Origin of the sequence: Subtercola sp. YIM 133946 (assembly GCF_036553535.1) — a bacterium.
Lineage (GTDB): Bacteria > Actinomycetota > Actinomycetes > Actinomycetales > Microbacteriaceae > Subtercola.
Genome location: NZ_JAZHPE010000039.1, coordinates 1 through 56,339, shown reverse-complemented (window position 1 = coordinate 56,339; position 56,339 = coordinate 1). Strand labels below are relative to the sequence as shown.

The 56,339-nt window shown below is 61.5% G+C and carries 55 protein-coding genes and 2 pseudogenes; 32 read left to right on the top strand and 25 right to left on the bottom strand.

Annotated features, from left to right (window positions below; all coding sequences use genetic code 11):
- Positions 1-541 precede the first annotated feature (541 nt).
- From V3W46_RS12890 to V3W46_RS12880, 3 genes are all read right to left on the bottom strand, one after another.
- Complete coding sequence (locus V3W46_RS12890; protein ID WP_331783522.1) at positions 542-880, bottom strand: biopolymer transporter Tol; 339 nt, start codon at positions 878-880, stop codon at positions 542-544.
- Between the two features lie 220 nt (positions 881-1,100).
- Positions 1,101-1,565: a hypothetical protein gene (locus V3W46_RS12885; RefSeq protein ID WP_331783521.1), complete on the bottom strand. Its 465-nt coding sequence runs from the start codon at positions 1,563-1,565 to the stop codon at positions 1,101-1,103.
- The gene (locus V3W46_RS12880; RefSeq protein WP_443069984.1) at positions 1,487-3,361 is read right to left on the bottom strand and encodes a S1/P1 Nuclease; all 1,875 of its coding nucleotides are present in this window, start codon (positions 3,359-3,361) and stop codon (positions 1,487-1,489) included. The genes V3W46_RS12885 and V3W46_RS12880 overlap by 79 nt, the downstream gene beginning before the upstream one ends.
- A gap of 215 nt (positions 3,362-3,576) precedes the next feature.
- On the opposite strand from V3W46_RS12880, the gene V3W46_RS12875 reads away from it, so the two are divergent.
- A complete protein-coding gene (locus V3W46_RS12875; protein ID WP_331783519.1) occupies positions 3,577-4,260 on the top strand; it encodes a histidine phosphatase family protein in 684 nt (227 codons plus the stop codon).
- Positions 4,261-4,268: 8 nt separating this feature from the next.
- On the opposite strand, the gene V3W46_RS12870 is transcribed toward V3W46_RS12875, so the two are convergent.
- Together V3W46_RS12870 and V3W46_RS12865 are read right to left on the bottom strand one after the other, a co-directional pair.
- The gene (locus V3W46_RS12870; RefSeq protein WP_443069983.1) at positions 4,269-4,361 is read right to left on the bottom strand and encodes a DUF1508 domain-containing protein; all 93 of its coding nucleotides are present in this window, start codon (positions 4,359-4,361) and stop codon (positions 4,269-4,271) included.
- 61 nt (positions 4,362-4,422) lie between these two features.
- Positions 4,423-4,803 (bottom strand): GIY-YIG nuclease family protein, encoded by a 381-nt coding sequence (locus V3W46_RS12865; RefSeq protein ID WP_331783518.1) that lies wholly within the window; start codon positions 4,801-4,803, stop codon positions 4,423-4,425.
- Positions 4,804-5,487: 684 nt separating this feature from the next.
- On the opposite strand from V3W46_RS12865, the gene V3W46_RS12860 reads away from it, so the two are divergent.
- Positions 5,488-6,225 carry a hypothetical protein gene (locus V3W46_RS12860; protein WP_331783517.1) on the top strand — a complete coding sequence of 246 codons (738 nt, stop codon included), beginning with the start codon at positions 5,488-5,490 and terminating at the stop codon, positions 6,223-6,225.
- Positions 6,226-6,249: 24 nt separating this feature from the next.
- Here V3W46_RS12860 and V3W46_RS12855 read toward each other — a convergent pair whose 3' ends face one another.
- Both V3W46_RS12855 and V3W46_RS12850 read right to left on the bottom strand, forming a co-directional pair.
- Complete coding sequence (locus V3W46_RS12855; RefSeq protein WP_331783516.1) at positions 6,250-6,603, bottom strand: integrase core domain-containing protein; 354 nt, start codon at positions 6,601-6,603, stop codon at positions 6,250-6,252.
- Positions 6,584-7,111, bottom strand: a pseudogene (locus V3W46_RS12850) (IS30 family transposase); the annotation flags it as partial. The pseudogene V3W46_RS12850 and the gene V3W46_RS12855, both read right to left, overlap by 20 nt.
- Positions 7,112-7,346: 235 nt before the next feature.
- Between V3W46_RS12850 and V3W46_RS12845 the strand changes: the two are divergent.
- Positions 7,347-8,549 carry an IS110 family transposase gene (locus V3W46_RS12845; RefSeq protein ID WP_331783570.1) on the top strand — a complete coding sequence of 401 codons (1,203 nt, stop codon included), beginning with the start codon at positions 7,347-7,349 and terminating at the stop codon, positions 8,547-8,549.
- Here V3W46_RS12845 and V3W46_RS12840 read toward each other — a convergent pair.
- The 3 genes and pseudogenes from V3W46_RS12840 to V3W46_RS12830 all read right to left on the bottom strand — a co-directional run.
- Positions 8,528-9,387: pseudogene (locus V3W46_RS12840) on the bottom strand (transposase); the annotation flags it as partial. The gene V3W46_RS12845 and the pseudogene V3W46_RS12840 sit on opposite strands and share 22 nt — an antisense overlap.
- Positions 9,327-10,136 (bottom strand): IS3 family transposase, encoded by an 810-nt coding sequence (locus V3W46_RS12835; RefSeq protein ID WP_331783569.1) that lies wholly within the window; start codon positions 10,134-10,136, stop codon positions 9,327-9,329. The gene V3W46_RS12835 and the pseudogene V3W46_RS12840, both read right to left, overlap by 61 nt.
- Before the next feature lie 11 nt (positions 10,137-10,147).
- Positions 10,148-10,459 (bottom strand): transposase, encoded by a 312-nt coding sequence (locus V3W46_RS12830; protein WP_331783515.1) that lies wholly within the window; start codon positions 10,457-10,459, stop codon positions 10,148-10,150.
- A gap of 935 nt (positions 10,460-11,394) precedes the next feature.
- On the opposite strand from V3W46_RS12830, the gene V3W46_RS12825 reads away from it, so the two are divergent.
- Positions 11,395-12,519 (top strand): helix-turn-helix domain-containing protein, encoded by a 1,125-nt coding sequence (locus V3W46_RS12825; RefSeq protein ID WP_331783514.1) that lies wholly within the window; start codon positions 11,395-11,397, stop codon positions 12,517-12,519.
- A 10-nt stretch (positions 12,520-12,529) separates the two neighbouring features.
- On the opposite strand, the gene V3W46_RS12820 is transcribed toward V3W46_RS12825, so the two are convergent.
- The gene (locus V3W46_RS12820) at positions 12,530-13,999 is read right to left on the bottom strand and encodes an MFS transporter (RefSeq protein ID WP_331783513.1); all 1,470 of its coding nucleotides are present in this window, start codon (positions 13,997-13,999) and stop codon (positions 12,530-12,532) included.
- Between the two features lie 616 nt (positions 14,000-14,615).
- On the opposite strand from V3W46_RS12820, the gene V3W46_RS12815 reads away from it, so the two are divergent.
- Together V3W46_RS12815 and V3W46_RS12810 are read left to right on the top strand one after the other, a co-directional pair.
- A complete protein-coding gene (locus V3W46_RS12815) occupies positions 14,616-16,046 on the top strand; it encodes an ABC transporter substrate-binding protein (protein ID WP_331783512.1) in 1,431 nt (476 codons plus the stop codon).
- A gap of 154 nt (positions 16,047-16,200) precedes the next feature.
- Positions 16,201-17,409, top strand: coding sequence for an acyl-CoA dehydrogenase family protein (locus V3W46_RS12810; protein WP_331783511.1), 1,209 nt, complete (start codon positions 16,201-16,203; stop codon positions 17,407-17,409).
- 5 nt (positions 17,410-17,414) lie between these two features.
- On the opposite strand, the gene V3W46_RS12805 is transcribed toward V3W46_RS12810, so the two are convergent.
- Positions 17,415-18,158 carry a TetR/AcrR family transcriptional regulator gene (locus tag V3W46_RS12805; RefSeq protein ID WP_331783510.1) on the bottom strand — a complete coding sequence of 248 codons (744 nt, stop codon included), beginning with the start codon at positions 18,156-18,158 and terminating at the stop codon, positions 17,415-17,417.
- Between the two features lie 215 nt (positions 18,159-18,373).
- Between V3W46_RS12805 and V3W46_RS12800 the strand changes: the two genes are divergently transcribed.
- From V3W46_RS12800 to V3W46_RS19660, 5 genes are read left to right on the top strand one after another with little or no spacing between them, the layout of a single operon-like run.
- On the top strand, positions 18,374-19,399 hold the full coding sequence (locus V3W46_RS12800; protein WP_331783509.1) for an ABC transporter permease: 1,026 nt from the start codon (positions 18,374-18,376) through the stop codon (positions 19,397-19,399).
- Complete coding sequence (locus V3W46_RS12795; protein WP_331783508.1) at positions 19,396-21,372, top strand: dipeptide/oligopeptide/nickel ABC transporter permease/ATP-binding protein; 1,977 nt, start codon at positions 19,396-19,398, stop codon at positions 21,370-21,372. The genes V3W46_RS12800 and V3W46_RS12795 overlap by 4 nt, the downstream gene beginning before the upstream one ends.
- Positions 21,369-22,445 (top strand): ABC transporter ATP-binding protein, encoded by a 1,077-nt coding sequence (locus tag V3W46_RS12790; protein WP_331783507.1) that lies wholly within the window; start codon positions 21,369-21,371, stop codon positions 22,443-22,445. The genes V3W46_RS12795 and V3W46_RS12790 overlap by 4 nt, the downstream gene beginning before the upstream one ends.
- Before the next feature lies 1 nt (position 22,446).
- A complete protein-coding gene (locus V3W46_RS12785) occupies positions 22,447-23,364 on the top strand; it encodes a VOC family protein (protein ID WP_331783506.1) in 918 nt (305 codons plus the stop codon).
- A gap of 6 nt (positions 23,365-23,370) precedes the next feature.
- The gene (locus V3W46_RS19660) at positions 23,371-23,781 is read left to right on the top strand and encodes a YybH family protein (protein WP_443069980.1); all 411 of its coding nucleotides are present in this window, start codon (positions 23,371-23,373) and stop codon (positions 23,779-23,781) included.
- Between the two features lie 27 nt (positions 23,782-23,808).
- Here V3W46_RS19660 and V3W46_RS12780 read toward each other — a convergent pair whose 3' ends face one another.
- Positions 23,809-24,717 (bottom strand): alpha/beta hydrolase, encoded by a 909-nt coding sequence (locus tag V3W46_RS12780; protein WP_331783505.1) that lies wholly within the window; start codon positions 24,715-24,717, stop codon positions 23,809-23,811.
- 79 nt (positions 24,718-24,796) lie between these two features.
- Here V3W46_RS12780 and V3W46_RS12775 point away from each other — a divergent pair, with 79 nt between their 5' ends.
- Complete coding sequence (locus tag V3W46_RS12775) at positions 24,797-25,345, top strand: VOC family protein (RefSeq protein WP_331783504.1); 549 nt, start codon at positions 24,797-24,799, stop codon at positions 25,343-25,345.
- Here the strand turns inward: V3W46_RS12775 and V3W46_RS12770 are convergent.
- The gene (locus V3W46_RS12770) at positions 25,282-26,760 is read right to left on the bottom strand and encodes a glyceraldehyde-3-phosphate dehydrogenase (protein ID WP_331783503.1); all 1,479 of its coding nucleotides are present in this window, start codon (positions 26,758-26,760) and stop codon (positions 25,282-25,284) included. The genes V3W46_RS12775 and V3W46_RS12770 overlap by 64 nt on opposite strands.
- A gap of 195 nt (positions 26,761-26,955) precedes the next feature.
- Between V3W46_RS12770 and V3W46_RS12765 the strand changes: the two genes are divergently transcribed.
- Positions 26,956-27,249 (top strand): hypothetical protein, encoded by a 294-nt coding sequence (locus V3W46_RS12765; RefSeq protein WP_331783502.1) that lies wholly within the window; start codon positions 26,956-26,958, stop codon positions 27,247-27,249.
- 57 nt (positions 27,250-27,306) lie between these two features.
- Here V3W46_RS12765 and V3W46_RS12760 read toward each other — a convergent pair whose 3' ends face one another.
- The gene (locus V3W46_RS12760) at positions 27,307-28,044 is read right to left on the bottom strand and encodes an alpha/beta fold hydrolase (protein ID WP_331783501.1); all 738 of its coding nucleotides are present in this window, start codon (positions 28,042-28,044) and stop codon (positions 27,307-27,309) included.
- A 202-nt stretch (positions 28,045-28,246) separates the two neighbouring features.
- On the opposite strand from V3W46_RS12760, the gene V3W46_RS12755 reads away from it, so the two are divergent.
- The 7 genes from V3W46_RS12755 to V3W46_RS12725 are packed head-to-tail and all read left to right on the top strand — an operon-like array spanning position 28,247 to position 34,082.
- Positions 28,247-29,101: an alpha/beta hydrolase gene (locus V3W46_RS12755; RefSeq protein WP_331783568.1), complete on the top strand. Its 855-nt coding sequence runs from the start codon at positions 28,247-28,249 to the stop codon at positions 29,099-29,101.
- Between the two features lie 47 nt (positions 29,102-29,148).
- On the top strand, positions 29,149-30,183 hold the full coding sequence (locus V3W46_RS12750) for an LLM class flavin-dependent oxidoreductase (RefSeq protein WP_331783500.1): 1,035 nt from the start codon (positions 29,149-29,151) through the stop codon (positions 30,181-30,183).
- Between the two features lies 1 nt (position 30,184).
- On the top strand, positions 30,185-30,979 hold the full coding sequence (locus V3W46_RS12745; RefSeq protein ID WP_331783499.1) for an alpha/beta fold hydrolase: 795 nt from the start codon (positions 30,185-30,187) through the stop codon (positions 30,977-30,979).
- A 7-nt stretch (positions 30,980-30,986) separates the two neighbouring features.
- Positions 30,987-31,631 carry an RraA family protein gene (locus V3W46_RS12740; protein WP_331783498.1) on the top strand — a complete coding sequence of 215 codons (645 nt, stop codon included), beginning with the start codon at positions 30,987-30,989 and terminating at the stop codon, positions 31,629-31,631.
- Positions 31,628-32,299 (top strand): RraA family protein, encoded by a 672-nt coding sequence (locus tag V3W46_RS12735; protein ID WP_331783497.1) that lies wholly within the window; start codon positions 31,628-31,630, stop codon positions 32,297-32,299. Before V3W46_RS12740 ends, V3W46_RS12735 begins: the two co-directional genes overlap by 4 nt.
- Positions 32,300-32,304: 5 nt before the next feature.
- Positions 32,305-33,243 carry an ABC transporter substrate-binding protein gene (locus tag V3W46_RS12730; RefSeq protein ID WP_331783496.1) on the top strand — a complete coding sequence of 313 codons (939 nt, stop codon included), beginning with the start codon at positions 32,305-32,307 and terminating at the stop codon, positions 33,241-33,243.
- Positions 33,240-34,082, top strand: a complete 843-nt coding sequence (locus tag V3W46_RS12725) for an SMP-30/gluconolactonase/LRE family protein (RefSeq protein WP_331783495.1) — start codon at positions 33,240-33,242, stop codon at positions 34,080-34,082. Before V3W46_RS12730 ends, V3W46_RS12725 begins: the two co-directional genes overlap by 4 nt.
- A gap of 32 nt (positions 34,083-34,114) precedes the next feature.
- Here the strand turns inward: V3W46_RS12725 and V3W46_RS12720 are convergent, their stop codons facing one another.
- From V3W46_RS12720 to V3W46_RS12700, 5 genes are all read right to left on the bottom strand, one after another.
- Positions 34,115-34,729, bottom strand: a complete 615-nt coding sequence (locus V3W46_RS12720; RefSeq protein WP_331783494.1) for a TetR/AcrR family transcriptional regulator — start codon at positions 34,727-34,729, stop codon at positions 34,115-34,117.
- An 85-nt stretch (positions 34,730-34,814) separates the two neighbouring features.
- Complete coding sequence (locus V3W46_RS12715; protein ID WP_331783493.1) at positions 34,815-35,222, bottom strand: Zn-ribbon domain-containing OB-fold protein; 408 nt, start codon at positions 35,220-35,222, stop codon at positions 34,815-34,817.
- On the bottom strand, positions 35,219-36,364 hold the full coding sequence (locus V3W46_RS12710) for a thiolase C-terminal domain-containing protein (protein ID WP_331783492.1): 1,146 nt from the start codon (positions 36,362-36,364) through the stop codon (positions 35,219-35,221). Before V3W46_RS12710 ends, V3W46_RS12715 begins: the two co-directional genes overlap by 4 nt.
- 21 nt (positions 36,365-36,385) lie before the next feature.
- Entirely contained in the window at positions 36,386-37,654 is a 1,269-nt protein-coding gene (locus tag V3W46_RS12705; RefSeq protein ID WP_331783491.1) for a CaiB/BaiF CoA transferase family protein, read from the bottom strand.
- Between the two features lie 25 nt (positions 37,655-37,679).
- On the bottom strand, positions 37,680-38,441 hold the full coding sequence (locus tag V3W46_RS12700) for an alpha/beta fold hydrolase (protein ID WP_331783490.1): 762 nt from the start codon (positions 38,439-38,441) through the stop codon (positions 37,680-37,682).
- Between the two features lie 170 nt (positions 38,442-38,611).
- Here V3W46_RS12700 and V3W46_RS12695 point away from each other — a divergent pair, with 170 nt between their 5' ends.
- On the top strand, positions 38,612-39,628 hold the full coding sequence (locus V3W46_RS12695; RefSeq protein ID WP_331783489.1) for an alpha/beta hydrolase: 1,017 nt from the start codon (positions 38,612-38,614) through the stop codon (positions 39,626-39,628).
- Positions 39,629-39,646: 18 nt separating this feature from the next.
- On the opposite strand, the gene V3W46_RS12690 is transcribed toward V3W46_RS12695, so the two are convergent.
- Positions 39,647-40,465, bottom strand: coding sequence for a class I SAM-dependent methyltransferase (locus V3W46_RS12690; RefSeq protein ID WP_331783488.1), 819 nt, complete (start codon positions 40,463-40,465; stop codon positions 39,647-39,649).
- Positions 40,466-40,618: 153 nt separating this feature from the next.
- On the opposite strand from V3W46_RS12690, the gene V3W46_RS12685 reads away from it, so the two are divergent.
- The 7 genes from V3W46_RS12685 to V3W46_RS12655 all read left to right on the top strand — a co-directional run bounded on the left by V3W46_RS12685 (position 40,619) and on the right by V3W46_RS12655 (position 46,323).
- Complete coding sequence (locus V3W46_RS12685; protein ID WP_331783487.1) at positions 40,619-41,155, top strand: flavin reductase family protein; 537 nt, start codon at positions 40,619-40,621, stop codon at positions 41,153-41,155.
- A gap of 12 nt (positions 41,156-41,167) precedes the next feature.
- Positions 41,168-41,902 (top strand): HpcH/HpaI aldolase family protein, encoded by a 735-nt coding sequence (locus V3W46_RS12680; RefSeq protein ID WP_331783486.1) that lies wholly within the window; start codon positions 41,168-41,170, stop codon positions 41,900-41,902.
- Positions 41,899-42,399 carry a nuclear transport factor 2 family protein gene (locus tag V3W46_RS12675; protein WP_331783485.1) on the top strand — a complete coding sequence of 167 codons (501 nt, stop codon included), beginning with the start codon at positions 41,899-41,901 and terminating at the stop codon, positions 42,397-42,399. The genes V3W46_RS12680 and V3W46_RS12675 overlap by 4 nt, the downstream gene beginning before the upstream one ends.
- Positions 42,400-42,622: 223 nt before the next feature.
- The gene (locus V3W46_RS12670) at positions 42,623-43,288 is read left to right on the top strand and encodes a hypothetical protein (protein ID WP_331783484.1); all 666 of its coding nucleotides are present in this window, start codon (positions 42,623-42,625) and stop codon (positions 43,286-43,288) included.
- An 11-nt stretch (positions 43,289-43,299) separates the two neighbouring features.
- The gene (locus V3W46_RS12665; RefSeq protein ID WP_331783483.1) at positions 43,300-44,433 is read left to right on the top strand and encodes a M24 family metallopeptidase; all 1,134 of its coding nucleotides are present in this window, start codon (positions 43,300-43,302) and stop codon (positions 44,431-44,433) included.
- Between the two features lie 72 nt (positions 44,434-44,505).
- Complete coding sequence (locus V3W46_RS12660) at positions 44,506-45,351, top strand: class I SAM-dependent methyltransferase (RefSeq protein ID WP_331783482.1); 846 nt, start codon at positions 44,506-44,508, stop codon at positions 45,349-45,351.
- A gap of 225 nt (positions 45,352-45,576) precedes the next feature.
- Positions 45,577-46,323: an alpha/beta hydrolase gene (locus V3W46_RS12655; RefSeq protein ID WP_331783481.1), complete on the top strand. Its 747-nt coding sequence runs from the start codon at positions 45,577-45,579 to the stop codon at positions 46,321-46,323.
- On the opposite strand, the gene V3W46_RS12650 is transcribed toward V3W46_RS12655, so the two are convergent.
- Positions 46,320-47,522 (bottom strand): amidase family protein, encoded by a 1,203-nt coding sequence (locus tag V3W46_RS12650; RefSeq protein WP_331783480.1) that lies wholly within the window; start codon positions 47,520-47,522, stop codon positions 46,320-46,322. The two genes, V3W46_RS12655 and V3W46_RS12650, sit on opposite strands and share 4 nt — an antisense overlap.
- A 190-nt stretch (positions 47,523-47,712) precedes the next feature.
- On the opposite strand from V3W46_RS12650, the gene V3W46_RS12645 reads away from it, so the two are divergent.
- The 3 genes from V3W46_RS12645 to V3W46_RS12635 are packed head-to-tail and all read left to right on the top strand — an operon-like array spanning position 47,713 to position 52,699.
- Positions 47,713-49,857 carry a hydantoinase/oxoprolinase family protein gene (locus tag V3W46_RS12645; RefSeq protein ID WP_331783479.1) on the top strand — a complete coding sequence of 715 codons (2,145 nt, stop codon included), beginning with the start codon at positions 47,713-47,715 and terminating at the stop codon, positions 49,855-49,857.
- Positions 49,854-51,944 carry a hydantoinase B/oxoprolinase family protein gene (locus tag V3W46_RS12640; protein ID WP_331783478.1) on the top strand — a complete coding sequence of 697 codons (2,091 nt, stop codon included), beginning with the start codon at positions 49,854-49,856 and terminating at the stop codon, positions 51,942-51,944. The genes V3W46_RS12645 and V3W46_RS12640 overlap by 4 nt, the downstream gene beginning before the upstream one ends.
- Complete coding sequence (locus V3W46_RS12635; RefSeq protein ID WP_331783477.1) at positions 51,839-52,699, top strand: fumarylacetoacetate hydrolase family protein; 861 nt, start codon at positions 51,839-51,841, stop codon at positions 52,697-52,699. Before V3W46_RS12640 ends, V3W46_RS12635 begins: the two co-directional genes overlap by 106 nt.
- Positions 52,700-52,708: 9 nt before the next feature.
- On the opposite strand, the gene V3W46_RS12630 is transcribed toward V3W46_RS12635, so the two are convergent.
- From V3W46_RS12630 to V3W46_RS12620, 3 genes are read right to left on the bottom strand one after another with little or no spacing between them, the layout of a single operon-like run.
- Positions 52,709-53,536 (bottom strand): class I SAM-dependent methyltransferase, encoded by an 828-nt coding sequence (locus tag V3W46_RS12630; protein ID WP_331783476.1) that lies wholly within the window; start codon positions 53,534-53,536, stop codon positions 52,709-52,711.
- Positions 53,537-53,572: 36 nt separating this feature from the next.
- On the bottom strand, positions 53,573-54,004 hold the full coding sequence (locus tag V3W46_RS12625) for a MarR family winged helix-turn-helix transcriptional regulator (protein WP_331783475.1): 432 nt from the start codon (positions 54,002-54,004) through the stop codon (positions 53,573-53,575).
- Positions 54,001-55,152, bottom strand: a complete 1,152-nt coding sequence (locus V3W46_RS12620) for a GDSL-type esterase/lipase family protein (RefSeq protein WP_331783474.1) — start codon at positions 55,150-55,152, stop codon at positions 54,001-54,003. The genes V3W46_RS12625 and V3W46_RS12620 overlap by 4 nt, the downstream gene beginning before the upstream one ends.
- Before the next feature lie 155 nt (positions 55,153-55,307).
- Here V3W46_RS12620 and V3W46_RS12615 point away from each other — a divergent pair, with 155 nt between their 5' ends.
- The gene (locus tag V3W46_RS12615) at positions 55,308-55,622 is read left to right on the top strand and encodes a putative quinol monooxygenase (protein WP_331783473.1); all 315 of its coding nucleotides are present in this window, start codon (positions 55,308-55,310) and stop codon (positions 55,620-55,622) included.
- Positions 55,623-56,339: the final 717 nt, after the last annotated feature.

Sequence of the window (56,339 nt, the reverse complement as noted above, 5' to 3'; positions counted from 1 at the left end):
CGGAAGCGCCGGAGGGGAGGGGCTGGGACATGCTTCTGGTCCGCACTACATGCGCTTCGAGCGTAAAGAGGCACGACTGAGGCCCGACCAGTACGCGAAACTCACAGAATATTCTCGTCGCCTTAACAGAGCTAGAACCGAGGGCGGCGAACGGATCACGGAGAACACCTTGATCCGTGTCGCAATCGACCTGCTGCTCGAGAGTGCAGATTCACTGGCCGGATCAAACGAAACAGAACTTCGCAACTCTGTAAGTCTGTAACTCTGTAAGCGAACCCCTGAATGGTTGCATAGCGGCAGCGACGATAATGGCGACCTCCGATTCGGTGGCATCCGATACGTCTCCCGCCTGGGGGATTGCGAGTGCCGGCCTGTTTTCGACGGCCCCCAGACCGTAGCCGTCGGCAAGGAACCCATCACGGCCAACTGTCCAAACCTGGTCGCGGTCGGCACGGCATCACGCTCGAATAACCGACACGAACAGGCCCCTGTCGGCGGCTAAACGGGCGCTCACTGACAATCGACGACGAACCAAGTCACATCAGGGGTTGGCGTGAGGGGGTGCGAGGCGGTCGAGGTCGCTCTGCGCGCGTTTCGCTTGGGCGAGACGGTCGGCGGGATCTCGCTCCCACCAGTAAGGCCCCCGTTCGCCGAGACCAAGCTTCGCAAGCCCAACCCGCCGTCGAGCGGCCGCGAGTCCCTTCTCGTCACCGTCATGGCGTGTCATGCGGACTTGGGCGCGCGCCCGACCCAGATGCGACTTCAGCGCCTCCACGACGGGCGCCGGTAGTGTCGGGTCGGTGCGCCGCCATCGTCGCCCGTTGATCAGCATCCACCGGGCCGCCTCATCCGGATCGGTGACATTCGACTTATCGCTCATGCAGCACTCGCGCCCTGACGGTGCCACGACAGCCAGACGGTGGGGGAGTGGTGGGCCGGTGTTGGCATAGTGGCCACCTTGCCACCCGCGCGGCGAGGGTCCAACGTTTCAAAGCTCTCTTGACCTGGTACGCCCCATCTGAGTATGACTGCCGGCTTAGAGCATGATCGCGAGATCTCGAAGTACCGCTGCCAACGCTGAGCGGAGCACGACCGCCCGATCAGGCCTTCTTCCTGGTCGACGACTGAAGCGCTGTTCCGATGTGGTCCAGGTCCAGCGACGGCACGAACCCCGGATCCTCATACAACGCCTGCAGCGATCCAGTATCGATCGCACCGACGTCCGTTGTGGCGGCGATCTTGGTGTCGCCTTTCGCGGCGTCCCAGGCGCTTTGCCACACCATCGCGAGAGTCAGCGCACCGTCAGCGAAGAGGCCAACAGTCTGTTGACCGAACTGCGCCCACAACGCATCGGTGACCTTCACCGTGCTGTCGCCCTTCTTCATCGCTACCGCCGCGTAGGCGAGGACGAGCGTTTTCGGGTCGATCGTTTTCGCTGACCGGTCCATCAGGTGCACGATCTCGACCGCGACCTGCTGCCCGCTCGTCACTGTCGGGTGCGCGTCGGCGTTCTTGAGGGTCGTGGTGAGGGCGGTGAGGATGTCGGTGTCGTGTCGGTCGACCATGGTCGGTTCGTAGGCGGAGTGAACCCCAGCCCCTGTGCCGTCGGGGAGCCCGTCAGCGAGGTACGAGCCGTGCAAGGGTTGGCAGGCGTCACCGACATAGTGCGCGACAAGGCCCGCGGCCGCAACGTAGCGCGTGAGGTCTTTGGCTTCAGGGCGGCGACCATCTCGTCGAAGAACTGCCACACCCGAAACGGCAACAACCCCCGGTCTGACGGGTCGGTGTGGCCGAGGCTGGTGTAGTACTCCTGCCACACGACCACGTTCCCGTTCGCAGGATCCTCCATGCACAGCTCCCGGATGGTCTTCTGGTCCGAGGGGCGAGGTTGGACGGCGTCGGCGAAGTGCGTCGGATGCTCAGGCCCGGTCCGGAACGCCGTATCCCGGCCGCCCTTCACCGCAGACGGGAGGTTTTTCCAGACCAGGTCGGGAACGTCCGCGAGGGGGATGAACCCGCCGGCCTTTTTCCCGGCGATGGTGCCGCTGTTGATGTCGGTGGCGTCGAGGTCGCGAAGCGCGAAGCTGATCCGGTCCACGTTGTTGCTCATCAGGGTTTGGAGGGTGGGGGAGGTGAGGTGTTCGGTGGCGTAGGAGGCGATTGTGTAGTGCCCGGTTTTCCCCCAGAACGGTTGCGCACCGGTGTTGTAGTCCACGACAAGTTCGACGTTCAACAGGCGGAGGATGTTGGTGAGGCTGGTCGCGAGGGTGAAGTTGTAGTTCCTCCCGGTGCTGGCCAGGAAGGATTGTCCGCCCCACTGCAACGCGATCGGCCTAAGCGGCTGGCCGTCGGCTTGCACGAGGTGCCAGAGGGTGCCAGAGTCCCCGGGCCGGCTGTCAGGAGTGCCGGGGGTGGGGGAGATGAGGAAGTCGGTGACGTCGTCGTACCCGCCCACGCTCCTATACCGGTAGAACAGGGCGGTGATCCGGCCGGAGAGATTCCCGGACGCGGCACCGAACGCCCGGACTTCGGCGCCGATCAGGCGGACGCTGATGTTCTGCTCATTCAGATCCGCGAGCTCACCCACCACAGGCAGCCCGTACCCCTGCGACGTCCACGCGGTGACGTCATCGACCTCGATGAGACCGGCGTCCAGGGTGAGGTAGGTGCGGCGGCCCGGGAAGTCCATGTACACGTCGGAGAACGGCAACCGGGTGAGCTGGTTCGCAGCCGAATGCCCGATGGGGGTGTCAGTGCCATCGGCAATGCTCGACACGACCGTCCCCGCGGGTCCGGTGACATGCCGGCTGGTCAACGCAAACACGGTGTGCCCGTCAGTGACCAGGGTTCCGACGGACGCGAAGTTCTCCACGCCCTGCACCTCACACAGCAGCGGGAACCCGCCACCGATCCGCCCTGCCGGCCAGGTTCGTGGCGGCAGCACCGAGTCGTCTGGTGCTGCGCGTTCGACGAGGACGACGCAGACGGGGACGGTGCGGCCGTCGGGGAGGTAGAGGGTTTTCGGGACGACCTGGTCGGGGGAGGTCTGTCCCTCGCCGAGACCGAACTGGTCAGCGTCCAACCACTCATCGACGAGCACCAGGATGCAGGGCCAGGAGTAATCCCGGACTTCGGAGTTTTCAAAAGTGCGCGCCGGTTTCACCGTCATCACCCGCCGCGCCGAAAACACCTTCTCAGAGGCCTCTGGTTGCGCGTCAGTGGTGCGGATCAGGTACCGGCCCACGGCGGTACCGACGACGTTCTTCTTATTCAACAGATGCCAGTGATACTGATCCCTCGCCTCGAGCAGATCCGCTGTCGACAGGCTGGCAAAATCAGAATCCGCACCCAGAACATCCATCACCACTACCCCCAGCCTCGACGCCGACTCAGCCGCCTCGCTGTGCTGGCATTCTCGTTCTGAGGGCAGAATACGCTCCACCGGCCGACACTGGAAGAGAGGTTCACCGTCAGCCCGGTGAACCTCGTTCCTGACGCATCACTGATGCCGCTTTCGTGTCTGGGCGTCACTCTGTGATGGCGGTCATTGGCGGCGGGTCTTAGGCTGACCGGATGATGCGGCTTCTTCTCATCCGGCACGGCCAAACCCCCGCGAATGTTCTCGGTGAACTCGACACCCATGCGCCCGGTCCTGGCCTCACTGACATCGGCATCCAACAAGCCGCCGCCATCCCGAGAGCCCTTCGTGACCAAACGGTGGACGCGATCTACGCGTCTGCGCTGATCCGAACCCAGCTCACAGCACAGCCGCTCGCCGGCGAGCTCGGCCTGCCCATCACGATCTTGGATGGGCTTCGCGAGATCGAAGCCGGAACCCTTGAAGACCGAACAGACTCGGCGTCCGTGAACACGTATCTCACAACGTCATTCGCGTGGGCCGAAGGCGACCTCGACAGACGCATGCCCGGCGGTCCCGACGGTCACGAATTCTTCACCCGCTGCGACGATGCTGTCGGGGCTGTTACGGCCGCTGGCCACCAGGTCGTCGCGGTGTTCAGTCACGGGATGGCGATCCGGGCATGGGCGGCCGCGCGGGCGGCGAACATTGACGGCAGTTACGCCTCAACTCACCAACTCGACAACACCGGAATGGTTATCCTGCAACGCGAGACTGACGCCGATAAATGGGAGCTGGTGACGTGGCTGGAAACCCCGCTCGGTGGCACCCACCTCGTCGACGCCCGAGCGGCCGACCCGGCCGGCAACACCCTGATCGGTGCACGAGCCAAACTCGTCTGACCGACTCTTCAGACTTCGACGACGTCCGCGCCGGGTGCGTTCGTTTTGTACCCTTCCGACACCGCGATCGTCTCCCCGTTGCTAGTCTTGAGCCGGAACAGGTACTCGCCACGCGTGCCGCCAATGGTACGAACTCGCGACCGTCACCTATGACGACTCCAGCTAGCGCTCGATGGGTGCGAGGCTGTCGGGGGTGAGCTTGCGGCGCTTCATCTCACCTTCGATGACGGCATCGCGCAGGCCGAACATCTGGCCACCGCCGATCCGATTGAGTAGGTAGTCCGGTCGTATCGATCCGACGAGCTTTTCTTCGAGGTCGTATCCGTTGCGGGTTTTCGCAGCGTAGAAGCGGGTCGTGTCGAGCGGTCTGAAGACGTCGATACCGAGTACCGACTCGTGCGGCTGGCCCCAGAGCAGCCTGTCGAATTGCAGCATCCCGGCCCAATGCCCTTTGATACGGCGGCGTAGGTTGACGCTCTGGCCGATGTACGCCTGCTTATAGTCGTCGAGGATCATGATGTAGATCAGCGTCTGCTTGCACATCTACGAACCTGACGCCCTCTTCTGTAGACGCGTCGATCGCGGCCAGTGCCGCTCCTACGTCTGACGCGAAGGTCGCCCAGGCTACGAACACCTAAACTGGATCACCGTCATCCTCGCCGACCGCGAGCTCTTCGGGCATATTTCTGCCAGCGGACTCGGGACCGCAAGCGGCAGCTAACGGCACGGTGACCGTCGACTCCAGCGGCACCCTCGTGTCGTACACCGTCGCTGACGGTGACGCCATATCGGCAATCGCGGACCGGTTCGGCATCTATCCCTACGGCCTAGTGCAGCCTGACGGATCGCGATTAGGGTACGACAAAACACTGATTGTGACCGGCGAGACTCTCACGTTCAAAACATACCTACCATCGTGCCGCAGTGTGCCTGACCCCAACGCCTGCAACTAACACTTAACCACTCGCGCGGAATCGGGCTAGCCCCGGAAGAAGTGCCCCAACGGGCAATGTTCTGCCGTGGGCGTCGTCTTCAGTTTGCGAATGCACAAATGTCAATTCTCGTATCGGCGACCTTTTCCGGAGCGTTTGAAGTACTCGCTCTGGCGGCGGGAAACAGACACGCGTTGGTTCGATCGGCGGATGACCTGGCTCAGAGAATAAGCGCCGCTGCTTCCAACCGTGGCGCGGTCGGTCAGGTTTCACGCGCAACCGCAAGAATAGGGTCATGGGTGATGAGCTGCTGGTTGGCGTGGAAAAGTGGTTGGAGAAAAGCGGTCACGCGTTCGAGTTGAGGATTGCCCGTGCCTTCCGGAAAGGTGGCGCCAATACAGCGGATTTGTCGTTCTCTTACACCGACGCCACTACTGGAGTACTTCGGGAAGGGGATGTACTCGCTCAGTATGGCTGGACAGCGATCGAGAACATTCGGGCCTCCATCGAGGTTGTGGTTGAGTGCAAGAGTGGCCGGGATCATCCTTGGGTGGCTTTCTACGACGAGGACTCAGCGTTAGGGGCGACCATTTATGACTGGGCTTATTTTGCCCATGGTCCATTTGTGGGCATAACCGAGCCGCTCACTGAAGCCTGGGGCGGTCAACCACCATTCGATGCGAAGCAAGTGGCTTCACATCTCGTGGCTGCTCACGCGGGTGACTCTCGAAATCCCGCCGGTGACGCCGTGCGACAGGTTCTTAGTGCAGCAGCGGCGCTGCAGCAGCGATACATCGAAGGACAGATGCAAGATCGCCGCGGCTGTGTTGTAGTTCCTGTCGTTGTAACTGGCGGCCAGCTTGTTGAGTGCCGTCTTAAGGAAGACGGCAGTACCCATCTGAACGAGGTCCCGCTCGTTGTCGTTGCTGGTCCACGTCGGGAGAGGCCGACGCCAGTATTTGTAGTTACGGAAGAGCACGCCCCGCAACTCGCAAGCACTTTCTCGATCTGGCGACACTTGCAGACAACCTGAACCGTCTACGGTGTTCTGCCGCTTCTATGCGGGTGTCATCTCGGTCTCGAGTGATGTGTTGAGGTCAGCGTAATACGCTGCTTCGAACTCGTCGGGTGGTGCATCGCTTAGCCGGGAATGCAGCCGGGTGGTGTTGTACCAATCGACCCAGGCCATGGTGACCCATTCGACATCATCGAGGGTTCGGAGCGGGCTCGTTCTGAAGGGGCTGTCCTCGCGGATCGCTTCGGTCTTGAACAGCCCGATCGTGGACTCGGCGAGGGCGTTATCGTATGCGTCACCGATGGAACCGATCGACGCCGCGATGCCCTCTAGCAGCAGTGTTTCGGCGAAGTTGATCGACGTGTATTGTACGAGTTCAATCGGTCGTTGCAACACCGGGTTGTTGGAGTAACTGTAGCTGCTCGTCGAAGACCTCAGCGGGGGTTTTCCAGTCGAGGCTCTTGCGGGGGCGATTATTCAGGGTGCGTGCGACGGCTTCGAGGTCTTCTGCGGACCATCGTGAGAGGTCGGTGCCCTTCGGGAAGTATTGCCGCAGGAGCCCGTTGGTGTTCTCGTTCGTCGGCCGTTGCCAGGGCGAGTGCGGGTCGGCGAAGAACACTTTCGTTCCCGTGTCGAGCGCGAACTGTGCGTGCGCGGAGAGCTCCTTGCCGCGATCCCAAGTCAGTGTCTTGCGGAGCTGTTCGGGCAGTTTCGTCATCGAGGTGGTGAGCGCGGCGTTCATCGCGACTGCTCCGTAGCCGCCCAGCGCCGGACCGTTCTTCACGTAGGGGTCCTCGCCCCAGCCATCGAGCCGGGGAAGGTGCACCAGCAGGGTCGAGCGGCTTTTGCGTTCGACGATCGTGCCGATCGCGGACCGTCCTGTGCCAATGATCAGGTCGCCTTCCTTACGGTGTTGTTGTGGGTGATTTCGGAGCTGTCGTAGTGTTTCGATCACCCTCGGGTAGCGGGTATGGCTGAGGTCGCCCCGCCGCTTGGACGGCTCACTGGGAATGGCCGCCCGCTGCCCGTTGATGACTCGACCGCTGATTGAGAATTACGACATTGATCGTTGGGTAAGGACGTGCCGGCGTGGTTATCGACAGGGCGTCTCACGAGAACTGATCGAAGGGAACGAGCAAATGCCGGTTGTGTGGGCGGGAATCGATTCGGGAAAGATCGCGCATCACTGCGTCGTCATCGACCAGGCCGGCACGGTACTGATCTCCAAACGCGTCGATAACGACGAAACGGTGCTCCTCGAGCTGATCGCCGAGGTCACCGATATCGCCGCTGACGAGGAGGTCACTTGGGCAACGGATCTGAACTCCGGCGGTGCGGCTCTCCTCATCGCATTGCTCGCAGCGAACGGCCAACAGCTGATCTATATTCCAGGCAGGATCGTGCACCACGCTGCCGCCACCTACCGCGGTGACGGCAAAACGGATGCGAAAGACGCCCGGATCATCGCCGATCAGGCCCGGATGCGCACCGACCTGCAACCCGTTCGCGGTGCCGATCAAATCAGCGTCGATCTGCGACTACTCACCGCCCGCCGCACCGATCTGGTCTGCGACCGGGTCCGCGCGATCAACCGACTCCGAGCGACACTGCTGGAATACTTCCCCGCGCTGGAGCGAGCGTTCGACTACTCCAAAAGCAAAGCAGCACTGATACTGCTTTCCGGCTATCAGACCCCGGAGGCGCTGCGCCGGGCCGGGACAACAAGGCTCGCAGCCTGGCTGAAGAAGCGAGGAGCCCGTAACAGTGCCACCGTCGCAGCGAAGGCTATCGACGCTGCGCTGACGCAGCACACCACACTCCCAACTCAGCCGGTGGGTGCTGCACTGGTCAGCCGACTTGCAGCAGTAATTACCTCTATCGACGCGGAGCTCTCCGAACTCGACACTCAGATCGTCGACCGCTTCGAGCAACACGAGAGCGCAGGCATCCTCGTCAGCATGCCCGGCTTCGGCCCGGTCCTGGGCGCTACGTTCCTCGCGAATATCGGCGGCAACCTCGATGGCTTCGATAGCGTGGCAAGGCTTGCATCTGTCGCGGGCCTCGCTCCGGTCCCACGGGACTCAGGCCGTATTTCCGGGAACCTTCACCGGCCACGACGTTTCAACAGGCGGCTGCTTCGCACCTGCTACCTCGCCGCACTATCCAGCCTGAAGAACAGCGCCGCATCACGCACCTTTTACGACCGAAAACGTGCGGAAGGCAAGACCCACAAACAAGCACTGATCGCCCTCGCCCGCCGCCGAATCGACGTCATCTGGGCCATGCTCCGCGACCACAAACCATACCTCGAACCCCTCGCCAAACTGCCCCTCGCTGCTTGACAACAGCATTGAGATTCCCAGTGCCCGGGGACAGCGCGATCCTCGGCCTCAGCGGGGCGTTCAGAGAACACGACATCGGCAGTCACATGACCCTGGGGTCGGTTCTGTGCTCGAGCCCGCGGCTGCCGGAGCGCGCGACCCGTTCGCAGACAGGCGACGAGTTCACGCTTCAGCGCGCCACGACCCTGGATGAATAGCGACTGGTATATCGCTTCGTGGCTAATGCGCATGGATTCATCATCCGGGAAATCGACCTTCAACCGGTGCGAGATCTGCTCCGGACTCCACGCGGTCGCCCACCGCCGGTCCTGCCGGTGCGGCTTATTCAGCCCCTTCCACGCCGGAAGTTCCGGCCCGACAACGACACTGCCGTCCGGGCGACGAACGTTCCCAGCAAGGCGCTCCTGGACGTACTCACGCAACCCGTCGTTAGCCACGAGCCTCGCTGTCTTGGGACGCTTCGCCGCCTGCTGAGCCTTCCACTGCGCCACTAACGCCCGATACTCCTGCTTTCCGCTACGGGGGCAGCATTGCGGCGCAGCTCCCTCGAGATCGTCCCCGGATCACGGCCGACCCTGCGCGCGATCTCACGCACGCCGACCTGCTTGGCGCGGAGCAGTGCGATCTCTTCACGCTCCTCGAAAGAGAGGTAACGACCGCTGGGTTCGGCGAGTGCGAGCGATGGCATACCGCCAGCGTGGCGAAACCAGCGGGACCCGACCGGCACAGACACGCCCACCTTCAGCGCCGCCTCGGCTGAGGTGATACCCGTCGCGATCAGACGCCAGAACTGCCGCTGCACCGCCCGCGAGGGCTCAGGCCGCCCAGGCGAACGCATCGGAGGACGCAACGCCCGATCCGCACGCCACTGCCGACGCGCACCCTCGGGCACATCACTCGTCTTCGCAGCCCAGTCCTTCTTCGCCACCGCTGAACACCTCCACGATCAAGGTGTTGCGACGACCACTTGAATCCGCCTTGGCTGCCGGCGTCGCTGTGATGCACGAGCTCGTCACCGGCTGGGTGCCCGGCGCGATCGCGCCGCCAGAGGCCTGCGCGCAACGCGGTCGTGACTAATGGTGTCGTTTTCGTCGTCGCGGCGTGCCAGCCCACGATCGCTCTGGAGTAACAGTCGATGACGAACGAGACGTAGACGAACCCGGCCCACGTTCTGACGTAGGTGAAGTCCACGACCCAGCGCCGGTTCGGTGCAGGAGCTGTGAAATCACGATCCAGCAGGTCAGGTGCGCGCGCCGCGTTCCGGTCAGGGATCGTCGTCCTCAGCCCGCGGCCGCGAACCCTTCCGTTCATGCCGAGGTGCCGCATCAGCCGGTCGATCTGACGGATAGAAACCTGGTGCCCGGTGCGTCGCAGGTGCGCAGTCATTTTCCGGCGCCCGTACATACCTTCCGGCTTCGCAACCTCGTTGAGGAGCGCGTCGATGATGACTGCGTCGGCCTTGTCACGCTGCGAGGGCTGGGCGCGTTTCCAGGCCCGGTAGGTTCGCGCGGCGACCTGCACGCCCTGCGATCGCAGGACCTGGCAGACCGACTCGACCGCGCGGCCTTTCACACGTTGCTCTTCGATGAAGCCGAGGATCAGCGTCGTCGGGGGTCGAGTTCCCCGGCGAAGAAAACCGCCGCGTCCTTCAGGATCGCGTTCGCCTCACGCAACTCACGATTCTCCTGTCGAAGCCGCTTGACCTCTTCGGAATCGTTGGTCGTCAGACCCTTCAGCTCGCCCGCGTCGACCTGCGCCTGTCTGACGTAGCGACGCAACGACTCGGCCCCGAAGCCGAGGCGCCCCGAGACGCTCTCACACGCGGCCGACAGATTCGGATACTCGTCGAGGTGATCCAAAACCAGCCGCACCGCGCGCTGTTTCGTCTCCTCCGGAATACGTTTCGGCATGATCAATATCTTCCTTCCAAACTCGAAAGAAGACGGCATCAAACCGTAGACGGTTCAAACGCCATCAAACTACTCAAAGCCCTCGACCCGGTCATGCCCGAGAACTCCGACACCGGGCAATCGGAGTGCCGAGAAGCCGAAGGAAACAACATATTTCTGACCAACATCGGCCAATTTGAAGACACCTGCACCCATGTTCACGTGCAAATTGACCCGCTCAACCCGAGGCCGCTGAGCCTCTGACCGAGACATTGAGCCGAGTTGCGATGAGTGAGAGAGACTGCGACCGTTCCTAGCAGCGATCGCGTGATGCTGGTTGCTGGTCGATGAAACATGGCAGTCGTACTCATAACTTCGACCAATAGTTCCGGCAGCCCGTGATCCGCCATACCTCACCTGCCGTGGTCTCGTAGTCGCTGGGGGCACCTCCCGCTTGCGTGGGAAAATCTAGTTTCCAGACCTGGTTCGGACCCGGGGTTCTTGGCGAACGCAGCCTTCCTGCGTTCGGCGATTTTCCGGCGTTCGCGCTGGTAATCAGCAGGCAAGATCATGCCCTCGTCGCGCAGCGAACGCAGCACCGTCGACTGCGACACCCGGCGCCCATCGTGACGGGTCATGGCCCACACCTTCCGGTGACCCCACGCCGGATGCGCTGCCGCATGCTTCACAACCAACTCTCGCGCCCCCACCCGGGCAGGGCGCGGCCAGGGCCTTTCGGCGGATGGGCAGCACGCGCCTTGGCTTGCCGGCGCGGCAGGTGCGCTCGGGCATGTCGGAGGGTTCGCAGAACCTCGAAGTCGACATGACCGCAACCTTCCGGATCACCTCGAGGTCTTCGAAGGGCCCAAACGGCCCTCAGCGCTCTTCCTTCACTCGAACCAAATCGGTATTGAGAGTACTCTCATTGTGAAATCCGTAGAATGAGATTAGTCTCATTGAACCTCTTCTGGGGGTTGAGTTGGGTCAAAGGAGAATCGATGCGTGCAGCGCAAAACACTTCAATCGATTATTTCTATGAGAGCGACGTCGGGTTACGTGTTATCGTCCAATTCGATGAGCTGATGCGGTCCCAGCCCTCGATCGAGGAGCTCGTTCTCTGCGCTGCAATCGTCTCGCGGTCGGTTGCTGGGTTCCACGACAACCAGCGCGGACTAATTATTCGTCGACATCCCGACGGGCGGACTTTTCGGGAGCTCCCGTCAGACGAACAATATCGCCGGTGCGCCAGAGCCGTTGGCGATCGTCGTGGCGTAACCGTCTGGATCGAGCACGCCTCGAGTCAACCGTCCCTCGTCGAAAGCATGACACTTGAACGGTTCGCAGCGATTGCCGACCTGCTCTTGAACGCTGGGTGGTCGACCGCCTCGATGCGGACGTCGCTCGTGCGGACTCTGCTTGACGAGCAGTGCCCTGAAAGCGTGCGGGTAGACGCCGCGTCAGAGTTGGGACTCAGTCGGCTTTCGAAAGTCCGTGTCATTGCTGCTTCGCAAATGCAAGTTCGTGAACTCAATCGGGGCTCCCACTTTCAGTCGACAACCGCAGCCAGCTGGCAGGCGAAGGTCGGCAGCACCTTCGCGATCATCGTTCCCGAGAATTCTTGGGCTGCGCCTGACGTCGAAAATGCGCGATCGGGCACGAGTGCGGTCGTCACAATCGCGAACATTCCGCGAGCGTGGCGTGTGGCGTCGGGGCTGCTGAGGCTGACATCAAACGATGCTCGTGGGTATGGCGGTGCGAAGCATATTCTCGAAGACGACTTCGGCGCCGCTTCCATCCTGCCCATGCTCGTGACGTCGAATGTCACAGACATTGCCGACGTGGCTGCGATCGATGAAGCGTGCGCCGAGCTTCCCTGGGTTGCCGAAACGCTGTGCGCTGTCGCTGACAGCACGAGTGTTCGTCATGCAGCAACGTCGCTCTACGTGCATCATTCGACATTGGTGAGCCGCTTGAAGCAGCTCGAGTCTGCGCTCGGGTATTCGATCACGACACCTCAGGGAAAGTTCCGGCTGCAATTCGCCCTGCTGCTTCGACGCCTGACCCGTGAGACAAGCGACTAGTCAGCACGCGTCAATCAGCAGCCGTCACCAGGTCGGCTCCGCCGGCTTCTGGTTCGACGGGTCTACTTGTCGCTACGAGGATCGCGGCGACAAGACCGACAAGCGCAAGAATCGCTGCGCCGATGAAGCCTGCGACCATGCCCTCCTTGGTGAAGAGGCCTGGAACTGATGATTGGAAATTGCCGTTCAAGATCGCGACGAGTATGACGGGCACTGCCGCCCCGATGAGCGACACCATCAGAGTCACCGTGCCGGCTGCGATCGCCTGAATCTCGGGCTTCACGAAGACGACGATGAGATTGAAGACCGAAGCGAAGGTCGCGCCGACGCCGAGGCCAGACAGACCCACGAAGACCAGCAGGCCGACGGTTGTTTGCATCGCCGCAGCTGCAACGAGAAAACCAGCCAGCAGAATCACCTGCGAGAGGATCAGGTTTCGTCGCATTCCGAAGCGTCGTCCGCCGAGGTACCCGCCGATGAGACCGCCTAGCACTGTCGCGAGTTGGAAGGCCGATAGGAACAATGCTGTGTTCGCGCCGAGCCCATATCCCAGTCCAGCTGCTGCGGGTGTGCTCGCTGCGTAAGCGACCAGGAGGTAGGTGATGCCGCTCGCGCCTCCGGCGAGCCCGGCGACAAGGAGGGTGAAAACGACACCGCGATTGGCGAAGAGTTGAATGTCGATCAGCGGATTGCTCGAGCGCCGAGAGATGAGCACCCACAACACCAGCAGAACAGCGCCCCCAGTGAACAGTGCGATGATTCCGAGCGAGGTCCACCCCCAGTCCGCCCCCAAGCTCACTGCGGCCAGGATGGCAGAGATCCCGAATCCGAGCACGAGCCCTTCGAGCACATTCACCTTGCCTTCAGCGAGAACGTCGGACTCCGGAATCACTAGCCGCACGATCACGAGCAGCACAGCTGATGCGAACAAGGGAATCCAGAAGGTCGACACGAAGCCGAATTGCTGGATCGCAGCAAATATCGCAAACGGCACGAACACGTTGAGAATTCCGCTGCCATTCGCAACGGCTCCTACGCCAAGGGCGACGGTGCGAAGGGGGAACGTCTGGCGAATCAACGCCACCGACAGGAAGATCGTCGTGATGAGTGCGCCCTGAAGTGCGCGCCCCGCGATGAGGATCAGATAGTTCGGTGCAACGATGCAGATCAACGAACCGACCATCGAAATGACGATCGCGAGAAGGATCGATTTTCGTTTGCCGTGGATGTCGGCGTAGCGCCCGATCAGCGGTGACCAGATAGCCCCGGCCAGCAGTGGAGCCACGGTCAGCCATGCCGACTGGCTCGTGTTGTAGTGATCGAGGATCGACGTCAGCGCGAGCACGGGTCCGGTGATCTGCATCGTGTCGATTTCGACGACGACGACAAGGATGACCAACCAGAGAAAAAGTTTTGGTGTCCAGCCCTTGGCCGGGTTTACCGGATCCGTCGAGGGTACTGACGCCGTTGAGTAAGTCATACGTTCGTGTTCCATTCTTCGTTGAACAGGGAAGCGATCGGTGTCGCTGTAACTCGGTCGTGGGTTCTGCCGCGTAGATCGTTCGTGATCCGAACCTCGTGGTCCCGCGTGCTGTAAACGTATTTGGCCGACTCTCCAGACATCAATGTCCAATTGTCGCCAAAATCCGCCGCGTGAACGCACAGTTGGCGGAGGCCTCGTACTTGACTCTGAAGAACTGATGAGACTACTCTCAGGCACATGAGCCAAGGCTCGATGATGAGCGATCTTCTGCTGCATAACCGGCAGAGGGGTATGGGCTCTTCGCAAGGATCAGATCGGATTTCACGCGTCGACGCGTTGACTTCTGCTCGCTGAGCGAGGTTGCCGTCTTGGTATCAGAAATCCGAAAGTGTGACCGATGGCGCTCCGCTCAGCCGATGCGCTCGGTCCCCCGATCCCTTGTGGAGGAATCATGCTCGGCAATACACCAGGTGGCGTCGGCCACTATCGCAGAAAGAAATCGTCTCGTGCCATAGCGTTGGGCGCGGGTCTCATCGCTGCTGCCCTCGTCATGACGGCGTGCTCGGGTGGGAGCTCCGCGAGCTCCGGAACGAAGCAGGTTTTGACATACGGCATGAGCGCTCCGTTGGAGAACATGGATCCTGCGCGTGACAACGCTCCTCAGTATCAGACCTTGAGAGTGCTCACCAATGAGCCGCTGCTCTACGTCAATCCCGACGGCACGTACGCACCGGGTCTCGCGACGGATTGGGGATACGTCGGCACGGGCAACAAGACGTTCGAATTCACGCTTCGTCAGGGGGTCGAATTCTCTGACGGCACACCCTTGACCGCTGACGCGGTCAAGAAGTGGCTCCTCTACTACGCTTCGCAGAATGGGGGTGACGTTGAGGTTATGGGTGGCGGGTCAGCCGGCCCGTTCGCATCGATTGACACTGATGGGGACCTGAAGGTCACGCTGAACCTCAACGCGCCCAATCCGGTGGTTCCTTATGTCCTCTCCGACCAGACGACCTGGGGCATGGTCTCCTCGCCAGCGTGCGTGGATGCGCCTGATCGATTGGCGACGGAGACCTGCGGTGTCGGTCCCTACGTGCTGGACAAGTCAGGAACCGTGTCGGGTTCGCAGTGGACTCTGATTCCGAACGACAACTACTACGACAAGTCAAAGGAGATTTGGAGCAGTGTCGTAGCCAAGTTCATTGCGAGCCCGACCGCCCGCTTGCAGGCGATGCAAAGCGGCCAGATCGACGTGATGTTCGGTGACGCTTCGACGAACGACGCCGCGAAATCGGCAGGGATACAGCTGTTGCCGACCACGGGCCCCGAATATGGCTACAGCCTCGATGTGCTGGGGGCCATCGACAAGCCGCTCGCCGATGTACGCGTGCGACAGGCGCTCAACTATGCAATCGACCGGAAAACCATCATGAGCACGGTGATGACCGGAAAGCCGGTCGACACACTTCTGAGTTCGGATGGGAGCATCCCGAATCAACCCGACTACTACCCATATGACCCTGACAAGGCCAAGGCACTTCTCGCAGAAGCCGGATACGCGAATGGCTTCAGCGTCACTCTCAATACGGCGGCCTTCTTTGGCGCGGGCGGCACACCACTCGCCAGCGCTGTGGCTCAGTATCTGGGCAACGTCGGCGTCACCGTGAACGTGAATTCGTTCTCGGCGCCAGGCGAGTGGCAGCAATCGTATTCGACAGATCCGGTCGGAGTGCAGGTTGCTGGGTTTGACGGCAGTCGTTCGATGTGGTTGACGCTGGGCGGATTCCTTCCAGGGGGTACGTACAACCAAGCCGGAGGTGGATGGACGGATTCCACGCTGCAGCAGATGTACGACACGGGAAGCTCGGCTGCCGAGACCGACCAGCCCCAATATTGGCAGGGCATCACTGCTCGAATGGCGGAGCAGGCGTACTACCTGCCCGTGGGGCAAGACCTCAACTACTGCTACACCACCGACTCGGTGAAAAACGTTGTTGTCAACGGCACCCTCTTGCCAGCAAACCAGTGGCAGCCGGCTTCTTAGCAACAACTCGGCAGACTCCCGGTCGGATGCTCGAGTGAGCACACGCGGGGAATCTTGACCATCATGGGTAATGAGACTACTCTCGAAGTAATGAGAGTAGTCTCATTACCCGTATTTCTTGCGTGATGCATTCATCGAACGAAATAGGACAACCATGAATCTCTTACCGTTGGAGCCCGCCGCAGTGCTGAATGCCGATGAAATTCTCACAGAGGCGATTTCGTTGGTTCCGACGCTTCGTGAGCGGGGGGAGGAGACGGAGCGTCTGCGCCGGTTGCCGGACTCGACCATCCACGATGCTGCGGATGCCGGAATATTCTCTCTCCTCGTGCCGCGTCAGCTCGGTGGGGCCGGTGCTGGTCTGCAGGAATTCGTCGACCTGCTGCGCATCTTGGCCCGGGGTGACTTATCGGCGGCCTGGACGCTGGGCTTTCTCACCTCCCACAACTGGATGATCGCCCGGTTCCCGAAGAACGTCCAAGACGAGGTCTTCGCCGAGGGGCCACCCAGCCTGATGGCCATGGTGGCCCACCCCGTTGGCAAAGCGATTCCCGTCGCTGATGGATTCGAGCTAACGGGACACTGGCGCTATTGCTCCGGGGTGATGCATGCCGACTGGGTTGTTGTCACTGCCCTCATCGAGGGGGACGAGAGCGGCGCGGTGTCGATGTTCCTACTGCCGCGCAGCGACGTCGACGTGATCGATACGTGGTACATGGCGGGGATGCAAGGCAGTGGCAGTAACGACGTGAAAATCGACTCCCAATTCGTTCCGGCGGAACGAAGCATTCCGTTCGACGACTTGTTCGGGCGCAAGAATCCTGGAGCCAAGCTGTATTCTGAGCCGATCTACGGGTATGACGCCCGAAGCGTCATGACCTTCCTCTTTCCGGCCATGGCGATCGGAGCCGCCGAAGGATTGCTCGAGGATTATCGCCGCCGGTTAGACAAGCGTTTCGCCGCCTTCAGTAAGACGCTTGCTGGCGACACGGTCGCCGCACAGATGCGATACGCCCGCGCAACGTCTGCGCTGCGACTGGCTCAAGCTCGACTCGATCACAGCGTGAAGATCACAATAGATTTGAATGCATCTGCCGCAGACGACATGAGTCACGAACTACGCGCTTTGATCAAATTGGATTGCCTCGCGGTATGCCGAATGGCATGGGAGTCGGTGCAGCTCGTGATGGGTGGGTCGGGTTCGTCGGTGTATCGCTCGAGCGAAACGACCCAACGGGTCGTGCGCGATCTCCAAGTGCTGCTGAGCCACATGACCATCGACGAGGATCGATTTCTCGAGCTGTCGGGGGAGATATTGCTTGGCCGCGCGACATCAGATGACCCGACTCGCGATTTTGTCTAATGTGGTCACCTCGACGACGTTGCTGAAGACCGGTACCGATCAACCTCCGCAGCAATGCCATCCATGAGAACGCCAAGGCCACGAAGGAAGGCATGATCGTCTTCTGCATACGACTCGAACCGTACGGTCGAGGAGGCTGCTTCGCCTGCGTCTCCGAAAAGCGCTGAAATCAGTGGGTAGCTTCCATCGGCGACGCTGACGGAAATCACGTCGCCGATCTCGCGCTGTTCGGTGTCGTTCTTTCCTGCAGTTCTCAGCACGTGACCCACGACATAATTGTCGACCAGTTGCACAATGTTCAGACACTCACGAAGCGGTAGCCCCGTGACGCCCGCGGCAGCTAGAGACTGTTCCAGATGGCGAAGTCCGTTCGCGCCGAGAGCCCCCCGGTGAGTGATACCTCCAAGCACCGCCAGCCGCCATGGATGACGCTTAAAAGCTTCACATGAGCGCACGGCTAATTCCGTCAATGCTGCGCGCCAATCGTCTGGGGGCACGGTCGAACTGGCCAAAATCTGTTCGCCCATGAGTGCGTCATCGACGAGGGCAAGGAGCTCGTCTTTGGTGCGCACGTAGTAGTACAGCGACATCGTCCCGACATCCATCGCCTGGGCTAATCGACGCATCGAAAGCGCCTGAACGCCTTCCAGGTCGATTACCCCGATCGCAGCCCGAATGATGCTCTCCCGGCTCAATGCTGACGGCCGACGCCTTCGAGGCGAAACGGGCCCAGCAGGCTGCGAAGACATGACAACAAGCATACGCGAGCAGAATCCGGCGCTTCCATGTGCCCCGTGACCACGAACTGCAAGAGTTGAGACTTGTCTCATTGACACGCAACATCGTTGAGACTAGTCTCATTGAGAATCAAGTCGGAGGAACCAATGACGGTCGATATCTGGCGTTCTCAGCGTCGAGCGCAGGTGCGCTCACGCGATACGCATCAGGCGCTGGTGTGCGATAAATGACGTCGCTTGATGTCAACGTCGCACTGCAGCAACCGCAGGTGCGGCGGGGGAGTCGAATTGGTGGCCTGCTTCGCGACCCGATCGCGCAGGTCATCACGAGGCGGATCTTGTTCGCCATACCTCTGCTTTTCGTCGTCTCAGCGCTCTCGTTCGTGCTGATGCGGCTGATCCCCGGCGATCCTGCACGGCAGATACTGGGACCGAGCGGCTCTCCCGAGGCCTACGCTGCCCTTCGGGAGCAACTCGGTCTCGATCTACCGCTTTACCAGCAGTATTGGGACTGGCTGCAGAATGCGGTGCAGGGCAACCTCGGTACATCGATTTTCCGAGGCGAAAGCGTCGTCGACATCCTGAACCAGCGGCTCCCGGTGACCTTCTCGCTTCTCTTTCTCTCGCTGCTCGTCACGTTGATTGTGGGCGTCACCCTGGGGGTGCTCAGCGCGGTTCGGGGCGGCGCGACGGGTCGAGGAATCGATGTGCTGTCGCAGCTCGGATTCATCCTGCCGTCCTTCTGGGTTGCCGCCGTGTTGGTTTCGATCTTCGCGGTGCAGCTCCGGCTTCTACCCGCCGTCGGATACGTCCCGATCGACGATTCGGTCGCGGACTGGCTGCGTTCTCTCGTGCTGCCGGTCGCTGCGATCGCATTGGCCAGTGTCGCTGCGGTGGCACGGCAGACGCGGGAGGCCATGCTCGATGTGCTCGGCAGCGAGCACATCCGAATGGCGAGGGCCAACGGCATACCGCCTCATCGGATTCTCTTGCGCTACGCGTTGAAGCCCGCGGGAACCAGGGTTATGACGATGCTCGGCCTCGAGGCAGTGTCACTGCTCGGCGGCACGGTGTTCATAGAAAGCGTCTTCGCAATGCCCGGACTCGGATCTATTGCCGTCAGTGCGACGTACCAGCAAGACGTTCCGCTGGTGGTCGGCGTCACCGTCTATTTCACAATCCTGGTCGTCATCGTCAACCTCATTGTCGACCTGATGTACACCTGGCTCGATCCGAGAGTACGAACCGCATGAGCGCCATCACCACAGCCACGGAGGCGATCGAATCGCCGAACGCGCTTCGCCGTCTGTTTCGACGGCCGTTAGCGCTGGCCTGCATCGGGTATCTGCTCCTGGTGATTCTCGTGGCCATTCTTGCGCCTGTGATCTGGCCCGGTGTGGACCACGAGCAAGCGGGCGATCTGATTCGAGCGCGCCAAGGTTCCACCCCCGATCATTGGTTCGGCACCGACGCCCTTGGCCGAGACGTGCTTCAGCGGCTCCTGGTCGGCACTCGCGTCACAATGGTGGGTGTTGTAGAAGGAATGGTGGTCGTCCTTGCATTGGGTGTGCCGCTCGGCGTGATAGCCGGCTACTTCGGCGGACTTCCCGACCGAATACTGACGTGGATTTCTGATCTGACCTTCTCGATACCCGGCCTCATCGTCATCCTCGTGGTGCTGTCGATCTTCAAAGCGAGCCTTCTCGCGGCAATGATCACCTTCGGCCTGCTGGTGTCGCCGCATCTCATTCGCCTTGTTCGGTCGGCTACCTTGCCTGTCAGCCGCGAGCTGTACATCGAGGCTGCCCGGGTGTCCGGCCTCTCCCGCTTCTACATCCTTCGACACCATGTACTGCCCCGAATCGCGGGCCCGATCATCGTGCAGGCGTCCTTTCTTGCCGCCGCTATTCTCCTGGTGCAATCCGGTCTTGCGTACTTGAATCTCATCATCGAAGCACCGGCCCCGAGTTGGGGTGGAATGATCGCCGAAGGCCTCGAGAACATCAGCAGCCAACCATGGCTGATCTGGCCGCCCGGTATTGCAATCGGTCTGACGATGCTCGCCTTCTTGCTTCTCTCAGATCAGATTCGAGATGTCGGGGTTGAAACCTGGCAAGGGCCGCGGCGAAGAATCCGCCGTAAAGACATCACCCAGGTTCAGGCTGCTGCGCTGCGGGTTGAAGGCGGTCGCTCCGACTCCGGCGACGACGGTTCCCCCGCTGAAGTCGCCCTTCTCAGCATGGAAGGCGTGCGTGTGTCGGTGTCGTCGCCAGGTGGCGAGCTGACCATTATCGAGGGAGTGACGCTCGACGTCCGGGTCGGCGAGACCGTCGGTCTTGTCGGTGAGTCCGGTTCTGGCAAGACGATGACGGCGATGGCCATACTCGGCCTTCTGACTGGTGGGGCGCAGATCACCTCGGGCGAGATCCGATTCGCCGGCCGCAACCTCGTCGGGCTGTCCGAACAGCAACTTCGCCGCATTCGCGGCAGTGAAATCGGGCTGATCTCTCAAGAGCCGATGGTCGGATTCAACCCAGTTTTCAGAATCGGCACTCAGCTCGAGGACACCTTACGTCTGCATCAGGGCATGACTCGTCGCCAAGCGCGAGTTGCCGCGATCGACCTTCTACGGCGAGTTCGGCTGCCTGACCCCGCTGCTGTGGCGAGACGGTATCCGCACGAGCTCTCGGGCGGCATGGCTCAGCGAGTCGCGATCGCGCGTGCGCTCAGCGGAAACCCGACACTGTTGATCGCCGACGAACCGACCACGGCGCTCGATGTCACCGTGCAAGCAGAGATCCTCGAACTGCTTCGCGAACTCGCGCACGACGAACGGATGGCCATTCTCTTGGTCAGCCACGACTGGGGCGTCATCGCCGATGTTTGTGATCGAGCTGTCGTGATGTACGCCGGGCAAGTCGTCGAACGGGCGGGAATCATTCCGATCTTCCGTGAGCCGATGCATCCATATACGGCTGCATTGCTTTCTTCGAACCCTCATCATGCGATCCCCGGTGACGTTTTACCCACCATTCCAGGCACCGTGCCCAAACCCGGTGCGTGGCCCGTCGGCTGTCATTTTCAGGCACGTTGCCGCCTATCGACGACCGAGTGTGGAGAGGCGAAAATTCCGATGCTTCAACCAACCGATGAGCGCGAGACGCGGTGTCTTCATTTCCGTGTGCTGGCTCAGGAATCAGAGCTCGTTGAGGTGACACGTTCGTGATCGAGAACTCATCGGTTCACCGGGATAGCCGACCACTGCTCGAGGTTCGCGATCTCGGCGTCGTGTACAAGCTGGGGCGGCGTCGCCCACCGTTGCAGGCCGTCGATGGCGTGTCGCTCTCGGTCGCGCCGCGCGAAACAGTTGGAATCGTGGGGGAGTCAGGGTCGGGGAAATCGACTATCGGGCGGGCGATTCTCGGGCTGGCGCCGATCGATAGAGGCACCATCTCGCTGGCAGGTGACGACATAACTCATGCCGGCTATGGTCAGCGCCGCAAAATCAGCGCCGACCTTCAGGTGATCTTTCAAGACCCGTACAGCTCACTGAATCCGACGCGCACGATCGGACAAACGTTGTCTGAGAGTCTCATCGCCCAGGGTCATCGCAGCCGATCAGAAATCGAAGCGCGAGTAGCCACGATGCTTCATCGCGTCGGTATGTCTGAAGATGCCGCGAGTAAGTATCCCAACCGGTTCTCTGGCGGCCAGCGACAGCGAATAGCCATTGCTCGCGCCCTGATGACGCAACCAAGACTTGTCATCTGCGACGAACCCACCAGTGCGCTTGATCTCTCTGTGCAGGCGCAGATTCTCAACCTGATGCGGGAATTGCAAGACGAGTTTCAGCTGAGCTACTTGTTCATTGCCCACGATCTCGCAGTCGTGCGCCATCTTTCGCATCGCATCATTGTTGTCTACAAGGGCCAGGTCATGGAGCAGGGAGCTTCAAACACCGTCTACTCCTTTCCCGCCCATCCCTACACCCGAGCGCTGTTGTCTGCGGTTCCGGTTCCAGATCCCGTCGAGCAGGGAAGCTGGCGGGAACTGAGGCTGTCTGACGCGAGCGAAGCGCGGGCGCCTTCCGGCGAGAATGCTTGTCCTTTCGCATCTCGGTGCCCGCATGCTGTGGCGATCTGTCGCACCAGTCGGCCGGCGCTGGAGGAGACTCCGGAAGGCTCGTCAGTCGCTTGTCATCGGTGGCGTGATCTGCGCACACCGGCAACGACTGCGGTACGGAATAACGGCATTTCACAGGTGCCGCAAAGCAGCCCAAGCAACTCAATAGGAGCATGAAATGATTACGCGTGTAGGTTCGATTTCGCTCGACGTGCCCGATCTCGGAGCGTCGATTCAGTTTTTCGTTCACAAGGTGGGCCTTGAGGTCACAGAGGTAGACGGCGACACTGTTTATCTCCGTGCTTCGAACCGCCACCACGATCTGATCTTGAACAAGTCGACCACGGGAGTGACAGCTCTGCGCCACCTGAACCTCGAAGTCGAGGGCGACCTAGCGGAGCACGTTGCCCGCGCCGTGGCGGCAGGAGCGATCGATGCCGGGCCAATTCGGCACCCGGGTGTGGATGAGGCTCACCTCCTCGAGATTCCTCTGGGTTATGGAGTGAAGCTCTATTCAGGCATCGAGGAAGTACCTGAGCCGTCACCGACGGCAATCGAGCGCCCTTTCCGCTTCTCACACTTCAACGTCACTGCGCCCGACGTGGCCGCGATGGTTGAGTTCTTCGGTGCCGCTTTCGATCTCCGGCCATCCGACTGGCTTGGAAGCACGGATGACCCCTTCCTCGCTTGGCTGCACTGCCCGGTCTTCAACGCGCCTCATCACGGCGTCGCGATCCTCAAGGGCGACCCGAAGCTGCACCACATCGCATTCGATTACGAAACGGTGAGCGGGTTGGCGGATCGGGTTGACAATTACGTTGACGAATCGCACTACCTGGTGTGGGGTATGGGTCGCCACGGAACCGGAGGAAGCGTTTTTGCTTACACCGAGGATGCTTCCGGGGTGCTTGTGGAGCTCGATTCCGGCATGATCTCCATCGGGGATGATCCGCGGTGGAGTGAGCCGCGCGTCTGGTCGTTGAGTGATCAACGCGCAGTTGACGAGTGGGGCTCGGCGATTCCCGAACCGTGGTTGGCCAAGCGAACGGCTTTCATTCGCCCAACAGCGTCGGCGAACCGATCCGTCGAGGTGTGAGCGTGTATGAGCGACTTGCGCGAGCGAATCCGCAACTTCGTAGCCGAGCTCCTGAAGGCCTATGACAGGGGAGACGCAAGGAGCTTCGCGGCGCTTTTCACTGATCAAGCTCATCTCACATCAGCCGAAGGCGATGCGTACTATGGTCGCGACGAGATAGCTTCGTTTGTTTCACGGCTCAGATGTCCGGAACCCACCCGCACATCGGTCGAAGTTCTGAGGGTGCAGGAGATCGGCTCGGGAGCTTGCACGGCCCTCGCCATTGTTCGAATGAAATACGAATCCGGATTGGGCAAGAGACTCCTCGTGACGTTGAATGTCGGTGCCGGTCATGGCTCGCTTTCTTGCGTAAGTGCGTCGATGACCCGCATGAATCGAAGCTGGAGCAATGCTCGAACCTCGCGATTACCGCGGTAGCTCTAGCGGCCATGTAACCCGAGCAACTCACACAGTGCGGGCCAGGTAGTCGAACATCAGTCGGTGGCCCTCTCGCATGCCGTCGAGATCGGGATAGGTCATAAACATGTGAGGCATGCCTTCGACAACGTACAACTCGAAGTCGTGACCTGCTCGCTGTAACGCGAGCGCAAGATCGACGCTCTCGAACATGGATGAGTCACCTGAGCCTGCAATGAGCAGAATGCTGGGCAGAGCCGCTCCCTCGTCGATGTGGTAAATGGGGCTCACGCGCTTGTCGGTCAGGAGTTCCTTGTTGCCGCCGGAGTACCACTCTGCAAGGCCTGGGAAGGCAAGCACAGACGTGTTGAAGTTGTACACCCCCTCTGATCCGACGAACGCGGTGATCGTGGGCGCCTCCGGTTCTGTTTGCAGGTGCAAGATCAGTCCGAGCGCGAGTGCCGCGCCGAACGAGTCGCCCCAGAGCACGAGTCGTGAGGGGTCGCCCGCGAACTCTGTCGCGTGATCTCTCGCCCACTCGAGCGTGAACCGGAGGTCATCGTGAGCCGCTGGGAACGGATGCTCGGGAGCGAGACGGAAGTCAGGAGTGATCGCCAGGTAGCCGCTTGCTGCGACATCGCTCGTGAACCGCCGATATAAGTGTGAGCTGCCTGCCGAGAGACCATTGCCATGGGTGATGATCACAACCGGAAAGGGCCCGTCGCCCAGCGGCACGGCGATCGATGCGTTCAACGCTGGCCGCAACGGTACTTCGGCGTGGTACGACCCGATCTCCGGATCTGGACGGGCCGAGTGGTTCTTCCAGCGGTCCATGGTCTGCATGGCGATTCGCCAGCGCTCGGGAGTCGGTTCGCCCTGCTCGAGAATTGGCACAACTTCGCGGAGAAGTTCTTCATTCATCATCTCGATGATTTTCTGATCATGGTCGGAATGCATCGGCGCCTTGCCTTTCGTAGGAGGGTCGGTCCCGTGGTCCGGTAATTCATTTTCGCACACTGTACGAAAGTCTCGTAGCATGGATTTCGAACACCTGACTGGAGACGACGTGACAACACAGCGAAACGCGCGGCCGGGCCTACCCGAGCCGCTCTCGACGGGAATTCTGCAGTCCGTTTTCGCGTCGCCGATTCGACATCTCGCGTACATCACGAATGACACGGTCGCGGCCATCGAACATTTCGAGTCGATCGGGGTTGGGTCATGGACCACGTTCGACGTGCGCGACGGGGCCGTGCGCGCTTCCTTCAGCCATCTGCCCGGCTGTTCCACGCCATGGTTTGAGATCGTCGAGCCGCTGGTTGACGCTCCACCGATCTTTCCGCTTATTACCGCCGACGATCCGTGGATTTCCTTACACCATGTCGGAGCTCATCTCGATGTCGACGCGAATGCTGCGTCGAGCGAAGCGACCGAGGCAGGCCTGTCGGTCCATCGGTCACAAGTAGCGCGCGGAGACATAACCGCCGAGGTCGTCTACGTCGATGCCCGCAATGCGCTTGGTCATTGGCTGGAAGTGTTATGCCCAGCAACAACTGTCTCTCGTGAGGGCACAATGATCGGGTGAGTTCCCGCGATCGATTCGATGACCCTGACGACTTGATACGAGTAGCCGTACTCATTGTCATACCAGACGTAAAGAACAAGGTTGACGTCATTGACGATCGTCGCAAGCCCATCGACGATGCCTGCGCGATGCGATCCGACGAAATCGGACGAGACAATCTCGGGAGATTCGACGTAGTCAATCTGCTGTCGCAGGTCGGAGTGTAGCGAGACCCGCCTGAGGTAGTCATTCACCTCGTGTTTAGTGGTGGCTCTGCCGAGCGTCACGTTGAGAATTGCCAGCGAGACGTCGGGAGTGGGAACTCGGATGCTCGATCCGCTCAGTTTGCCGGCGAGTTCCGGGAGCGCTTTCGCGACAGCGTTGGCTGCACCGGTCTCCGTGATCACCATGTTCAGCACGGCCGAACGTCCGCGTCGATCACCGGGATGGAAGTTGTCCGTGAGATTTTGGTCATTCGTAAACGAGTGCACCGTCTCGACATGGCCGCGCACCACGCCGAATGCTTCGTGCAGGGCCTTGAGAACTGGAGTGATGGCGTTCGTCGTGCACGATGCGGCGGACAGGATCAGATCGGTCGGCGCAATGGTGCTGTCGTTCACCCCATGGACGATATTCTTCAGCGGCGACTTTGCCGGTGCCGTCAGCAAGACTCGAGCGACGCCGGGACTCTGAAGGTGTTGTGACAGGCCCTGCTCGTCACGCCACTTGCCGGTGTTGTCGACCACCAACGCGTTAGTGATGCCGTAGGCGGTATAGTCGACCGTCGCCGGGTTGTCAGCGTAGATGACTTGTATGCGACTTCCGTTGGCTATCAATACGTCATTCTCCCCGTCCACCGAAACTGAACCGGGAAACGGACCGTGAACAGAGTCCCGCGCCAGCAGGCTGGCTCGCTTCACGAGGTCGTTTGCCGCGCCGCGCCGCACCACGATCGCTCGCAGACGCACTCCGTGCTCGTTCCCCGCTTGGCTGATGAGGATGCGGGCTATGAGCCTTCCGATCCGACCGAAACCGTAAAGCACCACGTCGGTATTCACCTGATGCGGCGCTGTGGCGGGTGCATTGGCCAATTCAGCCGTGACGAATGCGGCGACATCCACCGTTTCAGGATTCTCGCCCACAGCAATAGCGAGTCTCGCCACGTCGACTGATGCAGGACCCGGGGACATAGCGAGAAGCGCCTCGAGCACCGTTTCCGTTTGCTCGAGGGTGACCACCTCATGACCCACCTCGGCGGCCTTGTCGTGCACGGCGATCATTTCAGAGGCGGAACGGTGCACGAGCCGCTGTCCGTGAATCGAGGTCAGGACACCATGGTCGCGGTAGAGCCGGCCGACCAGGGGGACAAGGCGCTCCGCGACCTCTTCGCGGGTAAGCCAGGCCTGTCGATGGTCGTCGTAGTCGGATATTGACATTATCGCCTGCCTTCGTTTTCGAGAGAGGAACGTACGAGTCGATAGATCGCAATCATTAGTACAGTGTACGATAGGGGCGAATGAATGATCGCTCGACTACCGACTAGCCACGATCGGTTGCACGGTCGTGCGCACCACAAAGATCTCAGCGAGGAAGCAATGGACCTGCCAAAGCCCCGAGGGTTGCTTGTTGTCATGAACGACGTGCCAGAAGAGCACGAGGACGAATTCAACCGTTGGTACAACGAAGAACACTTGCCCGAGCGCGCCGCTGCACCCGGGTTTCTCTCCGCGCGCAGATTCATTGCGATTGAAGGCGCGCCGAGATACTTGGCGATGTACGAGCTCGATAACGTCGACGTTCTCAACACGGAGCCATACCTCACGATGAATCAGACGACGCCCTGGACGACGCGCATCCGAACGCTGAGGTCGTTCCACGCCCGCAATATCTATGAAGAGATCACACCCCTTCATCTGCAGGGGTAATTCGAGCCCGCTCACGCGACGTGTCTCGGCGGTGCCGGAGACTGCAATGGTGCTCACTTAGAGGGACAGTTCCACAATCAGTCGCGCCAGGTCTGCCGGCCGACTGAGGAATGGTGAGTGATCTGCTCCGCGCATCTCGCGAGCTTCGATGCCGAATCTCTCCCGAGCCGCTCGACGCGCCCAGGTCGGATTGACGGTGTGGTCATCTGTTGGCACGATGCTTACAATGTCGATGTTCGGCCAGGTCGTCAACGGAGTCACTTCGTCGTAAGGAAGCTGTGACTGGGGGCGAAGTTGTGCAAGCGCCCACCGGGCATCCGCCTCGTCTGCCCGGTTGTAGTAGCGGTCACGAGTGTCTTTCGTGGGTGGGAAGATCATGTCGGGCTCAGCGGCTCGCTGTTGCATGAGGCTCATGCTAGGGATCGGCATCACCCCGGCCACAAAGACGAGCTTTCGTACCGGGCGCGTATTGGCGACCACGGGAATGGTGATTCCGCCGAGCGAATGACCGACAAGCACCAGTTCATCGTCGATGCCGGCAAGCGCATCGCGGACCGCTTCGGAGTATTGCAGAACGCCCGACCCCTCGTCTTCGATCGGCAGATCCATTGCGACGGCGCGGTAGCCCATGCAGTCCATGGCCCCGATGACACGCTGCCAGCTCCAGGCGCCATGACTAGCTCCTGGCACCAACCCGAAGACCGGCTTCTTCTTCATCAGCGCATTCCCTCCATCGTCGCTCGAGCCGATTTGGCGCAGCGTGCGCCAGCGGTTCGTATTTGACTCGATTGCCAAGATGAGACTACTCTCAATACTATGAGACTGCGCTCGTCAAATCGAAGGTGACGCAGAATCGATTGCGTAGTACGGTGTACGAACTGGCGAATCCTGTTCGAACACATCGTCAAGAGACCCATCAGTGTGGAAGGGGCGGATAGTGCCGAGTGACAATGACGTGCAGGTGATCGACCGCCTGAACACGGAGCTTTTTGCTCCGATGATGAGCGAAGCATCGCGCGAGCGCATCCGCACACCTGAGGGGTGGCGGGCAGCCGCAGCGATGTACGACTCGTACAGGAACGAGACCTCGGTTCCTCTTCCGGGCATAGCCTCCTACCACCCGGCGGTCGAGTTGCGACCAGGGCTCACCGCGGCGATAGCGGTGCCAGAGGGTGAAGGGCCGTTCCCCGTCTTCGTTATCACGCACGGGCCGGGCCTCACCGCCGGCAGCTCGCACCTCTACCGTCGACTCACGATGGATGTCGCGGGCAACGGATATCTCGCAATCACTCCCGACTTTCGGCTCGCGCCAGAGCATCCGTTTCCCGCCGGCTATGACGACATGCGGTTCGCTCTGGGCTGGGCGCGCGACCGCGCCGCGGAGTGGGGCGGTGACGGCGCGCGCATCGTGCTGTGGGGTGACGCGCTCGGTGCGTCTCTGGCACTCGGGCTCGTGCTCGGGATGCGTGACGAACCGGATGCCCCTGCACTCAAAGCCTTCGTCGGGGTCGAGGGGGTATACGACTTCACGTCGCCCATGCTGGCGAATGGATCATCGATCAAGTGGTACCCCGGTGACGGCGGGGAGAGCGTTCTGCGAGATAAACGGGTGAGCCCACTTCTTCACATTGAAAAGGGGATGCAGCTTCCACACCTGCTGCTCATCACCGGTAACGCGAACTATGGCGTGCCCGGAACACTCGATCTGGTTCGAAAACTGCAGGACTCCGACCTGCCTTTCGAGCTGCACGCATTGCCAGGAATGCCACACGATTTCATGACCTTTCCTGAACTCGACGGAATGCGTCACGGGCATCGCCTGCTATTCGAATCTCTGGCCCGCACGGTTTAGCGTGCGCTTCATTCAACGGAATTACGTAGAGAAATAGGAGACACACCATGAAGGCCTCGTTCTTTTCGATCGGGACGTATCGCAACAGCGTCAAAATAAAGGGATGGCCGACGGCACCCGCCCAGTGGGATCGGGAGGCCGGGCGCGAGGCGATGGAGTTCACCCTCGAACAGTACGCCCGCGCCGACGAGGTCGGGTTCGACTGGGTGAGCTTCTCGGAGCACCACTACATGCCGCTGCTGCTGCAGCCGAACCCGATGGTCATGGCTGCGGCGGTGAGCCAGGTCGTCAAGAGGGCGAAAATCGCACTGCTCGGCCCGATCGTCTCGATGAGCAACCCGATTCGCATCGCGGAAGAGATCGCGATGGTAGACGGGCTCAGCGGCGGCCGGGTGATCACGCTCTTCCTGCGCAGCGGCGGATTCGAATACGCGACCTACACCGAAAACCTGTCGGAGTCGCGCGAGCGTACCCAAGAGGCGTCGCTTCTCATCAAACGAGCGCTTTCTGAGCCACAGCCCTTCGGGTGGGAAGGGCGTCAGTTCTCGTACCGCACGGTTTCGATCTGGCCGCAAATGGTTCAGGAGGCCCCGCCGTTCTACTACTCGGGCAACAGTGTGGAGTCGGCAGAGTTCGCCGCAAAAAACAAGTTCGGCCTCGCCTGCTCATTCTTCCCACCGGAGTTTTTGGGTCAGATCGTCTCCCACTACAAAGCGGAAGCAGATCGCGCTGGCTGGAAGCCCACCCGGGATCAGCTCGTCTACCGAGGCCTCTGCGTGTTGGGTGACACCGACAAGGAAGCGCAAGAGATGGCGAAGGCCTTCACGAACCGCAACAACGACGACGATGAAACGCCTGTTGGTCAGGCATTCGGAAACCTTCAGTTCGTGGGAAGCCCGAGCACTGTCGTGGAGCAGCTACGAGAGATCCACGAAGCCGGTTTCGGCGTCGCAGATGTTCTCTTGGTCGGCAAGATGCGTGAGCACCAGTCGGTGCTGCGAGCGATCGACCTTTTTGCCGCTGAGGTACTGCCTGAAATCCGTAAGTTTGACGAGCCCGCGAAGAAGCTGCTGGAGGTTTGACGTGCCAATCAAAGACACGAGCGTGACGGAAACACACATCGACGTCGATGGATTCTCCGTCCGCGTGAAAATAGAGGGCGAAGGCCCTTCGGTCGTCATCTTGCACGGTGCCGGAGGGATTTCGGATGCTCCTGGCATCAAGCTGCTTGCTGACGGCTACCGCACCTTCGCCATAGAGACTCCTGGATTCGGTGAGTCGGCGTTCAACGGATCGTCCGATTCATTCCGGAGTCTGGCTGCCACGGTTTCGGCTGTCATTGACCAGCTGGAGATCGGCGATCATTCGGTCGTCGGAACTGGTGTTGGGGCGCGGCTTGCACTGTGGCACGCAATCGACGCTGGCGAGCACGTCGAATCCATCGTGCTGGTCTCCCCTGCTGCGATCTTGCTAGACGGGGTCCGCGCTCCCACGATTCCGCCGTCGTTGCTGCTGCGCAGCGTCAGCACGGGGCAATCGTCACCGATCGGGCTGACGTCGCCGACGACGGCCGCACAGGAAGAGCAGATCATCAAGCGGATCTTCGGCGCGGGGCGAGACTCGGAACTCGAAAAAGAGATGTCCACCCTCGACATTCCGACCCTTGTGCTCTTCGGCGACGAGGATTACCTGATCCCGCCCGCCACAGGTCGTCTCTATCGCGAGATCATGCCGAAGTCGTTCTACATCCTCGTGCACAAAGCCGGACCCTTGATCGCACATGAGCGCCCCGAGGCGTTCGCGTCGGTCGTGACTGACTTCTTGGAGTGGCGCGACCAGTTCGTCTATGGCCACAAGACCAAAGTTCTGAATCCGTAGCTACACCGTGAACAACCTTGCAGAGTGGCTAGACCTTGAAACCGGAACGGTATCCGATGCGCTGGACGCCCTGGGGCTTCCGGGTTCGATTCAGGGCATTCGCGCCGTAGTTCCGGGCTCCACAATGGTCGGCATTGCCTACACCGTGCGCTACACGCCGGCCGGATCGTCTGCCGGTTCGGTCGGGGACTTTCTCGACGACGTTCCAGCTGGCTCCGTCGTTGCGATCGACAACGGGGGCCGTCTCGACTGCACAGTCTGGGGCGGCATCATGAGCGAGGTCGCGCTTCGACGCGACCTCGCTGGCACCGCTATCAACGGAGTCAGTCGCGACACCGCCGTAGCTACCCAGCTCGGCTATCCGTTGTTCACGCGAGGTTCCTTCATGCGTACCGGAAAAGATCGTGTGCAACTCGAATCCGTGGGTGAAGTCATTTCGTTCGGTGAATGTCAGGTACGCCAGGGCGATCTGCTGATCGGCGGCCCAGACGGGCTCGTAGTGGTTCCCGCGATGCGTGCGGCCGACGTTCTAGATCGCGCGCGCGCGATCCACGATGCGGAAGCGCGCATCGTGGGTCGCGTTCGAGAGGGCCAATCGCTGGTCGACGCGCGGTTGGCCGAGGGATACCACGAACTGCAGCGCACCCGATGATGGTCGATGAAGCTCTGCGGCGGAGCGCCCTCAGTGCCGCCGCGCTACTCCGGGAGTTCAGTGCCGCGACAGTGCATGAAGCAAATGGAAGGCGGGGTGCTTTAGCGCCTCGGCTGAAGCCGTTGGTGAACGGATGGCGAATCTGTGCGCCCGTCATGACTATCTCGACCGGCCCCGGAAATAACCTCGCGATTCATCAAGGCCTCTACGCGACGCCCCCGGGCTGGGCGATGGCCGTGGCGACGGGAGGCGACGATACCTTCGGATACTGGGGTGACATTCTGACCGAAGCGGCGATAGCCCATGGTGTGGCGGGACTTGTGCTCGAGGGCGGCATTCGGGACGTTCACGAGCTCAGAGCGCTGGATTTTCCGGTCGTCTCTGGTGCGGTCGCCATCAGGGGGACCACGAAGCTCCTCGACGGTGCCTCCGTCGGTGAACCGATCAGTCTGGGTGGCATTCACGTCTCGGTGGGCGACATCCTCATCGCCGACGACGACGGCGTCGTGTGTGTAGCGCTGGCCGACGCTGTGGCCGTCGCAACGGCAGCGAGGTCAAGGGAAGTGCACGAGGAGCACATTCGCACGGCAATCCGTGCGGGTGCTCAGACGCTCGACCTCTACGGCTTTACCTCACACGACGACACGACCATCACAACAAAGGAATGACCCCCATGTCCACAGACGAACTCGCGACTGTCGAGGTCGCGGCGAGCCTCATCGCACCCGCCTTCACATACGTACCGCTATTCGCGGCGAAGCGGCGGGGCTTCTTCGAACGAAACCAGCTCGAGTGCGCTTACGACATGGTGGGTTCTGGCGATGCGGTAACAGAGGCCTTGATTCGCGGAACGATCCAATTCGCACCCAACACCCCCGAGGGCGTGTTGGCCGACCGTGCGACTGGGGGGAATCTGGTCATCATCGCCGGGCTCACTAACCGGTTGCCGTTCCGTCTCATCGGCTTGCCGCAGCACAAAACGCGGGACGCGCTTCGGGGCGGGGTGATCGGCGTCTCCTCGATGAACGAGGGAACGGTGCACGTGATCAAGGCCATGCTCTCGGCGGTCGGGCTGAGCTATCCGGAGGACTACCGTCTGGAGGTGGTCGGTACTCACCCGAAGAGGTGGGAGCTCCTGCAGAAGGGCGAAATCGATGCAGGCCTGCAGCTCACCCCCTATGACCATATTGCGGTCAATGCGGGGTATTCCGATCTTGGCGACCCCAGTGAGTTCTTTCCCGACTTCACCTTCGGAGTGATCGCGGCAGATTCTACGTGGGCCGCAGAGAATCACGATGTGACCGTGAGAATTCTCGCCTCGCTCCTGGAAGCGACCGAATGGGTGCACTCGGATCGCGCTGGCGCCGCTGACGTACTCGCCGAGGAGACGGCTACGTCGCACGATCTCGCTCTTCTGTCTGTCAATTCCATGATCGATGACGGGGTGCTGCCTCGCGATCTCCGCGTCAGCGCTGACGGTGTGCGAGCAGTCTTGAACATCATGCAAGCGAACGGTACGCTGCCCGCCGGCGCATCTCTTGATCCCGCGTGGTATGTCGACGAGAGCTATCTCGAAGAGGCTCGACGGATTCAGAAGGGAACAGTCAAGTGATCATCACTGACGACATCCTGTTTCCGGAAGGGCCGCTCTTGCTGCCAGACGGCACATGGCTGGTCACAGAAATGACGCGGGGAATCGTCACCCGTGTCTTCGCAGACGGCTCGAAGCAAGAAGTTGCGTCGACGGGCAGCCCGAACGGACTGGCGCAGACACGAGACGGAATCGTGTGGATTGCCGAGTCGATCAATCCATCGCTCATGCGCCTCGACCTGAGCACGGGCGACGTCACCACGGTTCTCTCGGAAGTCGAGGGTCTCCCTGTGCTGTGGCCGAACGATCTCTGCGTGGGGCCTGATGGGGCCATCTACGTCACAGACTCGGGCCTCCTGCGTTCTGAGTTCACAGGACCGGGTTGGCCGGAGTTCGTCGACGGCCGTGTTTTTCGATACGACCCGGCCACCGGCGAGTCATGGTTCGTCGACCGCGGTATTCGCGTCACGAACGGCATCGCCTTCGGGCCGGATGGACGGCTTTATGTCAACGAGACGGCTACGGGAAACGTATACCGGTATTCGCTTTCTGATGGACGTAAGGTCGGCGACCGCGAATATTTCGGAAACGTTCTAGACCCTCAATTCGCCGAGCCGCATGGTGGACCAGACGGCATGGCGTTCAGCAGTGATGGCCGGCTGTGGGTGGTGGTCTTCGGCTACGGAGACATCGCCGTACTCGACACGAGCGGAACTGTCATCGAGCGTTTCGTGATCGACGGCGACTTTCCAACGAATTTGGCATTCGGCGAGCCGGGACGACTCTATGTCGTCGAAACGCAGAACAACGACCTCCGAAGCTACGAGGTCGACGCCGCAGCGTTCCCGCTGCACACCTGACCAGCAGCCACTCGATGAAGACCGATTCTGGGTCAGTCCGCTGACGGAGACGGTGTCGGTCTGGTTCCGTCTTTTCTGTAGGCGACGAGGCTGTCGACAAGCACACTCCGCGGAACAGATCGATCGGCGTCCCACCAGGCCAGCACGGCGAGCGGCAGGTATGCCTCCGCGCGCGCCATGACGCTCAAATCGATATCGGAACGAACAGCACCGGCCAGCTGCATGCGACGCAGCTCTGTTTCGCGCTGCTCGACGAGCAAGGTCATCGGTCGGCCAGTCGGCCCAGCCGCCCAGAACGCGCCGATGAAGTTCGGATTCTGTTCGACGAAATCGACGAAGGCCTCGACCTCCGCTCGGTCGACTTCCGACTTGCCCGCCTCCCATGTGCTGTGCACCGCAGCCAGGCGCTTGGCGAGATCGGCGACGAGTCGATCGACGATCGCGTTGTAGAGGTCGTGACGGTCGGTGAAGTACGTATAAAAGGTACCGTTGGCGAGCCCTGCGTGCTTTGCGACGTTGGCGACCTTCACGCCCTCCAGCCCGTGTGTGGCCAGAGCATCGATTCCCGCAGCGATAAGGGCTTCCCGCGTTGCCTCACGCTGAAGAAGCCGAGCTCGCTGAGCCGTCGTAACAGTCGCCACACTCATGCGTGGCTGCGGCTATCGACGAGATCGAGTTCTCTCGTCATGCGATCAGGATGCTCAATGGGGACCACAGAAACAGCATAGACCGTCATATCATCTCCCATTGGAGGAGCGTTACCTCAGGTGTCGCATCGAAGAAGACCGCTCGAACCCGCTGGCCGAGCTGGAATGAGCCGACCTCTCCACGCAGCGTGCCGTACATGCGGGGGCCATCGTTCAGTTGGATCAGACCGACCGTGTAGGGCAGGTCGTCTGCAAACGCGGGACTGAAGGCGCGATGATATTCGGCCGTGCTCCACAACGTTCCAGTGGGCAGCACTTCGCTCCAGATGGCGCCTTCGTGCTGGCACTCCGGGCAGATCGGGCCGGGTGGCCAGCGCAGATACGAGCACTTCTCGCAGCGCTGAACGAGCACTCTGTGTTCACGAGTTCCCTGCCAAAACGGTGCAGTGAGCTCATCGGCGAGATTCGGAAGCGGACGCTGGTACTCGCTCATGATCGATCATGATTCGACAAGAGCGTCGCGGCTCCCTTGAAGAAGTCGTGGGTTTGGGCGTGCAGAGCGATGCCGGCATTCGCCACCTGACGCTCGCCCGCCTCCCCGCGCAGTTGCCGCACAGCCTCATAGAGGTGAAGCCAATTCCACATGTATGCCTCCGAGAGTTGCCCGCCATTTGTGTTCACCGGAAGAGATCCGCCCGGCCGGGTGTGGCCCTCCGCGAGAAATGGGCCACCCTCACCGACACCGCAGAATCCGTACCATTCCAGCATCTGGAGCACCCACACCGAGGTCGCATCTTGCAGGTACGCGATATCGATGTCGTGGGGGTGCAGACCCGAAGCGCCGTACAGGCGAGTCGCGATGTCCTGGATCCAGGGCCGCATCAACTTGTCGGGGTTCTGGTCGCTGCGGAGTGCGGATTGCTGAGTCATACCCACGATGTAGACAGGCGACGGCTTGAAGTCGTTTGCGCGCTCCGCACGGGTCAGGATCACGGCTGCTCCTCCGTCGGAGATCATCGTGAGATCAGCGCGCTTCAGCGGGGCGACCGTGTAGGGCATCGCCAGATAGTCATCGATGCTCAAGGGCTGACGAAAGATCGCGAGAGGATTCTTCTGAGCCCATTCGCGCTGCGCCACAGACACCCAGCCGAGCTGTTCCTCCGTCGTGCCATAGAGATAGGAATGCCGCTTCACCGCCATCGCCGCGGGCCCGGCAACGTGGGCGAAGCCCGCGAGAGAGGCCCAGTCCGCTGATCCGCCGACCGGCCGGGAGAAGCTCGCCCCAGCACTGCGCTGATTTGTTCCGTAGGTGAGAAGCACTGTGTTCGCCAGCCCGCTGATGATCGCCATGGCGGCGATATGGAGCGAGAACCCGCACGCGCCATACTCGAGAGTCGTCGAGAACGCAGGGTTGATGCCAAGCATCTGGCCGATGTTCTCATCGACTCCCGCGTGCTCGGGAGACCGCAGCGGTTTGCAGGTGACGAGACCGTCGATCTGCGACTTATCGATTCCCGCATCGGCGAGCGCCAGTACCGCTGCACGCACCGCGATCTGGTCGGCGCTCTGCCCTGGGATCTCGCCCTGTTCGGTAGCACCGACGCCGACGATTGCCGTCTTAGCGAGCGCTGTCATGGCAATTTTCTCGACTTTCGATCATGACAGGCTGGCGCTCTCCATGAATTTCACGACACCGGATGCTCGAAACGAGGTGATCTCGTCGTCGGAGTACCCCAGCTCGCGCAGCACGGTTTCGGAATCGCCGCCGAGACCGGGTGGTGTGAGATAGGGCCCACCACTCGGACCCTCGTCGGCTTTGACCGGGCTGCCCAGGGTCACGTATTCCCCGCCATTTCGGTGGGGCGCGCGCACGACCATTCCGCGATGTCGAACTTGTGGATCGTTGAGAGCCGTGTCGATGGTGTTGATCGGGGCGACGGGCACGTTGGCTTTGACGAGAGCGTCATAGATATCTTCGAGACGCCATTTTGCGAACTCTTCTTGCAGAACAGGAATCAATTCATCGCGGTGGATGAGCCGTTCTGGGTTTGTGGTGAAATGTTCGCTGTCGGCAAGATCTTCGCGCCCGAGAACCCTGCAGAGTGAACGCCACATGGGGTCCGTGTTGGCAGCAATCACGATCTCGCGGGAGTCCTTGGTCGCGAACGTGTTGTACGTCGGAATCGAGACGTGCGCACGCCCCTGGTGAGACGCGACCAGATCGCCGGTGAAGTAGTACTGCGCGAGGTACGACAGCAAGCTGACCTGCGAATCCAGCATGCTGACGTCGATGTGCTGGCCGCGCCCCGTGCGCCTGCGGTATTCGAGGCCGGCGAGCGTGCCGATGGCTGCATACAATCCGGCAGTGATGTCTCCGATCGGCACCCCGGCGCGAACGCTGGGGCCTCCCTCGGGGCCGGTCACGCTCATGACGCCGGCCAATGCCTCGACGACAATGTCGTATGCAGGCCGTTCGCTGTACGGGCCATCGGAGCCGAAGCCGCTCACCGAGCAGCTGACGATTCGGGGGTTAATCTTCTCGAGATCTGCGTAGGCGAGGCCGAGTGACGCGCGTTGAGGGGCGCGAAGATTGTCGAGAACGACATCAGCCTCGGCGATGATACGGTTCAGAATCTGTTTGCCTTCGACGCTTCGGATATCGAGCGCGATCGATCTCTTGTTGCGATTGATCGAGAGAAAGTAAGCGCTATCTTCGCCCAGAAAGTAGGGTGGCGTAGCGCGCGTCGTGTCACCCGTGAGGCGCTCGACCTTGAGCACATCGGCACCCAAGTCACCGAGTACCATGCTCGCGAACGGGCCCGCAAGAAAGTGCGTCAGGTCGACCACCTTGACGCCGGTCAAAAGTGAAGCGCGTACTCCCGACTGGATGCTCTCGTCGCCGTCTTGAGGAGATTCAACTGGCACGTTTCTTTCCTTACTGTTGTTGTTTCTAAATCGGGTCGACGGTTGTCACGCTGTCGATGGCGCCCGACTCGGACTCCTGGCTCGCGACCCAGCGCAAATGTTCGTGAACGGCAGCTTCGAACTCCTGGGGTCGCTCCAGGTGCATCATGTGCGGGCCGGGCACCAGAACGAGCCGGGATCCGGGGATCTGGTGTGCCACACGCTCGCTCGCAACCATTGGTACCGAGGCGTCGTCGGTAGCGTGAACCACGGTGGTGGGAATGTTCAGCTGGTGCAGTCGGGGAAGAGAGTCGTCTGACGCGAGCGCCCTCCACGAGGCGGCAAATGCGTTCGGGTGAGCGTTGACGAGCTGACTTCGGGCGTAGGCCACCGCGGGTGTGTCGGCCGTCAGCGCCTTGTCGGTGAACCATCTCTGCAGTGTGGAATGCACCACCCCCGTCATGCCGACGCGCTCAGTCAGCTCAGCGCGGTCCCGCAGTGGACCCCCGCCGACGCCGTCTCCCGCCGATGCTCCAGCGGTGAGAAGCGATCGCACCCGATTGGGCCAGTGCAGCGCGAGCTGCCGCGCGACGTAGCCGCCCATCGAGACTCCGACGACATCCAGCCGACCGGGAACTGAATCGACGACATCCGCCGCCATGGCTCGAAGCGTCAGGGCGTCGTCCGGTTCAGCGCGACCCCCATGCCACAGCAAGTCGTAGCGCACCGCGTCTGCCAGTTCTGACGACGAGAGGAATTGCCAGGATCTGCTGTCGAGCCCGATGGAATGGAGCAGTACGACGGTCATTGCTGATCTCCACTTCCTCATATCAAGCGACAGTGTTGGATGGCGCAGATGACCAGCTCGACGATCCCCGGATGGGCTCGCACCTTGCCTTGACGCTATCCTCGATTGAGCATACTCTCACTTCTCTGAGAGATCTCTTTTTTAGAATCGATGACGAAAGGCGGTCCCGGATGTCGGATGCCGAAGAGAATGTGGCCGCTGTGGTGGACGAAGCGGGAACGATTCACCTGCCCGCTCGTTCAATCCCGTTGCCAGCCTTTTTGAGCCCCGAAGCAAAGCGCCTGCTTTCGTTTGCGCACGCGCCTCGAACGGTCTACCCGCCGCTGCACGACCGTGAGGCGTGGCGCGTCTTCATCGCCGAGCACAACGAACGTTCCAAGCCGATGTTCGAAGCGATGCTGGAGAGGGCGCTCGATCGCGCGTCAGTCGAAAGCACGTCGATGAATGGCGTGACGGTGGAGGTGGGAACACCAAATAATCGACGCGGCGACCGTGTATGGGTGAACGTTCACGGTGGGTCGCTGGTCAACGGCGCCGGCATCACCGCTCGAACGTTCGCCGGAATGCTCGCTGCGCAGTGGGGCAATGTCATCTATGCGGTCGACTACCGAGTTCCGCCCGACCACCCGTATCCCGCCGCGATAGACGACGTCGTCGCGGTATACCGCAGCGTTCTCGAAGATCACCCTGCCGAGAACATCGTCGTCAATGGCATGTCCAGCGGCGGCAACACCGCCTCGGCGGCCGTGCTGAAAGCACGCGACCTCGGTTTGCCGCTGCCGGGGGCGCTCGTGCTCGAGACGCCCGAAATCGATCTGACCGAATCGGGCGACTCGTTTCATACGCTCCGAGATCTCGATCCGATGCTCGGGCAGGGCCTGCCTGAAACCATCGCCCTGTACGCAGACGGCCACGATCTCGCCCACCCGTACCTCTCGCCGCTTTTCGCCGACTTCGGCCGTGGATTCCCACCGACCTACATCCAAAGCGGAACTCGCGACATCTTCCTATCGAACGCCGTTCGACTTCATCGGGCCTTGCGGAACGCAGAGATCGACGCTGAACTGCATGTGTGGGATGGCGCTCTGCACGTCGGATTCGGTATCGCTGGTATTCCGGTCGATGCGCCCGAATCCGCAGAAATGCAGACAGAGCAGGCTCGCTTCCTGAACAAGCACGTACCCTGAGGCCTCGCGACCTGATACTCAGGCGGTCGCCGTGACCGCCTGAGTATGAATCTCGTGAGTGTGCATGACCTCGAGCACGGACTCGGGGCTCTCTACGCGCCAGCCGGCATCCCCGACCAGACCCAGCCATTCGGCGCGCGGAACGATCGTCTTCATCGGAGCCGAACCGCCGAAAAAGGCGTTCCTCCTTTCACGGACCTGGGTGGGGTCAAGCCCTTCGTTGCTGGCTTCGATAGTGAGGGCGAGCCTGCTGCCAGGCCGCGCTCGGCTGAAAAGTGACGCGAGCAGCCGGGCATTAGCCCACGGGCTCAACGTGGCGTTCAGCTGCTCACACATGAAGAACGTGGGCGCGGTGAGGTCGTGACCCGCGGATGTCAAAGCCACAGCGACATCGTCGACTTCTAAGTCCAAGCCGATGGGGCGAAGCTGAGTCACATCTGCGCCCATCCGTTCGAGGCGGCTGTTCTTGTCGACGATGACCTCGGGCAGATCCAACTCGAAATAGGTGACGGCGGAATCGCGGAAACGAAGTGCTCGGTCGTCGTAACCAGCGCCGCAGTTGACCACCTGGGTGATGCCAGAGGCGAGTGCCTTCAGAACTTCGTTGTCGAAGAAGTCGCTGCGAAAGCCCGTCAACGGACGCATCTTCTCGAGCATTTCGGGATCGATCGGGCCGCCGAACGGCTGCATGCCCTGTACGAGAGCGATCTGAGCTTCCGCATCTCCCTCTCGAGTGTGGGGCCTGTTCAAGATCGAGCGACCGAGAGCCGCCACCTGTCGAATCTGGGGCATCCCGAATGCGCCGAAATCTCCATCTTTTGCTCGTTCATCTGTCATACGTACACTGTACTAAAGCGCGAGCGGCTCTTTAGCGTTGACGGCAATTGTTGAATGAGAGTAGTCTCAATGGAATGAGAAGAGGTTCGACTTATAGTGCCGCGGCGTGGCACAAGCACGATACGGATTCTTCAGACAAACGATTGGATCAGCATGAACACGTCGTCCGAGGCCCTCATCGGTGCAGATGCGAAGAACGGACCAGCAGCAATTGATCCGCTGCAGTTTCGTCGGGTTCTCTCCCACCTACCCACCGGGGTGACGGTTGTCACAGCTCACGGAGAGTCCGGCCCCATTGGCATGGCCGCGAATTCGGTTACGTCGGTGTCGCTCGAGCCGCCTCTGATTCTCATCTGCCCTGCTAAGTCTTCATCGACCTGGCCGAAGATTCAGCAGGCTGGATCATTCTGCGTGAACATCATGGCTCGTCACCATGAAAGTGTGACCCGTCAGTTTGCGGCTCGGGATGCGGACCGATTCGTCGGCGTAGGCTACACCAATCGACCCACCGGCCCTGCGCTGAGTGACGCTGTCGCGTGGATCGAATGCGTTCAGGAGAACGAATACGACGCGGGCGACCACACGATCGTCGTGGCGCGAGTCGTGGCAATGGAGGCTGCGACCGGGGGAGATCCACTCGTCTTCTTCCGCGGCAGCTATGGTTCGTTCTCAGTGCCGTCCGCCGACTAGGTCGGCGCACTTATGGGATGGACTCTACGACCGCAGGCAGTCGGTGTCTGGGTGAAGATTCCGGCCGTGGAGGTCGTCGAGGTGCTTGCCGCGGCCGGCGTCGACTTTGTGGTGATCGACCGCGAACACGGTGCGATCGATCTTCACACGATGACTACACAGCTGGCGGTAGCTCGGGCACTCGGTTTGCCGGCGTTCGTCAGGGTGCCGGCCGCTGTGCTGGCAGAGGTGCAACCTGCGCTTGATGCTGGAGCAAGCGGAGTATTCTTGCCACACATCGACGACGCAGCAATCGCTCGCGCCGCAGTAGACGTGTGCCGGTTCCCTCCAGTCGGTCATCGACACGGAAGCCCGACGACTCGGGCCGGCGACTGGGGATCCATCGGCATGGCCGAACTTGTTCGGCGCGGTAACGAGCAGGTCATGGTGGTCGCTCAGATCGAAACACCGCAAGCCGTGACCAACATCGACGACATCGCCGGTGTCGGCGGCCTCGACGCCCTCTTCATCGGGCCGTTCGACTTGTCTTTGTCGAGTGGGCGCTCCGTAGACCATCCGGACTTCATCGCAATGGTTTCGAGGGTGGAAGACTCCGCGCGGATGAAAATCCCGCTCGGCGGCGCGGCGCACGGGCATGACGCCGCCCGGCGTTTGGAGGCACGCGGCTACGACTTCACGATGATTGGTGCCGACACAACGCTCCTCGGAGATAGTGCGCGAGTGCCCAGTGCGGGTCGACAGTCATGACACATGTGACGCCGGGGGCGGCGGCCGCGGCTCCGTTCCTTCAAACGACAGCGCTCGGTGACAGAGCAACTCTGAGCGCGCACGTACAGACGCTGGTGACTGACTTGTGGTTCGAGATCGACCACCATGGCGGGGAGAATGCGTACACATACTTCACACCCGATGCCGAGTTGCGTTTCGCAAACGCGATGTTCACCGGCGCCGAGCAGATCAGGGGTGCGTATCGAGACCGTGCCGCCCGTGGTGCGCGCGTATCTCGCCATCTCGTATCGAATGTGCGTATTCACGATGTGAGAGACGACTCCTTTCGCGCGGTCTCGGTTCTCGTGTTGTATGCAGAAGACGGCGAGATTCCTCGCACGCTCACCACGCCGGTCCTGGTCGCCGATGTCGTCGATGAATTCGTCTTTTGGGACGATCGGTGGCTCATTCGCTCGCGATGGATCAACTACCTTTTCATCGCCCCGACAACCGAACTCGCAGTTCCGCGAGAGTAAACCCCTCGATATGACCGGAAGGTCGTGCACCATCGCAGCTACAGACGAGTTCGCGGTTCGACCCGTGACATTCTTCGAATCGACTGCAATGCCGCAGCCGCAAACGAGCGAGCGTCACTGGTCGCACTCTGTTCGGGCCCAGAACTTCCTTGTGATTCTCACCTGGGCAGACGAAGGCGAGGTGCTGGATGAGCTTCCCACCGTCGACGAGTTCGCACTACTCGTGCTCGACGGCACGGTTGCCGACATTTCTCATGATTCTGGCCAAGAGGGCCAGGCCGTCGGTCCGGCCCTCGTCATTGCACCTGCGGGCGAAACGACGATTCGCATTCGCCGCGCCGGATTTATCGTTCGCGTGATCAGTGCCCGAAACGACGTGGTCATGACGGCCGTCAACGCCGAGACCTACGCCACTGCAGACCCTGCGATCGCGCCGATACCGTCGGCGCCGTACTTCGTTGGTCCTGAGACTCTTCGCTTCATCTCTGTCGAACACGTACCGGAAATTGCGGGCCGTCTGGGGCGCATCTATCAAACGGACTCGTTGATGATCAACTGGTTCGCTCCGCAGGATGGGCCACGGAACACCGACGAACTGTCGCCCCATCACCACGACGACTTCGAGCAGGTCTCTCTCACGCTCGGTGGCGACTTCATCCACCACATCAGGGTGCCCTGGACGAAACGGCTGCGTGACTGGCGCCCTGACGAACACATTCAGGTCGCCAGCCCGTCGGTGACCGTGATACCGCCGCGCAACATCCATACCACCCGCGCAGTCGGCAGCGGGTCACACCTTCTCGTTGACGTCTTCGCACCGCCGCGAACCGACTTCTTGAGCAAGGGGTGGGTTCTCAATCAGGCCGACTACCGTTCGACCGCGCGATAGGTTCCGAAGTCATGATCTTCACGAAGTCAGAGCAGGAGCGCCGGTGGAGCGCCACGCGACAGCTGATGCAGAGCGAGAAGCTCGACGCCATCGTCGCTCGCGGCACGGCCGCCGCAGACGACGGCCAGGGCCACTATCGCTGGTTGACGAGCGAGGGTCCGTTGGCCGGCGACAGCCTGGTGGCGCTCACCTCCGACGACGCCGCGCTGTTCTCGCGCGGTGGGCCACCCGCGCAATGGGCGGAAGCCTGTTCGTGGTTCGACTCGGTGGTGAGTGCCGCCAGTATAAACGCGGGTGGGCTGCGCGATGCGGGGCTGCCGCAGGCGGCCGCGGCTTGGCTGAAGCCGCGACATGTGCGACGCCTCGGTGTCGCCGACCTTTCGACGTTCCCTCACGGTGCCATCGAAACACTGCGCGATCAGCTGCCCGGGGTGGAGTTCGTCGAGGTCGGGCCTGCCTTTCTGCTCCTGCGCAATGGCAAGAGTGCAGAAGAGCTGGAGGTCATCCGGCAGAGTGCCGCCATCGCTGACGACGTGTGGGCACATGTCAGAGATTTCGTCGCGGTGGGCCGCACCGAGATAGAGGTCCTTGCAGATATCGAGCACATGCTGCGCCTAGCGGGTTGCGTGGGGAGTTTTGACGTGGTGATGCACCTCAACCGCGGCGTCGAGTACGATCGCATACCGTCGAACCGTCGATTGCAGCAGGGGGACGCAGTTCTTCTCGAGGTCTCGCCGCGCTTGCATGGCTATTTCACTCAGCTCGTCAGCGTTATCAGCCTCGGCGCCCCGACCGACGAACTCGCTCACGCGTTCGAAGCCTCTACGACCTCACGGGCCGTCGGTGCTGAGCATATACAGCCCGGCATTGACGTGCAGGCAGTCTCACGGCAGGTAGCCGACTGCGTGTCCGAGTTCGACGTGCGCCTATCGGGGCCGGTCTTCGGTCACATGCTCGGTCTTGAACTCGAGGAACCACGCATCGGTGCGAGCTCCTACCCGCTTGTGGTCGGGTCGACCTTCGTCTTCCACCCGGTGATCACCACCCCGTCTTACCCGTTCGTGTTGCGGGGCGACACATTCTGCGTGAACGAAAACGGCGCAGAACGACTCAATCGACTGCCGGAACACATCATCGAAATCTAGGGGCACGTTGCTCGAACGGATGCGGTCAGCTGCTCATTGCGGCTCGACGGCGACGTTTAGTACACTGTACGAATGAGCAATGAAGCCACCAGAACAGAGGAAGTCGTGCAAGAACCCGAGCGGCGCGGATTCGGCACATTCGGTGTGCCTGAGGTCAGGCAGGTGGTCGCTCTCGGCCGCTCGATCCTCGACCGCCTGCACAGTCCGGAAGGAGACGCGGATGCCCAGCGTGCCCTGGTCGAAGGCATGCAGCCGTTCGGCTCTCCGATGGCCCCGGCAGCGCTGGAGCAGATGCGCCCGCTCATGAGCTTTCGGAGCGACTTCTTCGACCAGGAGCTGATCGACGCGCTGGCCGGCGGACTGACTCAGGTCGTGAACTGCGGTGCGGGATACGACGATCGGGCACTCCGCTTTCGCGATTCTGCCGTGACGTACTTCGAGCTCGACGTACCGGACGTCGTCATCGACAAGAAGGAGCGCCTCGAACGGATCGGCGCGGACACCGCGCGTTATTCGCTGGCCGGAGTCGACTTCGAAGTCGACGGCATCTCGGAAGCGCTGGATGCCCTCGGTCATGACCCTCTGAAGCCGACGCTGTTCATCTGTGAGCACCTATACGTTTTTCTGACTGAATCGGCGGTCATCCGTCTCTGCGAAGGCCTTTTTCGCCGAGCGGCGCCGGGCAGCAGACTCGTCGCCACGATCGAAGTCAGCAACGACGGACTCGACCCAGCAGAGGTGCTCGTGTCGAGCAACTCGTTGTTTGGAGGCACCGCCCCCTTGAAGACGATTCTTCCTCGCGCGGAATGGCTGTCGCGACTCGACGAGGCTGGCTGGCGGGTCGACAACCCTGACGTGGTGCGCACGATCAACCACACCGACCAGATTCAGACCCAGGAGGTCGCCGCCTCGGTCTGATAGGCGGGCAGTTGCCCGAATCCAATCCCCTCGTATCAACGATGCTCATGAGAGATGAATATGCCGAGTTCACACGATGCGGCCTACGCCGCACTCCTTCACGAGGAGTATTGGAAGCCTCTCTTCGAGCACCTCTCTGCCGGCCCATCGACCCCTGACCGCTGGCGATCGGGTATCGAAACGGTGGACTCGTGGAGAAATGAGAGTTCGGCACCTCCTCCCGAAGTGAAGTCCTACCATCCGGAAGTCGAGTTGCGATCCGGGCTCAACGCCGCGATTGCGGTTCCCAAGGGAGACGGGCCGTTTCCGGTATTCGTCATCACGCACGGCCCCGGCCTCACTGCCGGTAGCTCACGGCAGTACCGGTATCTCACACAGTTCATCGCGTCACACGGGTACGTGACGGTCACTCCCGACTTTCGGCTGGCACCCGAGCATCCTTTCCCGGCCGGATTCGACGATATGCGATTCGCGCTCGAATGGGCTCGAGATAACGCGCACGACTGGAACGCCGACCCGTCACGCATCGTGCTCTGGGGCGACTCTCTGGGCGCGGCGTTGGCCCTCGGGCTGCTACTCGACCTGCAAGACAGACCGGGAGCGCCTCGAGTCAGCGCATTCGTCGGTTCTGAAGGGGAGTACGACCTCAGCGCACCGGCCATGGCGAACGGCAATTCGGTCAAATGGTATCCGGGCGAGGGCGGAAAGGCTGTCTTGACCGATCGGCGGGTCAGCCCACTGCTGCATATCGCGAGGGGTGCGAAGCTGCCCCCACTGCTGTTGGTCACAGGCTCCGCGGGGGCCACTCTGACCGCAACTCTCGATCTCGCGAGGAAGCTGCACGAAGAGGACGTGGAGTTTCAATTGCATACGATCGCCGGTATGGGGCACGACTTCATGAAATTCCCCGAGCTGGAAGGCATGCGCGAGGCACACGAGCTCATGTTCGATTTTTTGAGCCGCGTTGTCTAGCTTCGCGGTGTCTCAACAACTCTGAAGCTCGCCTCCGCGGCGTCGATGAGCGACAGATCGGAGTACCGAGGGCCGACCAGCCCGAGGCCGACCGGGGCGAAGGCGTCAGAGCCAGGAACTCGGACAGACAGCGCCGGGACGCTCAGCCCGGGTCGGCCGCCGATCGCCGCGATGCACGTCAGCCGAAGGGTGCCGGCCCGCACCACTTCGATCTGCTCGACCGTCGCTCTGAGCGATGGTGCGGCAGACGACGCAGACGGAAGAAGGAGAATTCGATCTCCGAGCACCTCGTCGATGCGTGCCCGTGCATCCTCGAGCGCACTGCGCGCAGAAGCTTCTTGCCGGCCAGAGATCGTCGCCGCGAACGCGAATCGGGCAGCGATGTCTGGCCCGAGGGCTCCTGGGTGTTGGGTGATCCACTTGCCGTGCGTTCGCCAGACCTCCGCCGCTTGTATGGTTCGAAAAATTGTCATCAGTTCGTCGGGATCACCCAGTTCGACAGCTTCCCCATGTGCGAGCTGCTCGAACGCGTCGCGCACGGCGGGTTCGGCATGCGCAGTGATGGCGGGAGCAGTCACGAACTCCCGCAGAGCGGGCCGCTGGGCGCGCAGATCGACGGATGCGCTGGCGGCCGCCCGAAGCGTTTCTGGGGCAGCCGTCAGCCACCCCGCGGCGTCGAAAGAGGGTGCCATGGCGACGGTGTCGCGCAGCGAGACGGCATCGTGAGTGCCTCGGAGTCCCCACAGTCCTTGATACGACGCCGGCACGCGAACCGATCCTGCGGTGTCAGTACCGAGGCCGATGGACGCTTGTCCCAGCGCAACGGCAGCCACCGGGCCGCTCGAAGAACCTCCCGGAATCGCGTGAGGCACCGCCGGATTCGGGGGTGTGCCGTAGTGAGAGTTCGTTCCCGCCAGACTGTAGGCAAACTCGTCCATGTGTGCGATTCCGGTCACCGACGCGCCTGCGGCGAGCAACGCTGTTACGGCCGGCGCTGTCGCGAGGGCGGGCGCGGATTCGGCCAGGTACTGTGGCACGCCGGCGCCTACCGCGAACCCCGATATCGAATAGAAGTCTTTCACTGCCACAGTCTCGCCACGGAGAGTCCCCTCGGCGGCACCTGCGACAAGAGGCGAACCGACAATCCGCCACACCGTTCGATCGACTCGATCGACGTGAGGCTCGGGCGTACCGGTCATGGCTGGGCATCCTTCACTGTAGGCAGGGGTGGCTTATAGTGTTGCATACCAAATGAGACTAGTCTCATTGTCAATCGCGACGCAGTGTGGCGGAACCGAATCGAAGGACGTAGATGGTGGATCACCGATTGCGCGACGAGGCCCGAGCGGCGTCGTCCTGGAGAATCTCAGACGATCGCAGAAAGCCGCAATGGAGGTCGTAGGGCGCTATCGCATCGCAGTCGATATCGGCGGGACCTTCACCGACTCGGTTGTGGAGTCGGCCGACGGGCAGGTCTGGTCTGCCAAAGCTCGAACGACGCCTGACGACCCCTCGCGCGGAGTACTTGATTCCGTGCGTGCCGTTGCTGACAGCATGGGACTGACCTTGGGTCGTCTGCTCGCCGCCTGCCAGACGTTCCTGCATGGCTCGACGGTTGCTACCAACATCATGATCACCCGTACGGGAGCACGCACCGCCCTGCTCACCACGCGCGGTCACGAAGACGCCATTCGCATCGGCCGTGGGCGACAACGCGTGGCGGGGTTATCCGAGTCGGAGATCACTCACATCACGCAGCACAGCAAACCTCGTCCGATCGTGCATCCGCGTGATGTCGTCGGGGTCAAGGAACGCGTCGACGTCGACGGCACGGTCGTCGTATCCCTCGACGAAGAACACGCTCGACGAGAACTCACCCGACTCGCTGCGCAGGGCGTGCAATCCGTTGCGATCAGTCTGCTCTGGTCGATAAGCAACCCGGATCATGAGCAGCGGTTGCGCGACATCGCGCTCGAGGTGATGCCGGAGGCGTTCGTATCGATCTCGTCAGAAGTTGCGCCGGTTCTGGGCGAATACGAACGAACGACGTCCACCGTCGTCAACGCCTACGTCGGGCCCGCGGTGGCACGGTACATCGGCCGCCTCGAACTCCTGTTGGCTGAATTCGAGCTGACGGCTCCGATTGTGTACACACTTGCCGACGGTGGGCTGGCCGACGCCGAAACCGTGAAGCGCCGGCCTCTGGCGACGCTCGACTCTGGCCCGGCAGCGGGTGTGCTCGGAGTCGCGGCCCTCTCGGACACCCTGACCAGTAGGAATCTGCTGTGCTCGGATGTCGGCGGTACGACATTCGACGTCGGCGTCGTCAGTTCGGGCGTCGTGGAGCACGACGCGTACCCGGTCGTCGATCAATACGAGCTGCGGCTGCCGAAAGTGCTCATCAAGTCGGTCGGGGCAGGCGGCGGCAGCATCGCGCGGCTTGACGCGAGGGGTGTGCTGCGGGTCGGCCCACAGAGCGCGAGCGCATCGCCCGGCCCGGCTTGCTACGGCCTCGGCGGAACGGCGCCCACGGTCACCGACGCCTACCTGGTTCTCGGCTTCCTCGATCCTTCCGCTCCTCTGGCTGCCGGAATCGTGCCCAATCTCGAGGCAGCGCGCGCGGCCCTGATGGCCCTCACGTCAGATGAGCGCCCCAGTGTCGTCGACGTCGCGGCCTCGATTGTGCGCATCGCAGAGAGCCAAATGGCCGACCTGCTTCACCGGGTCACGATGGAGCGCGGAGTCGATCCTCGCGAGTTTGCGCTCGCCGTATATGGAGGAGCTGGTCCGCTCTTCGGCCCTGCCATTGCCGACAATATCGGCATCGAGACCGTGCACATCATGCCGAATCCAGGCTCGTTCTCGGCGCGCGGAATGCTGAAGACGGCGCTGAGCTGGACTGCGGAGTCGTCGTTCCTCGCGAAACTGCCGCTCACCGACGATCGCGTTGGGGATTTGCGTGATTGCTCGTCAGAACTCGCGGCGGAGGTCACGAAAACCTTGTCGCGGCATGTCTCCAGTGACCGCGTCAGCCTTCGAGTCTCGGTCGGCATGCGATTCGCATTGCAGTCGCACTCCATCGACATTCCACTCGATCTCAGCCGCGCGTCGCTGACCACGGAACTCCGGGCGGCGTTCGTCGCGCGGTACCGGCAGTTGTACGGGCCGAACAGCATCTACGAACCAGGGACCATCGAGATCTCTTACGTGCGCGTGATCGGTTCGGTTTCAGCGGATCAGGAGAACTCGGTGATGCAGGAGGCGAAGCCACGAAACGGGAACACTCAGGTGACGCAGACGCGACCGGTTTACTTCGCTGCCACCGGTTGGGTGCAGACGAGCATTCTGCGCGAAGGTGATTTCCTTGACGGCATGACCGTGACGGGGCCGACGATCGTGCACGGCCCGGGCGAGACTCTCGTCGTACCGCCGGGCTGGCTCGGCAGCTCCACCAACCGGCTCGTTACTCTCCGAGCCTCTGGCCGAAGTCGTGCCGCCGATGCCGTGTCCAAGCGGAAGGGGGCGACGCGATGATCGATGACGTCACATTCGAGGTGATGCGACACCGGCTCTGGGAGATCAACAACGAGATCGGGGTTCTTGCAGCCCGCATGGCAGCGACCCCCGCGGTCTACGAGACGGGCGACTACAACACCGGGCTTCTCGACCGCCATGGGCGCGGAGTGTTCTCGGGCGTGGGCGTCATCAGAATGGCAACGGTGCTCGACCTGGTCGTGGCGAGCGTGAAATCGACGTTCGGCGAGTCGATCGGACCAGGCGATGTCTTCCTCACGAACGACCCGTTCGCCGGCGCCTTGCATGCAATGGACGTCGCTGTGGTCGCTCCGGTTTTCGTCAGCGAGGCGCTGGTGTCGTGGACAGGAATCGTCTTTCACGAGCCCGACGTGGGCGGCCCCACCCCCGGATCGTGGTCAGTCGGCGCAACGGATGCCTACCAGGAGCCCCCATTGATCCCACCGCAGCGCATCGTGCTTCGAGGCGTGCTGCAGCGAGACATCGAGGCAGCGTTCCTTCGCAACTCGCGAACACCAGAGGCCCTGGCTATCAATCTCCATGCCAAGATCGGGGCCCAAGAGCTGGCTCGCGTGCGTATCTCCGAGGTGATCGAAGAAATCGGCATCGACGACTATGTCGCTCTGCTCGAACGAATCCTTCACGACGTGCGTTCAACAGTGCGAGAGCAACTCGCAGTGATGCCAGACGGGGAGTGGCAGGTGTCGACCTACATCGACCACGACGGAGTGACACCAGCGATCTACGAGCTAAAGCTGACGGCTCGAAAGCATGCCGATCGGCTCGTTCTCGACTTCACAGGAACAAGCCCCCAAGCTCCTGGCCCGATCAACTGTGCCTGGAGTGGCCTGGTCGCCGGCATCTTGGAGGTACTCGTGCCGCTGTTCTGCATCGACCTGCCGTGGTCGCATGGAGCTGTTGCAGAGTGCTTCGAGATCGTCAGCGAGCCAGGCACGATCAACAATGCCACCCATCCCGCACCGACCAGTATGGCGACCATCAACGCCTGTCAATCGACGAGCGATCTTGTCTGGCAGGTTCTGGCCATGATGAACGGCTGGGTATCTTCGCGTCGAGCCGAGGTGATCGCGGTCGGCTACGCCGGTGCGAACTCGGGGGTGTCGAGCGGACGGCTGGCAAACGGCTCGCCCTTCGTGCTGTCGCTCTCCGGACTCGGCGGGGGCGGCGCTCGATTCGGGCACGACGGAGTCGACAGTGGCGGAAACATCATTGCGCCGATCTTCGCCATACCCAATGTCGAGCGGCTCGAAAGCCTCTCGCCGCTGCTCTGGCTGTGGCGACGGGAACTCCCCGACAGTGGCGGTGCGGGCGAATGGCGCGGCGGTATGGGCGTGGAATTCGCTGTCACGCTGAGGCCGCCCGTCGAGCAAGCCGAGGTGACGGTATTCTCGACCTCGTGGGCCGTGCCCGCTACGCGAGGAGCACACGGAGGTTTCCCGGGTGGGCTGCAGAGCAACGTCTTCTTCAGCGGCGTGGATGTTCCGAGCATATTGGCGGGAGACGGGTTTGCGGATGCCCTGCAAGCGGGTAGCGCGCACGAACTCGTTGGAGCGGGCAAAGCGAGACTCATCCTTGGTCCGGGCGATGTGTGGCTGAGTGAGGCGTCGGGCGGTGGTGGCTTCGGGGATCCGCGTGCGCGCGATGTGCAGGCGATTCTCGACGATGTACTCTCCGGTCGTGTCACGGCAGCACACGCTCTCACGGGCTACGGCGTGCAGATCACGAACGGACCGGACGGGCCTGTCGGCGTCCGCGCGGAGGAGCTTTCGCCCCTCCGTGAGCTGGAGACATCCGCGCTCAGCGGCTCATTCTTCGATTTCACCGACGGCAAGTACCAATGCCGGCGTTGCTCGACTCGATTCGATACGCCGACCGCGGCTCGTCGTTCGCTGTCGTTCGCACACGCCTCTCCGGTCAGTCGGTGGTCGGATGGCGCAGGCTTCGGCTTAGCTGTGCTGTCGTGCCCGGGGTGCACCGCCATATTCCGCGTAGACGTGCACCGGCCTGGCTCGACGGAGGGAGATACCGCCGAACATCTGGCATCGAAAGGGGAGGGTGTCGCGTGAGGATCTGCCGGTTCACTTCGGGTCGTTCCGCTCCTAGCTGGGGAATCGTCGAGAACGACCTCGTGTTCGAGCTCACGGGTGATCCGTACGATTCGCCTCTGCGCGGAGAGCTGGTCGGGGCGCTGAGCGACGTGTCGCTTCTGGCACCCACAGTGGCATCCAAAGTCGTCTGTGCGGCAAGGAACTACCGCACCGACGGTCATGTCCAGAGTGACGAACCAGCGTTCCCCGTTCTGTTCGGCAAATACCCCAACTCGATCATCGGGCCCGACGCGCCGATTGAAATCCCGACGGGGGCGTCATCGGTGTCGTTCGAAGGCGAGCTGGCCGTCATCATTTCTCGTTTGGCTACGGCAGTGCAGCACGATGACGCGAAAAACTACATTGCCGGGTACACCTGCGCGAACGACGTGACCGTGAGTGAGTGGATGTCTCCCGAGCCCCAGTGGCTCGAGGCGAAGAGCTCAGACACGCTCTGCCCGCTCGGCCCATGGATGGAGACTGAGCTCGATACCGATTCTGTTCGTATTCGCACCTCGGTCAACGGAGAGTCGAGACAAGATGGCACAACCGCGGGCCTCATTTTCACCGCCGAGCAGATCGTCGTGCACATCACGAAAACGATGACCCTCTACCCGGGAGACGTTATTCTCACGGGTACTCCCGCCGGAGTGGGCAAGATGTACGGGGGCGACGTCGTCGAGGTGCAGATCACCGGGCTGGGCACACTGCGCAACCCGGTGATCTGCCGATGATGGTGCGGGCTAGATCGTTGCCGTCAGAAATTGGGTCTGGATCTGAGCGGTCTGGCCGTCGACGGGAACTGCGAAGTGATCGACGGCAGTCAGAATGCCGACATCTTTCACTGTCCACCCGCTGTCTGCGAACAGGGTGAGCCAGGTCTCGCGCGAAAGAATCGTGTGCAGAGGTGAAGTGCCTCCGAACATGACCTGGTCTGCCGTCGATAGCACCTCGGCGCTGTCGAAGCCCTCCGGATGCACCTCGGCAGTCACGGCCAGAACGCTTCCTGGCGCGGCACTGCCCGCCATCCCCGTGAGCAGGATTTCGACATCGAGCTGCTCGAGGAAGAGAAAGAGATGCTCCGCGAGAAAGAGTGAAGGCTTGCTTCGGTCGTGGCCGGCTCGGTTCAGAACCTCGCCGATGTCGTCGATATGGAGATCGGCTGCGGCGAGCACGAGCCCCGTCTGATCGGCTCCAGCCTTCTCGAGCTGAGAACGCTTTTCATCGATCACGTGCGCAAGATCGATCTCGAAGAACGTGACATGTGGATCGCGGAAGCGAAGTGCGCGGTCGTCGAAGCCGACACCGATGTTCACAATCTGCGTGACGCCGCTCGTGATGGCATCGACCACGAGCTGATCGAAGTACGGTGCGCGCGGAGCGAGGAGGTCGAGCAATGCTCCGCCGATCTCAATGGGTGTGCCGTCGTCGCCAACCGCTTGCATACCGAATACCAGTGCGCGCTGCGCATCGGGATCTCCGCCTACGGTGTGGGGCCGTCCGGGGAGTTCGGCGCGGCCGATCGAGACGAACTTACGGATCATGGTCAAGGTCGGGTTTTCTTCGGACATGGCGTTCTCCTTTGTATTCTTCATGAGGATCTGTGGTTACTCGGCATGCTGGGCGATGCGCTCCAGCAGGGTCTGAAGGGTGCTGCGCTCTGTCTCGTTCAGCGGTGCGAGCAAGCTGTCGTCGACACCGGCCATCGCTGAGTCGAGCCCTTGGATCAGAGCGGCTCCCTCGGGCGTCGCGAACACGCGTTTGCTGCGATCGTCTCCGGGTTCGATGCGTCGCTCAACCAGACCGCGTTTTTCGAGTTTCTGCAGCATGCTCGACGCGTTCGCTTCGCCGCGTCGTGTCGCCGCGGCGACATCTCGTTGGATGGCCCCAGGATGCTCGAGCAGATAGCCGAGGATGAAACCCTGTTCCAGGCTGATGTCGCGTTCGCGAATCCACTGCTCACCCGCACGGCCCTGAATCTGCACGATCTGACGCATCAGCACAAAAGTGCGGCTGCGCGCAGGGTTCGGGTGTTTCATCGGGGCCCCCGCTCGATCGGGCGTGCACTTCTGGCGCGGAGAACCGCCGCGATCGCGGCGCCGAGTGTGGCTTCACCGAGCTCGTTCGGATGCAGGTGGTCTCCCGAGTCGAATTCGTCGGCCAGCTCTGAGGGTGACGACGGTGACCGGATCGCCTTGTCGAAGTCGACCATTGCCGGTGCTGAGACACGGATCCATTCGTTAACTTCGTTGCGCAGACGGTCACGCGCAGCATCGAGCCCCTCGGCGCCCATGAACGGGGTGATGGTGGCGACAAGAACGTGCAGTCCCGCGGCAGCCGCTCGATCGATCAATAGCGAGTACGCATCGATGATCTCTGCCGCAGTCGGCAGTTCGTCTGCCGGAGTGACAGAACCTGGAAGGCCGAGATCGTTGGTGCCGAGTGCGATCACCACATCGGTCACGCCAGCAATCGCCAGAACGTCGTCGTCGAAGCGGCTCAGCCCGGAGCGGCCGAATGATGCGGTCTCAGGCCCAGGATCGACGCGCAACCGGTTGCCCGCGATCCCCAGATTCAGCATCACGACATCGCGGTCGCCGGCGAGCAAATTCGCCGCCTCTTCAGGCCATCCACCCGCCGTGATCGAGTCTCCCAGGCATGCAACAACTGCTTCGGCCTTGTGCCCTTCTGTCGCGATCGCTCGGAGGAATGGCACTGGAATCGCCATCTCTGTGCCGTCTGGCGCAGGGATCATCGGTGTGGCGACAGCGGGGAACACGCGAGATCCGACATGCTCGCCGGGCGCGGAAAGCTCGAGGGGCGTGCGGGCGAAATTCCCGGTCTCGTGCCTCGTCGTCTCGGGCAAGTAGAGATCTACGACGACTTCATCACCGCGGCGAACCGCTAATTCGATCGCATCCGACCAACGGGTTTCTCCCGCTGGAATATTCGCCGCTACGGAGCCATCGAACAATATCGGCGCGCTGGTGTTTGTCACCGAGACCGCGGCGCCTCCGATGACTAAGGGAGTCTCGCCGAACGCATTGCTGAGTTCGATCCGAAAGCGATCTCCGGCCGTGGTCAGCAGAACACGCATACGAACCGTGACATTCGTGGAGGAACTATCGAACGCTCGCACGTCGGCCAAAGCTCGTACCCAACCCACCTGCCAGTTTGTCATCGACATACCGAACTCCTTTCGAGGAAATTCTCTTGTTTCTTGCTTAATTAGAACTCTAACACTTTAGTGATTGAGTGTATAGTGATTGAGGTAATGACCGGGCCCGAAGCTGAGGGCTACGGTCGTCACTTCACGAAGAGTCACTAACTAAGGAGACAAAGATGCAGAAAAGTCAGCCTGGGTACGTATTGCGATTTAAGGCAAAGCCAGGGAAGGGCGACGAGCTGTTTCAGGTATGCAATGACCTTCACTACACGGGAGACCCAGACGGCCCCGTCGACTGGGTGCTTTCCCGGTCCGTCGAAGACCCCGACACATTGTGGGCATTCGAGTTCTACCGCGACGACGCGTCGTTCGATCGGCACTACTCGAATCCGGCGCTCGATGACGGGCATCAGAAGGTCATGGACCTGCTCGCCGAGAACGTCGAGGAATGGGGCGTGCGCGAACACGTGAAGATCGAATCTTCGAGCTGAGGGGCTGACGCCTGCAACGGACACGGCTCGCGGTTTTCCTCGCATCAACCCGGGTGGCGACGGTCGCTGCCACCACCCGGGATTGATCAGGACTGCGGGATGTACGTGGTGGTCGCCAGGGCGCGACTCGCCGCGATTTCCCCGGTGAGCGTCTCAAACGCGCCTGCGGCGATCGCGAGAGAATCGGAGCAGAGCAGCTGATGTAACGGCGCGTCCCCGTCTCCGGCGGTGAAGATGATCGCCGCAGCCGAGCGACTGCGGCTTGAGGGAGTCGGTCTGCATGCAGCCGGGCTCGATTAGGTTCACTTTCACGCCGAACTCGCGGATGCCTTGGGCAACGGGTCCGGTGAGCCCTTCCAGTGCGTACTTTCCGGCGGGATACAAGCCCCAGCGGCGAGGGTGGTGAGGCCGAGGATCGAGGAGACGTTGACGATCTGGCCGGACTTCGCAACACGGAAGTCGGGCAGGATCGTGCGCCGCAAGATGCCTGGCCCCTAGTTTCCTGGGTTGGGCCGTAGGGGTGCGCTGCTGGGGAGTAGCGTCGCGGAGGATGTCTTGCACAAGAAACAACCGAAGTTTTTTCCTCGCTGGTCGTTGTCGGCCAGACCGCGCTTGCCGTCGTCGTGGGCGGATTTATCTGTGTTGCAGCAACACAGGCGCCCGCCAACTGCTCGATTGGCTGTCGGCGACGGTCTAAAACTGGGCCGTTGTGACGTT

Bases quoted from the DNA above. Each gene is read 5' to 3' on its own strand.
- V3W46_RS12890 (WP_331783522.1), bottom strand. From the start codon at position 880: ATGAGCGATAAGTCGAATGTCACCGATCCGGATGAGGCGGCCCGGTGG.
- V3W46_RS12885 (WP_331783521.1), bottom strand. From the start codon at position 1,565: ATGGTCGACCGACACGACACCGACATCCTCACCGCCCTCACCACGACC.
- V3W46_RS12880 (WP_443069984.1), bottom strand. From the start codon at position 3,361: ATGGATGTTCTGGGTGCGGATTCTGATTTTGCCAGCCTGTCGACAGCG.
- V3W46_RS12875 (WP_331783519.1), top strand. From the start codon at position 3,577: ATGCGGCTTCTTCTCATCCGGCACGGCCAAACCCCCGCGAATGTTCTC.
- V3W46_RS12865 (WP_331783518.1), bottom strand. From the start codon at position 4,803: ATGTGCAAGCAGACGCTGATCTACATCATGATCCTCGACGACTATAAG.
- V3W46_RS12860 (WP_331783517.1), top strand. From the start codon at position 5,488: ATGGGTGATGAGCTGCTGGTTGGCGTGGAAAAGTGGTTGGAGAAAAGC.
- V3W46_RS12845 (WP_331783570.1), top strand. From the start codon at position 7,347: ATGCCGGTTGTGTGGGCGGGAATCGATTCGGGAAAGATCGCGCATCAC.
- V3W46_RS12830 (WP_331783515.1), bottom strand. From the start codon at position 10,459: ATGCCGAAACGTATTCCGGAGGAGACGAAACAGCGCGCGGTGCGGCTG.
- V3W46_RS12820 (WP_331783513.1), bottom strand. From the start codon at position 13,999: ATGACTTACTCAACGGCGTCAGTACCCTCGACGGATCCGGTAAACCCG.
- V3W46_RS12815 (WP_331783512.1), top strand. From the start codon at position 14,616: ATGAGCGCTCCGTTGGAGAACATGGATCCTGCGCGTGACAACGCTCCT.
- V3W46_RS12810 (WP_331783511.1), top strand. From the start codon at position 16,201: ATGAATCTCTTACCGTTGGAGCCCGCCGCAGTGCTGAATGCCGATGAA.
- V3W46_RS12805 (WP_331783510.1), bottom strand. From the start codon at position 18,158: ATGTCTTCGCAGCCTGCTGGGCCCGTTTCGCCTCGAAGGCGTCGGCCG.
- V3W46_RS12800 (WP_331783509.1), top strand. From the start codon at position 18,374: ATGACGTCGCTTGATGTCAACGTCGCACTGCAGCAACCGCAGGTGCGG.
- V3W46_RS12795 (WP_331783508.1), top strand. From the start codon at position 19,396: ATGAGCGCCATCACCACAGCCACGGAGGCGATCGAATCGCCGAACGCG.
- V3W46_RS12785 (WP_331783506.1), top strand. From the start codon at position 22,447: ATGATTACGCGTGTAGGTTCGATTTCGCTCGACGTGCCCGATCTCGGA.
- V3W46_RS19660 (WP_443069980.1), top strand. From the start codon at position 23,371: ATGAGCGACTTGCGCGAGCGAATCCGCAACTTCGTAGCCGAGCTCCTG.
- V3W46_RS12780 (WP_331783505.1), bottom strand. From the start codon at position 24,717: ATGCATTCCGACCATGATCAGAAAATCATCGAGATGATGAATGAAGAA.
- V3W46_RS12775 (WP_331783504.1), top strand. From the start codon at position 24,797: ATGGATTTCGAACACCTGACTGGAGACGACGTGACAACACAGCGAAAC.
- V3W46_RS12770 (WP_331783503.1), bottom strand. From the start codon at position 26,760: ATGTCAATATCCGACTACGACGACCATCGACAGGCCTGGCTTACCCGC.
- V3W46_RS12765 (WP_331783502.1), top strand. From the start codon at position 26,956: ATGAACGACGTGCCAGAAGAGCACGAGGACGAATTCAACCGTTGGTAC.
- V3W46_RS12755 (WP_331783568.1), top strand. From the start codon at position 28,247: ATGATGAGCGAAGCATCGCGCGAGCGCATCCGCACACCTGAGGGGTGG.
- V3W46_RS12750 (WP_331783500.1), top strand. From the start codon at position 29,149: ATGAAGGCCTCGTTCTTTTCGATCGGGACGTATCGCAACAGCGTCAAA.
- V3W46_RS12735 (WP_331783497.1), top strand. From the start codon at position 31,628: ATGATGGTCGATGAAGCTCTGCGGCGGAGCGCCCTCAGTGCCGCCGCG.
- V3W46_RS12730 (WP_331783496.1), top strand. From the start codon at position 32,305: ATGTCCACAGACGAACTCGCGACTGTCGAGGTCGCGGCGAGCCTCATC.
- V3W46_RS12720 (WP_331783494.1), bottom strand. From the start codon at position 34,729: ATGAGTGTGGCGACTGTTACGACGGCTCAGCGAGCTCGGCTTCTTCAG.
- V3W46_RS12715 (WP_331783493.1), bottom strand. From the start codon at position 35,222: ATGAGCGAGTACCAGCGTCCGCTTCCGAATCTCGCCGATGAGCTCACT.
- V3W46_RS12710 (WP_331783492.1), bottom strand. From the start codon at position 36,364: ATGACAGCGCTCGCTAAGACGGCAATCGTCGGCGTCGGTGCTACCGAA.
- V3W46_RS12700 (WP_331783490.1), bottom strand. From the start codon at position 38,441: ATGACCGTCGTACTGCTCCATTCCATCGGGCTCGACAGCAGATCCTGG.
- V3W46_RS12695 (WP_331783489.1), top strand. From the start codon at position 38,612: ATGTCGGATGCCGAAGAGAATGTGGCCGCTGTGGTGGACGAAGCGGGA.
- V3W46_RS12690 (WP_331783488.1), bottom strand. From the start codon at position 40,465: ATGACAGATGAACGAGCAAAAGATGGAGATTTCGGCGCATTCGGGATG.
- V3W46_RS12685 (WP_331783487.1), top strand. From the start codon at position 40,619: ATGAACACGTCGTCCGAGGCCCTCATCGGTGCAGATGCGAAGAACGGA.
- V3W46_RS12680 (WP_331783486.1), top strand. From the start codon at position 41,168: ATGGGATGGACTCTACGACCGCAGGCAGTCGGTGTCTGGGTGAAGATT.
- V3W46_RS12675 (WP_331783485.1), top strand. From the start codon at position 41,899: ATGACACATGTGACGCCGGGGGCGGCGGCCGCGGCTCCGTTCCTTCAA.
- V3W46_RS12665 (WP_331783483.1), top strand. From the start codon at position 43,300: ATGATCTTCACGAAGTCAGAGCAGGAGCGCCGGTGGAGCGCCACGCGA.
- V3W46_RS12660 (WP_331783482.1), top strand. From the start codon at position 44,506: ATGAGCAATGAAGCCACCAGAACAGAGGAAGTCGTGCAAGAACCCGAG.
- V3W46_RS12650 (WP_331783480.1), bottom strand. From the start codon at position 47,522: ATGACCGGTACGCCCGAGCCTCACGTCGATCGAGTCGATCGAACGGTG.
- V3W46_RS12645 (WP_331783479.1), top strand. From the start codon at position 47,713: ATGGAGGTCGTAGGGCGCTATCGCATCGCAGTCGATATCGGCGGGACC.
- V3W46_RS12640 (WP_331783478.1), top strand. From the start codon at position 49,854: ATGATCGATGACGTCACATTCGAGGTGATGCGACACCGGCTCTGGGAG.
- V3W46_RS12630 (WP_331783476.1), bottom strand. From the start codon at position 53,536: ATGTCCGAAGAAAACCCGACCTTGACCATGATCCGTAAGTTCGTCTCG.
- V3W46_RS12625 (WP_331783475.1), bottom strand. From the start codon at position 54,004: ATGAAACACCCGAACCCTGCGCGCAGCCGCACTTTTGTGCTGATGCGT.
- V3W46_RS12620 (WP_331783474.1), bottom strand. From the start codon at position 55,152: ATGTCGATGACAAACTGGCAGGTGGGTTGGGTACGAGCTTTGGCCGAC.
- V3W46_RS12615 (WP_331783473.1), top strand. From the start codon at position 55,308: ATGCAGAAAAGTCAGCCTGGGTACGTATTGCGATTTAAGGCAAAGCCA.